Consider the following 57,671-nt stretch of genomic DNA (forward strand, 5'->3'; position numbering starts at 1 on the left):
AAGGAGTGACATATATGGAAAAAAGACGCTTAGGTACTTCAGACTTGCTTGTCAGTACATTAGGTTTAGGATGCATGTCTCTTGGAACGGAACAAAAACACGCTGTCAATATGATTGATGAAGCTCTCGAATATGGCATTAATTATTTCGATACAGCAGATTTATATGATTTTGGCTTAAACGAGGAGTTTGTGGGACAAGCCCTAAAAAAACGCAGAAATGATATTATTTTAGCCACAAAAGTGGGGAATCGCTGGAATGATGCAAAAGACAGCTGGACATGGGATCCGTCTAAAGCTTACATAAAAGAAGAAGTAAAAGAAAGCCTGCGCCGTCTTCAAACAAATCACATCGATTTATATCAACTGCACGGAGGAACCATTGAAGACAATATTGAGGAAACGATTGAAGCATTTGAAGAATTAAAACAAGAAGGCGTCATTCGCTACTATGGCATTTCATCTATCCGCCCAAATGTGATTCGAGAGTATGTGCAAAATTCTTCTATTGTTAGCGTCATGATGCAATACAGCTTGTTAGACAGACGCCCTGAAGAAAGTGCACTTCCTCTTTTACATGACAACGGCATTAGCGTTGTAGCGAGAGGTCCAGTAGCCAAAGGGCTGCTAACCGAAAAAGGAGAGCAAAAACTTGCTGCATTCGAGGGCAAGGGCTACTTAGATTATAGCGGTACGGAATTAGCAAAAACGATAGAAGAATTTCGTCACGTACGACCAACTCACTCTCTAAACTCAACGGCACTTCAATACTGTTTAGCTAATCCTACGGTAGCCTCGGTTGTAGCAGGAGCAAGCTCTTCTTCACAGCTTCGTGAAAACGTCAAAGCTGTCGAGGCTTCCCCGCTTCAGCCTACTGAAATTAGCAAGCTGCAATCAATCTTTAAAGCAAATCAATACGAAGCTCACCGTTAAAAAATAAAAGCGCCTTTACCGGCGCTTTTATTTTTTAAATTCAGACCAGTTCAAATCACTTTCATTTAACAGTTCTTCAAACGACTTATTTTTTTCTTTTTCTTTTCGAATTCGAGCAGCTTCTTTACGCTCTGTTTCTTTCTGCTCTTCTTCTTTTAAAGAAAGCGCCTGTTTTTTAGCTTGAAGCTGTTTTAATAAGCTATCATTTAGCTGATCTTTGATACTGAGCTGATCATTTTGTTTTTGTGCTGATTGTTTTTGCTTTTTTTTAGCCATCACAATTCCCCCGCTACTTTAATTGAGAGATATTGTATCATATTCTTGCTTTTGTTACCAAAAATCAAAATGCATCTAGTTTTACATGTTCATCAATAATTAAAGTTGGCTCTGTAGATTGTTGAATATCTTCTATCGTATAGCCTTTCGCTACTTCAACAAGCTTTAGACCTTCTGCCGTAATATCAATGACCGCTCGATCTGTAATAATGCGATCCACTACCTCTTTTCCTGTCAGAGGGAGGCTACACTCATTTAAGATTTTAGGCTCATCTTTTCTCGTCACGTGTTCCATAATAACAATGATGCGCTGTGCTCCGTGAACTAAATCCATTGCACCGCCCATTCCTTTAATCATTTTTCCAGGAATCATCCAGTTTGCCAAGTCACCAGTTTTTGAGACTTCCATTCCTCCTAAAATCGCAATATTAATGTGCCCTCCGCGAATCATTCCAAACGATTCAGCACTATCGAAATAAGAAGCGCCTGTTGTCGCCGTGACGGTTTCTTTACCTGCATTAATTAAATCAGGATCTACTTCTCCTTCTTTCGGATATGGTCCAATGCCTAACAGACCGTTTTCGGACTGAAGCACCACCGTTTTATTATCTGAGATATGATTAGCCACAAGCGTTGGAATACCAATTCCAAGGTTTACATAAAATCCGTCCAAAATTTCTTTTTCAGCACGTTTTGCAATTCGCTCTCTCACGTTCACGCCGTTTTCAATCATGAAAAATCTCTCCCCTTTTGTTATTTTTGAACGGTTAAACGCTCAATACGTTTTTCTTGTTCACCAATAATTAACGATTGAACATATACACTAGGTGTGTGAATAATATTTGGATCAAGTGAGCCTGTTGGATGAAGTTCCTCCACTTCTGCTATCGTCACTTTTCCTGCTGCTGCAATCATTGGGCTGAAATTGCGCGCTGTCTTGTTATACACTAAGTTACCCATATGATCGGCTTTCCAAGCTCTAACCAAACTAAAATCAGCTTTTAACGCCTCTTCTAGTAAATATTCTTTTCCTTCAAACACGCGAACTTCTTTTCCTTCAGCAATGGGTGTTCCCACTCCCGCTGGTGTATAAAATGCAGGTATGCCCGCTCCGCCGGCGCGAATCTTTTCAGCTAGCGTGCCTTGAGGTAGCAATTCTACTTCAATTTCTCCTGACAATACTTGTCTTTCAAACTCTTTATTTTCTCCCACGTAAGAACCAATCATCTTTTTAATTTGTTTGTTTTTCAGAAGCAGTCCAAGTCCCCAGTCGTCTACGCCGCAGTTATTTGAAATTACGGTTAAATCTTTTACCCCTGTTTCAACTAACGCTAAAATCAAATTCTCCGGAATTCCACATAAACCAAAACCACCGACCATAATCGTAGCACCGTCGTGAATACCTTTCACCGCTTCTTTAAACGACGTATGTACTTGTTTCATACATAACCACCCCTTCGTTATTTTTGAAAACGCTTTCTAATCTATTATAAAAGATTTTTATTTCTTTTTAAATATATATATAACTGAAAATTATAATTTAATCATTTTTTTGTCAAAAAAGTTATATTACTAGACAAATTAAAGGAAAAACAAAAACGCCACGAGTTCCAAAGCTGTATGTTTGGAATCTGTGGCGTTGTGATATAGCTTTAATGTTTGTTAAAACTATATCAAATTAAGGACGTTCAACGATTGTTGCAACGCCTTGGCCTCCGCCAATACATAACGTTGCTAACCCAAGTTTTGCGTCGCGTTTTTGCATTTCATGAATAAGTGAAACTAGGACACGTGCACCACTTGCACCAATAGGATGTCCAAGCGCAATTGCTCCACCGTTTACATTTAAAATATCATGATTAAATTGAAGTTCACGATCCACAGCGATTGACTGTGCAGCGAATGCTTCGTTTGCTTCTACTAATTGAACATCTTCTAATGAAACAGCAGCTTTTTCCAGCGCCTTTTTCACTGCGCTTACAGGACCGATTCCCATAATGCTTGGGTCTACTCCCGCAGTTGCATTACCTTTAATTGACACTAATGGTGTTAGGCCTAACTCGTCTGCTTTTTTACGGCTCATTACCACTACTGCCGCTGCACCGTCATTGATACCAGATGCATTACCAGCTGTTACAGAACCGTCTTTTTTGAAGGCTGGACGTAGTTTCCCTAAGCTTTCAGCCGTTGTGCCTGCACGTGGGAACTCATCTTGTTCAAAAATAGTTACTTGACCTTTTCTTCCAGGCACTTCTACTGGCACGATTTCATCTTTGAAACGACCAGATTGAATAGCTGCTTCTGCTTTTTGCTGACTTGAAGCTGCAAACGCATCTTGTTCGTCACGAGTAATTTCATATTTATCACACAGATTTTCAGCTGTAACGCCCATATGGTAGTCGTTAAATGCACACCATAATCCATCTTGAATCATGCTGTCAACTACTTTTTGGTCGCCCATTTTAAACCCGTTGCGTGCATTTTTTAATAAGTATGGTGCTTGGCTCATGTTTTCCATTCCACCAGCAACAATCACATCAGCATCCCCAGCAAGAATCGCTTGTGTAGCGAGATGTACTGCTTTTAGTCCTGATCCGCATACTTTATTGATGGTTAATGCTGAAACAGTTTCAGGTAAACCTGCTGCTAAAGTTGCTTGTCGTGCTGGATTTTGTCCTAAACCTGCTTGTAGGACATTTCCCATAATAACTTCATCTACTTCGTTTGCTGATACCCCTACTTTGTTTAAAGCTTCTTTAATTACAGTACCACCTAAAGTTGTTGCGGATACATTTTGTAAGCTTCCCCCAAAGCTGCCGATTGCTGTACGTACAGCGCTTACAATGACTACTTCTGTTTGACCCATGTCGAAAACCTCTCCTTACTGTTTGATTACTGTGATTAACTGTCACCTGTATTAATTTCGACATCGCTTGCGAAATTCCTCTTTTTTTGTAAAAATTTATAATTTTTATTGAATTTTAATTTTTTAGAATTAAAATAAATATTAGTAAGCGTTTACAATGTAGGAGGAGAGCGGTTTATGGGATTTCCTGAAAAAGTAACAATTATAGAAGTTGGTCCACGAGATGGCCTTCAAAATGAAAAAAATTTTGTTCCAACTGAAAAAAAAATTAATTTTATCAAAAAATTAAAAGAAGCTGGACTATCCGAAATCGAAATTACATCCTTTGTTTCTCCAAAATGGGTTCCTCAAATGAAAGATGCTTCTACTGTTGCAGATACATTTCAGCCTGATACATGCCGAAACATTGTGCTTGTGCCGAACCAAAAAGGCTTGGAAAAAGCACTGCAAGCTAATTGCCGCTCCGTTGCGCTGTTTATTGGCGTAAGCAATACCTTTAATCAAAAAAATATTAACAAAAACACCAAAGAAGCTGTACAAACGCTGCTTCCTCTCATTCAGCAGCTCAAGCAGCAAGAATGTTTTATTCGAACTTGCATTTCCACCGCCTTTTATTGCCCGTATGAAGGAAAAATACACGAACGCGACGTGCTGGCCCTTTGCGAAAGCTTTGTGGAAGCTGGAGTGAATGAGCTAAGCGTTGCTGATACAATTGGTATGGCAAACCCTAAAGATGTATTTTCACTTTTCTCGAAATTAAAACAAAACTTTCCCCACACGCTACTTGCTGCGCACTTTCACGATACGAGAGGATTAGCCATTGCAAATATCTATGCAGCTCTGCAAGCCGGTATTAACAGGTTCGATTCATCCGCTGGGGGGTTAGGTGGTTGTCCATTCGCTAAGGGAGCAACGGGAAACGTAGCTACGGAAGATCTCGTCTTTATGCTTCATGAAATGGGTATTTCCACTTCTATTAATGAAGAAAAGCTGCTCGAAGCGGTCGCCTTTATCGCTCCTCACATTTCAAGACCGATTGAAAGCAAGCAATACTCTTTATTTGCACAGCGTTAAAAATTAGGTTTTTATGAGAGCGATGCTATAATAAATAATAGCTATATTAACAAAAGGAGCCGCTAATCATGAAAAAATGGCTATTATTAATAGGAAGTGTTTTTGGAGCATTTGCCGCTCTTGGCATCTTTTTTACAAATCAAATGATGTACATCCGTAAAAAGACCGACAAAGTTATTATTGACCGCGATACGGAAGATGGCTTTTATGATGAGAAAGTCTATAGCACTCTTCCTAAAGAAGCATTTGTGCTTCCTTCTTCTTTAGGCTATAACATAGCTGGGACCGTTATTAAACAACACGAACACAACCGATTTATGATTCTTTCGCACGGAGTTACAGTTCATTCACTGAACTCTATGAAATATGCTCGGCTTTTTCTAAAGCTTGGATGGAACGTCGTTCTTTATGATCATCGCCGACACGGCAAGTCTGAAGGGAAAACAACGAGCTACGGCTATTATGAAAAACTGGACCTTCAATCCGTTGTTCATTGGGTAAAAGAACAATTCGGTTCAACTATTTCCCTTGGGATTCACGGGGAGTCTATGGGAGCTGCGACCACTCTTTTGTATGCTGGAATGGAAGACGGAGCTGATTTTTATATTGTCGACTGCCCTTTTTCTGACTTGGAAGAACTTCTTGCCTATCGCTTAAAACAAGATTTCCACCTGCCCAAACAGCTTGTCATGCCAGCAGCTAATATTATTTTAAAATGGCGAGAAGGTTACTCATTTAAAGACGTATCACCTATTTCAGTCGTAGATCAAATCAAACATCCTGTTCTGTTTATCCATAGTAAAGAAGATGACTATATTCTTCCTAAAATGACGGAGCAGCTGCATGCCAAAAAAATGGGAGCAAAACGGATGTATTTAGCACCTGTAGGCACTCATGCCCGCTCGTATGCTGATAATCCAGAGGAATATGAACAAGTTATTGAATCATTTTTAGAAAAAATACAAAAAGAAGCGCTTTAAAGCGCTTCTTTTATTTTATCGATAAATGACATGCGCGGATTTAAAATTTGAGAAGGACATTTTAGCATAAACGCATAGGCACTTTCATTGTAGTCAATCGTCATATTATCATCTAAAAATACTTGCTTTGTTTTTTCGACAAGAACAGGAACAAAATTCGTCTCAATGGTTACATCATCGCTCTCTTTTTCATCAACAATCCATAGCGTCGTTACACCGCTCACAACACAGCCGCATCCATCCGTATCGTATTTTAATTTTAAATATAGTGAAGAATCTTTCCCGTACTTTTCTTGTACTTTTGCTATCGCTTTATCAGTAAAGGTAATATTCATTTTCCTTTAACTCCTTTTAAACTAATTGTATAAACAAACGAAAATTGCTTATATAATGAGTATAATACACATCTCGCTTTCATTAAACTCTGGCGCTTCATATAGATGTGTACAAAAAGGAGGTTTTTTTATGTCAAAAGTACAAATTAAAGTAATGGATAACGGCTCTTTCCGTGTCACTGGAGACGTTGAATTAATTGATGCAGACGGCAACAAATTTGAAACAAAGCCGACATTTTCACTATGCCGATGTGGCCAGTCGCAAAAGATGCCCTTTTGCGACGGAAATCATAAAGGAAAATTTGACTCTTGTGTGCGCGCTGCAAAAATTTTAGACGAGCAGTAGATTCATAGAAATACAGCCTTACTGAACGAAACCATTAACGAAAAACATTGATAACCTGTGGTTAAAGCACAGGTTATTTTCTATTAAACGCATCCCCTGCCAATTTTTCTACGAGCCCCGGGGCAAGCTGATACATCTTCGAGCCTATATTCATCCACTTAGGCAAGTTGACTTCTCGTTTTGGTTTCCCAATAATATTGACCGTTTTTTCAGCTACGTATTGAGGGGTTAACATAAACTTTTCTACACTTTTTTCATAGTTTCCTGATTGGTCTGCTATTGAAAAGAAGTTGGTTTGAATAGGACCTGGATTCACTGCCGTTACATAGATATCTGTTTTCTCTAATTCCATTCGCAGGCTGTTGGTAAACCCTAGCACGGCATGTTTAGAAGCTGAATAGCCACTGGATTTAGGCGTCGCAAGTTTGCCTGCTTGAGAAGCAATGTTAATAATATGTCCTTTGTTTTCTTTTAGCATATAAGCTAAAATTTCTTGTGTACATGCAATTAATCCAATAACATTGACTTGAAACATTGAGGCAATTGTCTTAATCGATGCTTCTTTCACTTCTTCAAATACACCAAAGCCTGCATTATTAATCAGGACATCAACACGCTTAATTTCACTCATCATTTTCTGAACGACTCTTTTGACTTCCTCTACGTTCGCTACGTCAGCTTTGTATATGTAAGAGGTAATCCCATATTTTTGACTAATTTGCTCGGCTACTCGGTGCAGCTTTTCTTCTGTACGTGCAAGTAAAACGGGGACGCCCCCTCTTTTGGCCACTTCATAAGCTAAATGCTCTCCAAGACCTCCCGAAGCGCCTGTAATCACGACATGTTGGTTCTTTAACGAGGATTTCAAATATAACACACCTTTTTTATAAGTTAAGAGCACACAGAATAAATAAGCGTACTTTCTTTTTCATGTGTACTGATTTTATTTGCATCTTCTAAAAAATCGAGCTGACCAATTGTTTCAGAAAGAGTTAGCCCTAGTTCTTTTTCATAAATAGTAGGAAATAGCTGTTTGCAAATATCAAATGCTGTTTGAGGACGTTCTTTTATCATGCTAAGCACTTTATCCGCTCGGTCGCTCTGCTTTTGTAACCGCTCTTGTACAAGTTCGCGAACATGTAACACTTCATCTCCATGACCTGTATAGATACAGTTTATCTCTAAATCAAGCAGACGTCTTAATGAATAATTATATTGAAGAAGCGTTTTAGGTCGCTCGCCGCTTGGTTTCATAGGAGGTTCAATGAGCGGATTAGATGAAATATGCTTTAACAGTAAATCTCCTCCAATCATAACCGCTGTTCTTTCATTGTATAATGCAATATGGCTTTGAGCATGACCTGGTACTTCAAGTACTTTCCAACTCTCTAGGCCCGGAATGTAATCTCCTTCCTGCACAGAAGTTGTAAGAGAACGATGACATGAATACTTCATTGATGCTTTTAAACGTTTTAAATAAGGGCGAAACCTTTCATCTACGCCGGCTTTCATAAAGTGGTCTTCAAAAAACGCATCGTACCACTCAAAAAAATCTGGATTTTGGGAGATCCAAGGCTGATTTTTCGCATGACCGACTATGGCGATATCTTTATCAAAAAAATCAAGCATTCCTACGTGATCAGGATGGTGATGAGTTAGGACAACTTGCTTAATATCATCTGGTTTTAATCCTATTTCATTAAGCTTTTCTTTAAATACAGACCACGCCGCCTCCGTTTTAATACCAGCATCAATTAGCGTAACGGTCTGACCTTTTATAACAAAAACATTCACATCTCCTACCGCAAAAGGAGTAGGCAGCACAATTTTATATAATTGCTCATTCATCTGTATTTTTGCTCCTTTACCATCGCATTTTCTTTTAAGTTTACACGATTTTTCCTATTATTTATACAATTGCATTCGTTTTCTGAAAATTACATTGACATCCTTCTCTTTTTCATTGCATAATGACAGAAATATAGTGAAGTTTTATTCATATCTTTAGATAACTATGCATTTTATAAAGAAGAGATACACAAACACAAACCTTTAACAGATACTGAAATCTCAGTATCTGTTTTCATTGGATAGCAAATGACTGGAGGAACTTTTAATGAAAACGGATTTAAACATCGCCTTTATTGGAGCTGGATCAATGGCTGAAGCTATGATCTCAGGGCTGCTGTCAGATAAAAAGCTTCGCCCCAATCAAATCACCGTAACAAATCATAGCAACGATAAAAGACTTCACGAACTTCGAAACGCATATGAAATTAACATTACGCGTAATCATGCCTTGTTAATCGAAAAAAGCGATATCGTCGTGCTTGCTATTAAACCAAAAGACGTAGCGGAAAGCATCGATACGATTAAGTCTTATATTCGTCCGCACCACCTCGTTCTCTCTGTTTTAGCAGGTGTATCGACTGCCACAATTGTAAACTTGTTTGACCAAGAAGTAGCGGTTGTAAGAGCTATGCCAAATACATCGGCCTCTATTGGATTATCGGCTACAGCCATTGCACCCGGCAAGTTTGCTACAGCAGAGCATATGAACGTTACTACTGCTTTATTTGAAACGATTGGTACGGTTACAACTGTAGAGGAAGAGCAGCTTCACGCTGTAACAGGACTATCTGGAAGCGGCCCAGCGTATGTCTACTATCTAGTAGAAGCAATGGAAAAAGCAGCTGAAAAACAAGGCTTGGATACGTCAGTGTCAAATGAACTAATTCTTCAAACTCTTATCGGTGCTGCAGAAATGCTGAAACAGTCACCTAAAACGCCAGCCGTACTTCGAAAAGAAGTGATGAGTCCGGGCGGCACAACGGAAGCAGGAATCGAACAGCTTATTTCTCATAACTTCCAAGAAGCCATGATGCAGTGTATTGAACAAGCTACAATTCGCTCCAAATATTTAGGAGATACGATTGACGAAAAAATCTCAAGTAAACGTTCGTAAAGGTTCACCTCTTTCTAAAAAAAGAAAGAGGTTTTTTTATGATTAAAAATGGATAAGCAGATTATGTGAAAGAAAATTCAATGCGGTGATATAATAACTTTTGTTTAGAGTATCGAAATAATTGGAGGTTAAACCGAATGACAACAAAACTATTTTCACCTTATACAGTGAAAGATGTAACATTAAAAAACCGAATTGTAATGTCACCAATGTGTATGTATTCATGCGAAAAGGAAGACGGCGTAATAACCGACTTTCATATGGTTCACTACACAACTCGTGCGGTTGGACAAGTAGGTCTCATTATGGTTGAAGCCTCAGCTGTCGTGCCACAGGGTCGTATTTCAGCTCAAGACTTGGGAATTTGGAATGATGAACAAAAAGATGGATTAACGAAACTTGTGACACAGCTAAAAGAAAACGGTGCAAAAACAGCTATTCAACTTGCACACGCAGGACGTAAAGCAACTGTTGAAGGCGATATTTATGCTCCTTCCGCTATTGCTTTTGATGATAAAAGTAAAAAACCTGTGGAAATGACCACAGAACAAATTCATGAAACGATTTCTGCCTTTAAAGAAAGCGCTCGACGCTCAAAAGAAGCTGGATTTGATATTATCGAACTTCACGCTGCACACGGTTATTTAGTACATCAATTTCTATCGCCGCTAAGCAATAAACGCAGCGACGAATATGGCGGCAGCGCAGAAAATCGCTATCGTTTCTTAAAGGAAATTATTGAAGCTGTGAAAACAGAGTGGGACGGCCCTTTATTTGTCCGTGTTTCTGCTTCTGACTATACAGAAGGCGGATTAACAGTCGATGATCACGTTGCATTTGCAAAATGGATGAAAGAACAAGGCGTCAACTTAATCGATGTTAGTTCCGGTGCTCTTGTACACGCTCCAATCAACGTATACCCTGGCTATCAAGTGCCGTTTGCAGATAAAATTAAGCAGCAGGCAAATATTGATACAGGCGCAGTTGGATTAATTACAACAGGACGACAAGCAGAAGAGATTCTGCAAAGCGAACGCGCTGATTTAATTTTTGTTGCGCGCGAACTTCTGCGCGATCCGTACTTCCCGCGCACGGCGGCAAAAGAACTAAATGAAACAATTTCAGCACCCGTTCAGTACGAACGCGGATGGTAAAAAAAAAGACGAGGATATCCTCGTCTTTTTTTATGAAATCGTAAACCGTTTCAAATCTTCTGCTATGTCGGTATTTGGAAAAATTTCTTTTGCTCCTTCTGCTAGCCGGCTGACTGCGTCTCCTTGGTAACGCGAACTAATATGAGATAAAATAAGACGCTCGGCCGATGCTGTTTTAGCGATTTCAGCGGCTTCTTTTGCAGTAGAATGAAAATAGTTGTAAGCAAGCTCCTCGTCTCCCGCTGAAAAAGTAGCTTCATGGACTAAAACATTTGCATGCATAGCAAGCTGAACACTTTGCATGCACTTTCTTGTATCTCCTAAAACCGTGATGACCTTCCCTTTTTTAGGCTCTCCTACAAATTCTTGACCATTGATTATACGCCCATCTTTTAATACTACTTCTTTCCCTTCCTTTAACTGCTGATAATGAGGCCCCGGGGGAATATTCATCTCTTTTAAACGCTGAACGTCCAGTGATCCTGGCAAATCTTTTTCGACAACTCGATATCCATAAGATAAAATGCCATGTTCAAGTTTGCCAAACTCCACTGAAAAAGTTTCATCTTCAAAAATCGTTCCACTTTCACTTTCCTCTTCTATTTCAACAATCTCTAGAGGATATTGCAGATGAGTTTGACTTACAGCCAGCGTGACTTCAATAAATTCTTTAATTCCTTTTGGCCCGTATACAGTAAGCAGCGATTCTCCGCCTTGAAACGAACGGCTTCCAAGGAGTCCAGGCAATCCGTAAATATGATCACCGTGAAGGTGCGTAATAAAAATTTTCTCAATTCGCCTCGGTTTAACGGTTGTATGTAAAATTTGATGCTGAGTTGCTTCTCCACAATCAAAAAGCCACACCGCCCCTCTTTCTTGCAAAAGTTCGAGCGCAAGAGATGAAACATTCCGCTGTTTCGCCGGTACTCCTGCACCCGTTCCTAAAAATAACAATTCCATTTTCTACTTCCTCCTTCACACGCACAAAAAGCCTGTAAGTATATTATACAGGCTTTTTGCAAACTTACCTATTTGATGCTGTCAAGTGCATACGTAATAGTAGCTAATAACAGCTCAATATCACTTTCCTCAATGTTGAGAGGCGGCGAGAGGGTGAGAACATTATTATAGCCGGCCACCGTTGCTCCATTTTTTCCAATAATGACTCCTTTGCTTTTGCATTTAGCAATCACTTCATTTACAAGATTAACGTCTAACGGTGCCTTCGTTTGTTTATCAGCTACAAGTTCAATTCCAATTAAAAGCCCTTTACCTCTTACGTCTCCAACGTATGGGTGGCTATCGATAAGCGGCTTTAGCTCACTTAATACGTAAGCTCCAAGCTGTTTAGAACGGTCAAAAAGATTTTCTCTCTCCATAATTTCTAAATTCTTTAATGCCAGTGCACACGCAGCTGGACTTCCTCCAAATGTATTAACATGGCGAAAATACTCGTACTGATCGCTATCTTTGAACGCTTCATAAATTTCTTTTTTAACAGCAGTTGCAGAGAGCGGAAGATATGCGCTTGTAATTCCTTTTGCCATGGTAATGATATCTGGTTTTACATCGTAATTCATAAAACCAAAGGCTTCTCCTGTACGTCCAAAGCCGCAAATAACTTCATCTGCAATTAAAAGTGCACCGTGTTTTTCACACGTTTCTTTTACGCCTTTCATATAATTTTGAGGCGGTAAAAGAATTCCTCCTCCTGTAATAATTGGCTCCATAATAACAGCGGCAATCGTTTCACTTAGCTCCCACGTCATAACATTGTCAATATCTTTTACAGATTGAAGCTGTTCTTTCGGTGCATCGTAGTCATCTTGCCCTCGGTACGAATCAGGCGGGGCAACGTGAATAAAGCCAGGGGCAAGCGGTTCATATTTATATTTACGCTGAGCTTGGCCCGTTGCTGCTAGTGCGCCCATTGAATTCCCATGATACCCTCGGTAACGCGAAATAAATTTGTAGCGAGAATGCTCTCCTTTTTGCTGATGGTACTGACGCACAATTTTAAAAGCCGTTTCATTTGCTTCAGATCCGCTGTTTGAAAAGAAGATAACATAGTCATCACCTAGCATTTCATTTAGCTTCTCTGCCAGTTTGATAGCAGGTACGTGAGATTGAGTGAGGGGAAAATAAGCCAGTTCTTTTAGCTGCTCATAGGCTGCGAGCGCTAACTCATCCCGTCCATACCCGGTATTTACACACCAAAGCCCTGCCATTGCATCTAAATAGCGATTTCCTTGCTCATCTGTAATCCAAGCACCTTTTGCTTTTGTAGCTACCATCGTTGCATCCGGACTGTATGGTTTCATTCCATGCCATACATACTGCTCATCTTTTGCACGCAGATCTTTTTCATTTTGACTGACCTGTACCATCTTATCCACTCCCAAATCGCTAGCGCGGTATTTTTTTCTGTATGAAAAGACTTCGACAAAATGCCGAAGCCACTTGCTATATTCATCTATATGTTAAAAGTCAAAGCGTGATGTAACCATCTTTTTACGTGTAAAGAAGTTCAAACCGTCTTTGCCGTTGACATGCAAATCTCCGTAAAAAGAGTCTTTCCAACCGGAGAATGGGAAGAAGGCCATTGTAGCAGGTACTCCTACGTTAATACCGAGCATACCAGCATCTGCTTCTTCTCTAAATTGACGCACCGCTTTTGCATCTTTGGTATAAATCGTTGCTCCATTTCCAAAACGGGATTTTTCCATATAGCGAAGTGCTTCATCTAATGTGTCAGCACGAAGCAAGCTTAGTACAGGTGCAAAAATCTCTTCTTTAGCAATGGTCATATCAGGAGTTACGCGGTCAAAAATTGTTGCTCCTAAGAAATTGCCTTCCGTATGTTCATCCATTTCTTTACGTCCGTCACGAATGAGTTCCGCTCCTTCTTTCATGCCAAGTTCAATATAATCCAGCACCTTATCACGGTGCTCTTTTCGAATCACAGGCGTTAGAAGCACTTCATCATCAAAGCCGCTTCCCATAATTAATTCATCTGCTTTTTGCTTTAATTTTGCGACGAATTCATCGCCTTTTTCACCAACCACGACCACTGCGCTGCACGCCATGCATCGCTGGCCGGCACTTCCATAAGCGGAGCTGATAATATGTGATACCGCTTTATCCATATCGCAGTCTGGCATCACAACATGATGATTTTTAGCTCCAGATAAAGCCTGAACTCGTTTCCCTTGAGATGCAGCTTGTTCATAAACATATTTTGCTACCGGCTGCGATCCGACGAATGAAATCGCTTTAACTTTTTCATGCTCTATTAATCCGTTCACAACGTCGTGTGCCCCGTGCACAATATTTAATAATCCATCCGGTGCTCCTGCTTCTGTAAAAAGTTCAGCAAGTCGCGTTGCTAAAAGCGGCGTTCGCTCAGACGGTTTTAATACAAACGCATTTCCACATACAATGGCAAGAGGGAACATCCAAAGCGGTACCATCATCGGAAAGTTAAAAGGTGTGATGCCGCCAACGACACCCAGTGGAAAACGGAACATCTCAGAATCAATTTCTTCCGCTATGTTATTTAATGATTCCCCCATTAATAAAGTAGGAGCACCCGCGGCAAACTCCACGCATTCAATACCGCGCTGTACTTCACCGTAAGCTTCTTTAAAAGCCTTGCCGTTTTCTTGTACCACTAATTTAGCTAACTCTTCATGATGCTTAACTAGTAAATGCTGAAACGCAAACATTAATCTTGCTCGTTTTGGAGCAGGAACGTTACGCCATGTTTCAAATGTTTTTTGAGCTGTTTCCACCGCATTGGCTACGTCTTCTTTTGTAGAAAGCGGTACTTTTGCAATGACTTCGCCCGTCGATGGATTAATTACCTCTCCAAATTTTCCCCCTGCCGTATCAACCCATTTTCCGCCCACGTAATTTTTTAAAACTTGCGTATCATTATTCACAACTGACATATCGCTTGGCCTCCTCAAAAAATAAGAAATGACAAATCTACCTTTATTATTGAATAAATAAATGGTGGTTGCATTAGACAAAATGTGAAACAACTCTAGATTCTCGTTTCACATTTTGCGCAGTGAACTAGGAGAAAGCATGAACTAAAATGAACATATAGTAAAATCATCCTCAACATAAAAAAACAGCTGTTTCCAGCTGCTTACTTATCCGTTTATAAATTCCGCGCGCGACTTTTTCATCATAAACAAATATTCATATGCCATAATCATAAACTCAATTGCCAGTCGTTTTTCCGGCTCCATAAAGTCTTCACCCAGCAGCTTTTCTAGTTTTTCGATACGGTGATACAGCGTTTGCCGGACAATGTATAAACGCTTAGCCGTCTCTTGTTTAGATCCGTTGCATGCTAAATAAATTTTTAATGTTTCCATGAGTTTTGCATTATACGTTTCATCATATGTAATAACGGGCTGCAGATATTCAAACACCACTTCCTGTAGGTCTTCATGCTGATGTAAAAGCGAAATAATCCGGTACATATGCAAATCATCATAAAAATGAATAATGGTTTGTTTTTGCAGCATTTCTTGAATCGAAATCGTTTCTTTAGCCGTTTCATAGCTTTTATGCATGCAGTCAAGCTGTTCACAGTATTGGCCAATTCCGATAAAGCTAATGGCGTTCCTCTTTGAATTTTCATCCGATTCATATTGATTCATCCAGCGATGAAGGCTGTTTTCTAGTCTCTCTCTCCACGTGCTAACCATTCGTTTGTTCAAAAGAATAAATAATACTTCGCGATTTCGCTCGGAGACTAATAAGTGAAAGCCTTCTTGTTCAAAAATGCTTCGCAAGATCAGCTTAAAATATGTTCGATCAAACTTCTCCCGCTTTTGCCACTTACAGCAAACAACGACACCTCCGCGGATAGGCGAATCTGAACACACTTCGTGCATAGAGTCTTTTATTTGTTCAAGAGTTAACTCTCCGTTCATCCATTTCGTCATCCATTCGGTTTCATCTACTCTTTTTTTCTCTTCAACATACAGGTCCTTCAAAAAATGCTGAGCAAGTGCAGTCGCCGTTCGGTCAACGGTGAGAACTTCAAGTTCTGTTAACGCTTCATTTATAGAAGCAACATATAGCTGAGCATAATCTTGTCCTAATAAATGAATAGGCTGCTCAGTAAAATGCGGACTTTCATTTTCCCTGCTTATATAATGAAGTAGAAGCTGCTGTTTGAGCAAGTCCATCTCAGGAGCAAAGGTAAACAATTCATTTGAAACTTTAAGGCCGACAAGAAGCCCCGTAGATTCATATAAACACTGTAAGATGAGGGCCGGATCATTAACTGTTAACAGCAGCTGATTTAGCCTATGAGAATACTGTTCTAAATCGGAAATCATTTGATAGTGCTGATTAATTAAAAGCGAGTGAACATCTTGCGTAATTTCAACGAACGGAACTTCCTCGTGAAATAAAATAATCGGAAAATCACATTCGTTCGCTTTATCAATTACAATTTGCGGAATCTTAGAAGTATAAGTGCCAAGTTCAATACACAGTCCTGATGCCTTGCAAGAAATTAATTGCTGAAGAAATGATAAACAAGATTGAGAATCTTCTCCCCAGCCTACCCCTGTTGATAAAATGAGCTCGTTTCCTTTTAGCAGCTCATTAATGCGCGTCACTTCCATCACGTGCACCCACTTAACAGAATTAGTAAGCCCTTTCTCTCCAGCTATTACTTCACAGTTTACAAAATGTTTCCTTGTTAAAATCTCTGTTACTGTTAAATATGATTTCAAGTCAACACCGCCCCTAGCGAATTTCACATCATGTCTCCTGGATCATTAACGCGTATTTCGCATATGTGTAGAACAAAAGCTATATCTTCTTACATTATATTAAATATTTAGAAGAAATAAAATATTTAATGAAAGAAACGAAAAAAGCTGTAACGATAATGGATCGTTACAGCTTCTGAGCTGTTTGCTGTAATTTATTAAAAAAACCTTGGCGTTTAACCGCTTGTTCTTTAATTCGATGAATTTCTTTTTTATAAAAACGCAAATCTTGTAGTGACACTGCATTTAACATTTCCATTTTTAATTTATCAATAATTTTTGTTTCTTCCTGTGTCATACACTGCATAGCTTGATCCATCCGTGTCACACCCTTTTCGTATTTAATAGATTTAGTTTGAAAACGTTCTACTATAATATTTACTACAATTTACTAGATAACTAAACCTTTTCTCTTTCGATGTAAACGAAATGTAACAACTGTAATACAGTCAATGGATAATATCTAGTTATTTTGTTTCACATCCAAAACGAAAAAAACACAAAAACGGATCACTTTTGTCAACCAATATAGTAAAAAACTTACAGGGATTAGTAAACAAATAAAGAGATTGAAACATAATTAAAATTCCAATCAACAGCTAGAAGCACCTACGCACATGAAACCTGCGTTCACCCTAGCAATAAAAAAATCCGAACGATTCATCGTTCGGATCTTCCTTCAGCTAAAATAATTTTGTCCCGGCCTCCATTTTTATACTTGTTGAATCAGTACGGATGAAAAATATTTTCTAGCATCCGCCGTCAATATATGAAGGGTTTCTTGTTCGGTTTGGTTATTTTCGGTGCGTTCAAACGTCACAAATGCCCCGCTTAGATTCTCCGTTACGGCTGTTATTTTAAATCCTTTTTGCAGCAAAAAATCAATCTTTTCTCGCTCTGCCATATATTCATGATAACTTGACATTTCCCTGCCCCCGATCTATTTCTTCATCTGTTTTTATAACATTAATTTTTCAGCTTCGTTAGCCGTGTTTAACTCATTAAACTTTGCTCGTTTTGTAAATTGTCCGTAGCCTTTTTGACCGACAAACTGCTTATCTTTTACGACAAATTCCCCGCGGCAAAGTACTGAAACCGGCTCACCCGTGACTTTCATTCCCTCAAATGCGCTATAATCGACTGCCATATGATGTGTGTTTGCTGAAATCGTACGTTCGACAGAAGGGTCAAATATAAGCAGATCCGCGTCTGCGCCAACCGCTATTGTTCCTTTTTTCGGGTACAGTCCGAACAGCTTAGCAATTTTTGTTGATGTTATATCTACAAACTGATTGATATTAATTCGTTTCTTCACTACTCCTTCTGAAAATAAAATACTCATGCGATCCTCGATAATAGGGCCTCCGTTTGGAATTTTCGTAAAATCTCCTTTTCCGAGATCTTTTTGACCGTTAAAATCAAACGAACACTGATCTGATCCAATCGTTTGCAAGTCGCCATTACGCAGAGCATTCCACAAAACATCTTGGTTCCATTTTTCACGTAAAGGCGGCGACCATACGTACTTTGCTCCTTCAAAATTCGGTTTTTCTAAATAGGTTTGGTCAAGCGTCAAATATTGCGGACACGTTTCGCCCCAGATATTTACGCCTTTTTCCCTTGCTTCAGCAATCTTTTTAACCGCTTCAGCGCACGAAACGTGAACAACATAGAGCTGTGAGTCAGCCAGCTCCGTTAGCACCGCAGCTCTTCCCGTAGCTTCTCCTTCTATTTCTGGAGGACGAGTCAGTGCATGATAGATAGGATCGGTTTGTCCTTGTTCTAGTGCTTGTGCCGTTAAATACTCAATAACATCTCCATTTTCAGCATGTACCATCACAAGCGCCCCTAGTTTTTTAGCTTGCACTAGCGTTTGATAAAGGGTAGCATCGTCTGCTTGAAAAACATTTTTATAGGCCATGAACACTTTAAAAGAAGTAATTCCCTCTTTTTCAATAATCGTAGGAAGCTCATTTAATACATCTTCCGTGATTTCTCCAATCATTAGATGAAAGCTATAATCGATAGCCGCTTTTCCTGTCGATTTTTCATGCCATGTGCCGATCGCTTTTTGCAGCGGTTCGCCTTTATTGGTTAAGCAAAAATCAATAACAGTTGTCGTGCCTCCAAAAGCTGCTGCTCTTGTACCTGTTTCAAAGTCATCTTTTGTAACGGTGCCTCCAAACGGCATATCTAAATGAGTATGAGGATCGATGCCTCCTGGAAATATATAGTTGCCTTTTGCATCAATCACTTCACAGCCCTGCTCTTCAAATGCCGAGCCAATTGCCGAAATAACTCCATTTTCAATTAAAATATCGGCTTTATACGTATCTGTTGCTGTGACTACCACACCATTTTTAACGATTTTCTTCATTTCTTCATCCCCTTTGTCTTTATACGTCTAATCGCTGTGCAGCCGTCGCTTGTAAAGCAGCTTGGCGTTCATTCCACGTCATTGGAGGCTGTTCATTCGGTAATTCAACCATGGATATAGCCCCGTCCACCGGACATACAATCGAACATAAATTACAGCCTACACAATCTTCTTCTCTTACTTTTAAATAAGATTTCCCTGAAGGGTCTTTCAGCATATCAATACATTGGTGAGAAGTATCTTCACAAGAAATATGACATTTATTGCAGTTAATACACGTCTCCGGATCGATGCGAGCCACTACTTTATAATTGAGATCTAAGTTGCCCCAGTCGGAATATTTTGAAACGGCTTTCCCTACAATATCACTTACTTTTTCGATTCCTCTTTCATCCAAATAATAATTGAGACCTTGAATCATATCCTCTACAATGCGGAACCCGTGATGCATAGCAGCTGTACATACTTGCACACCTGTAGCACCCATGAGCATAAATTCGACGGCTTCTTGCCAGTTCGAAACGCCTCCCATACCTGATATTGGAACGTTAATAAACGGACTTCTCGCACATTCAGCAACCATGTTTAATGCAATCGGCTTAACAGCCGGGCCGCAATAACCTCCGTGAGCGCCTTTTCCTGCTACGTGTGGAATCGTATTCCATGAATGAATGTCTACTCCTGCTAAACTATTAATAGTGTTAATCATGCTCACAGCGTCAGCACCGCCTCGAACCGCTGCTTCTGCTGTAACGGTGATATCTGTGATATTTGGGGTTAATTTAACAATGACCGGCGTTTGGGCAACTTCTTTAGCCCAATGCGTTTGTTTTTCAACCAAATCAGGGACTTGCCCAGAGGCAGCACCCATCCCTCGTTCTGCCATCCCATGCGGACACCCAAAGTTCAGCTCTAATCCATCCACTCCTACGTCTTCTACTTTTTTGACAATTTCATGCCATTTTTCTTGCTGAGGCTCTACCATAAGAGAGGCAATAATTGCGTGGTTAGGAAACTTCTTTTTCGTTTCATAGATTTCCTTCAAATTAACTTCAAGGGGACGATCGGTGATTAACTCAATATTATTAAAGCCGGCTACGCGCTGACCATTGAAGCCAACGGCAGCAAATCGAGAGGAAACATTTAAAATCGGATCACCAAGCGTTTTCCAAACTGCGCCTCCCCATCCTGCTTCAAATGCACGCTGCACTTGATAACCTGAATTGGTTGGCGGTGCGGATGCCAGCCAAAACGGATTTGGTGATTGAATACCTGCTAAATTTGTTGTTAAATCTGCCATAGATTTCTCCTCCTCCTGATTTTAAGCTGTTTCCATTGTTTCTTTTGTTAACTGCATATGAATATTTAACGCCGTTTGTTTTCCTTGCTGAGCAGCGGTCACAACCATTGCTTCTCCTTGCCCTTTACCAAAAATAACGTCTCCGCAAGCAAATACTTTTGGATTTGATGTTTGAAACGTCTCTTGATTAATTAAGACAACTCCGTCTTCATGATGCAGCTGAAATTGTTGAATCAAAGACAGATACCGTTCTTGACCAATTGCTTTAACAACAGCATCGACTGGAATGGTAAACGTTGAACCTTCAACAGGAACAGGCTTTCTTCGGCCGTCTGCATCTGGATCTGTTAACGTCATTTTTACACATTCAATCCCGCTCACCTTACCATTTTCATCTCCAATAATTCGTATAGGAGCCGTTAACCAGCGGAATTCAACACCATCTTGTTTCGCAAATTCAAATTCAAAATCATAAGCCGTCATTTCTTCTCGTGTACGACGGTATAAAATTTGAACATTTTCAGCCCCCAAGCGCACGGAACACGTAGCACCATCAATCGCAGTATTTCCCGCACCAATGACGGCAACACGCTTACCCACAAATTCTGTTGATAACGCTTCTGACTTCGTTTTTTTCACAAAATCAATCGCATCATACACACCGTCTAGCTCTTCACCTTCAACATATAGAGAAGGCACCTTGCTCATACCAATAGCTAATACAACCGCGTCATACGACTGCAGCAATTCGCTTGGAAGAATATCTTCTCCAATTCTTACGTTTGTTTTAATTTTTACATCTAAATTTTTCACTTGTTCAACTTCCCAGAATGAAATCGCTTGAGGAAGACGAAACGACACGATTCCATATGTATTTAACCCTCCTGCTTGTTTTTCCGCTTCAAAAATGGTTACGTCATACCCAAATCGGGCCAGTTCTCTTGCTGCAGAGAGACCAGCCGGACCTCCCCCAACAATTGCTACCTTTTTGCCATTTGCTCTTCCTTTCTCAAACAGCACCTGTTCATTTTGAATAGCCCAATCCGTTGCGTAGCGCTGCAAATCTCCAATCATAATTGGTTTGGTTGAGTGGTTAAGCACACACGCTCCTTCACATAGTTCATCGGTTGGACAAACTCTCGAACAGCTTGCTCCTACGGGATTAGAAGACATAATCGTTTCGGCAGACCCCTTTAAATTGCCCGATGCAATTTTTTTAATAAACGTCGGGATGTCAATTCCTGTAGGGCATGCCTGAATACAGGGTGCATCATAACAGTACAAACATCGATTAGATTCTTCGACCGCTTCTCTATTTGACAACCCTTTTTCTACTTCATTAAAGTTTTGAATGATGGACTGCAAACTTTCCTGTGATCGCATTGCATCAACCTCCCAAGGATATCTGTTGATAAAACTAAAATTGAAAGCGCTTACATATTTTTTATATACGTTATTCTCAACTTCTACTTTGGTAAAATGTATTACTAACTTTATTGTACAAAACGACCGTCTTTTCTTCATTATACATTATGTTAAAAAATTCAGACTATTTACTATTCACTATGTAAAAAGCCTTGCTTTTATATAAAAGCAAGGCTGCAACTATTATTTTGCTACTTCTTTAATAATCGACACTACTAGTTCAGATGTCTTCACCAGTTCTTCTACCGGAATTTTTTCATTTGTTGTATGAATGTCTTCATAACCAACTGCTAAATTTACTGTTGGGATATCAAAGCCTGCGATTACATTTGCATCGCTTCCGCCTCCGCTTTGAAGCAGGCGTGAAGGACGATCGATATTAGCCACGGCTTTTTTAGCAACTTCGACAACATGATCTCCATCGCCAAATTTAAAGCCTGGATACATCACTTTAATATCAACTTCTGCACGTCCGCCCATTTCTTGTGCAGCTGTTTCAAACGCTTCTTTCATTTTCGCTACTTGTGCTTCCATTTTTTCTGGAATTAATGAACGAGCTTCTGCTAAAATATCAACGCGGTCACACACGATATTCGTTTGCGTTCCACCTTCAAAGCGTCCAATATTCGCTGTAGTCTCTTCATCAATACGTCCAAGCGGCATTTTAGAAATGGCTCTTGAAGCAATCGTAATAGCAGAAACGCCTCGTTCAGGAGCTACACCTGCATGAGCTGTTTTTCCATAAATTGTTGCATTTACTTTTGCTTGCGTCGGCGCAGCAACGATAATGTCTCCCACTTTGCCATCGCTATCTAAAGCATAGCCGAATTTTGCCGTTACGAGACTAGAATCAAGAGCTTTAGCGCCCACTAAGCCAGATTCTTCTCCTACTGTAATAATAAATTCAATTTTGCCGTGCGCGATGTTTTCTTCTTTTAATACGGTGATGGCTTCTAGCATTGCTGCTAAGCCTGCTTTATCATCCGCTCCAAGAATTGTCGTGCCGTCACTTTTAATATAGCCATCTTCAATAGATGGTTTAATACCGTTTCCAGGTACGACTGTATCCATATGAGAAGTAAAGTAGATTGTGTCTACGCCTTCTTTTGTAGCTGGCAGTGTGCAGATTAAGTTGTTGGCTCCGTGGCCCGTTTTTTCTTTGGCATCATCTTCTACTACTTCGACGCCTAATGCGGTAAATTTTTCTTTTAGTACAACAGCAATTTTTTCTTCATGCTTTGTTTCTGAGTCTACTTGTACTAATTCAATAAATAAATCAACGATTCGTTGTTCATTAATCATAATATGTAATCCCTCCAAAAATAACCTACAATGGTATGTTACCATGTTTCTTTGCTGGACGCTCTTCCTTTTTATTGTGCAACATTTCAAGCGCTTGTATTAATTTTATTCGCGTTTCCCTAGGATCAATAACATCATCCACCATTCCAGCGCTTGCCGCTACGTAAGGATTAGCAAATTTCTCGCGATACTGTTCAATTTTTTCGTGTCTTGTTTCATCTGGGTTTTCGCTACCTCGAATGTCGTTTGCAAAGATAATATTTGCAGCACCTTGAGGACCCATAACAGCGATTTCGGCATTCGGCCACGAATACACAAGGTCCGCTCCAATCGATTTACTATTTAAAGCTACGTATGCACCGCCGTACGCCTTCCGCAAAATCACCGTGATTTTCGGAACGGTAGCTTCAGAGTATGCATATAAAATTTTAGCACCATGACGTATAATTCCGCCATGTTCCTGCTTGATACCTGGGAAAAAACCTGTAACATCTTCAAATGTAATAAGTGGGATATTAAATGAATCGCAAAATCGAATAAACCTTGCTGCTTTATCTGAGGAGTTAATATCTAAACTGCCTGCCATTACTTTAGGCTGGTTACACACAAGTCCGACAACTTTTCCATCTATGCGGGCAAAACCAATGACAATATTTCTTGCAAAGTCTTTTTGCACTTCAAAAAATGAGTGCTCGTCCACTACTTGGTGAATGACTTGACGCACATCGTAAGGGCGCACGGCATCAAACGGGACAACGTCTAATAAATCCGGACGATAATGATCACACTCTGCCTTTGAGGCTAAAGGAGGCTGCTCTTGGCTAGACTGAGGAAGATAGCTTAAGAGCATTCGTACTTGTTCTAGCACCTCTTGTTCTGTTGCACCTCTAAAATGGGCATTACCGCTAATTTCGTTATGAACAGCTGCTCCTCCAAGATTTTCTGAGGAAATGCTTTCTCCCGTTACCGTTTCAATTACTTTTGGTCCTGTAATGAACATTTGACTTGTTTCTTCTACCATAAAAACAAAGTCCGTAATCGCCGGTGAGTACACGGCTCCGCCTGCACAAGGCCCCATAATAACAGATATTTGAGGCATGACACCCGAATAAATGGCATTTCGATAAAAAATATGACCGTATCCATCAAGAGACATGACGCCCTCTTGAATACGAGCCCCGCCTGAATCATTTAACCCAATAAACGGCACGCCTGTTTTAGCAGCTAAGTCCATTACGTGCGCAATTTTTTTAGCATGCATTTCACCTAACGCGCCTCCGAATACCGTAAAATCTTGCGAAAACAAATAGACTGAGCGACCGTTTATCTTGCCGTAACCTGTTACTACCCCGTCTCCTGGTCCTACTTGATTATTCATACTGAAATCCGCACACCGATGTTCAATAAATGGATTTAATTCGACAAATGTATGTTCATCCAAAAGAATTTCAATTCGTTCACGTGCCGTTAGTTTCCCTTTATGGTGCTGTTTTTCAATTTTTTCGTCCCCACCGCCTAACTCGATCTTCCGGCGCTTATCGTACAATTCATTTAATTTATCATAAATGTCAACCATGTTTCTTCTCCTCCTCTAGTGTTTTTTCACAGAGCTCATAAAGAACACCGTTTGCTGACTTTGGATGCAAAAAAGCAATGGATGCTTCCCCTGCGCCTTTTCTCGGAACATCGTCAATCATTTGTACACCCTTTTCCTTTAACTCGTTAATCCGTTCTTCAATCGTGCGCACACCTAAAGCCACATGATGAAGACCTTCACCTCTCTTTTGGATGAACGCGCCGACTGCACTGTCTTCAAAGAGCGGCTCTAATAATTCAATTTTTACGTTGCCGCACTGAATAAAAGCAACTTTTACGCCTTGTTCTTCTACTTCTTCTACTTTTAATAGAGACAGTCCTAATACCTTTTCATAAAAAGGGAGGCTGCCTTCAATTGATTTTACAGCTATTCCTATGTGATCAATTCCTTTTATCACTTTCTCACCTCTTTTAAAAAAGCGTTTTCATTTACACATATTCTTGAAAACAAAAGAAATCTCCTGCTGGCGTATCTACAGAAAGTTGCTTGTCTAAGCAGCGGAAGACATGTAAAATAAGAAAAAAACGTGTAGGAGGACTTTGGTTGTATGTCTAATAAGAAAATCCAAAAAACCATTGTGTTTTTAATGCTTCTTGTCATGTTAATATCTACGCTTTTAGCGGGACTTGCCATGTGGTTTTAATCGAGACTGATGACTAAAAACATAGATGCACTGCTTCTTTGTGCAATGCAAACATATAAAAAAGACTGGTGACTAGTCACCAGTCTTTTGCTGTATATTCACAATGCCTTTTTGAGCGGCTAACTCTTCAAAAGATTGATCTGTAGATACAATCCAGACTTTTGTACCTAACGGGACTTGATCATATAAATGGCTTACTTCACGATTTTCTACGCGAATACAGCCATTCGATACATATTTACCGATGGAATCCGGCTGATTTGTACCGTGAATGCCATAAATACGTCCGTCAGTCTCTCTTGCATCAAACCCAATCCACCTTACACCTAGAGGATTTTGAGGAGCGCCTCCTTCAATATTATTTCTCCGATAATAAGGATTAACAGCTTTTACTGTTACCGTGAACTCCCCTTCGGGCGTCAGATTAACTGTTTTCCCCGTTGCTACTTTAATAATTTGTTTAATTTCTTTATTTTGAATATAAGCAAGCTCATTGCTCTGTTTATTAATAATAATATAAGGATCATTTGGCAACGGATTTTCTCCTAATGGCCAAACCGGAGATAGTAGTAAAAGGATAAAAGCAAACACATGCATGTAATCCACCACCTTACGTTAGTCCTAAGTAAAAGACAAGAGAGATATCTCTTGTCTTATTTAGTGTTCGTAAGCAAGCTAAACAACATGCATGCTGTTTAGCTTATTTTTAAGGTTTGTTTAATAACCAAATATTGTTCAATTTCTTTGACTACGTGCAGTAAATCGGCACGCGCTTCAAACTCTTCCCGCGTTTTGGGAAGCGGCATCTCTGCAAATGCTTCTCGTAAATGCTGAAGTTTGGCTAAAAATAATTTTGCTGTATTACCGGGGTGGATGGATAGACTTAATTCTTCAATGAAATCGGCAATCATGTAGCGCTGTTCTACCACCAAATCAATAGCGGTAATGAGAGGAAGCGTACGCTCAATAATTTCAAGCTGTTTTTCACGAATTTTAAAATAGCGGTAATAATAATTTTCCCCACGCACAAAATGATTTTCTACATCACGAAACGCAAGGCTTTTTGCTTTTTCTAAAATTTTTACCGTATCTGCAATTTCCTTACCGTCCCAACTGCTGTCATTGGTTCTGAGATACAGGGCAATTTCTTTTAACATCGACCGGAAATTTTCTTCAATTTCTTGCTGATACGTGCGAAGCTCTTGATCTAAACTTGGCATGTATAAATTCACAAGCAGGGCAACACCTATCCCAATTACAATTAAGCCAAGTTCATTAAAGACGATTCCCCATGTCATATTTCCTTTGGAGTAAATATGAAGCAAAATAACGGAGCTTGTAACAATGCCTGCATTAACTTTGAATATAACCGTAACCGGGATAAACAAAAGCAGCATCAGTCCTATAACAAGTGGATGATAAGCAATCCCTTCAAAGAATATAAACGAAAACAGAATGGATAAAGAACAAGCAATAAAACGATCGCTTGCACTTCGCAACGATTTTTTCTTTGAATTTTGAATGCACAAAATGGTGATAATTCCAGCTGATACAAAAAACTCGAGGTGAAAGAACTGAGCTATAATAATAGCCAGTGATGTACCGACGGCTGTTTTAATTGTCCGGTACCCAATTTTAAATTTCATTTTCTAGACTCCTACATGTTGGTTTCTTTTTAGTGTGATAAAATACTCTATTCTTTATTAACACGAATAGAAAAATAACACAACCTTAAATCTTGCTGTACCGTATAAATTCCAATAAAAAAAGTGCAGAAAAGATCGTACTCTTCCTGCACTTTTTTATTATAAAATCTTTTCTAAGAAATCTTTAGCACGCTTGCTTTTAGGCGCTGAGAAAAATTCAGCCGGAGGCGCATCTTCAACAAGAACACCGCCGTCTAAAAACAGCACACGATCCGCTACTTCTCGTGCAAATCCCATTTCATGCGTTACAATGACCATCGTCATTCCTGTTTCTGTTAGCGACTTCATTACATCTAGTACTTCTTTTACCATCTCTGGATCTAATGCTGAGGTTGGTTCGTCAAACAGCATCACTTTCGGCTCCATTGCCAGTGCTCTGGCAATAGCTACACGCTGCTTTTGACCGCCCGATAAGCGATTTGGAAACTCGTTGGCTTTTTGAGCAAGTCCCACTTTTTGGAGTAATTCTTTGCCTTTAGCAACAGCCGTTTCTCTTGACACGCCTTTTACCGTCATCGGAGCATACGTCAAATTTTCAAGCACTGTCATATGTGGAAACAAGTGAAAATGCTGAAATACCATTCCTACGTTTTCACGCACACGCATAATGTTTGTTTTTTTATCTGTAATCACTTGACCGTTAATTGAAACGACTCCGCTCGTCGGTTCTTCAAGCAGGTTCATACAGCGTAAAAAAGTAGATTTACCAGAACCAGAAGGGCCAATAACAGCTACGACTTCTTTTTCTTTAATCGTAGTTGAAATACCTTTTAAAACTTCATTTTTACCAAATGATTTGTGTAAATTTTCAACGTTAATCACCTTTTCTCATTCTCCTCTCGACTGCTTTACCAAGGAGCGTTAAGCCCATTACCATTACATAATAAATCAACCCTGCAAAAATTAACGGTTCAAGGTAGGCGAATTTTTCTCCACCTACAATGTAAGCACGGCGCATAATGTCGAGTGCTCCGATAACTGTAACGATAGCTGATTCCTTTGTTAATGTAATGAACTCATTCATTAAAGCAGGTAAAATATTTTTAAGTGCCTGTGGCAAAATAATTTGTCCCATCATGCGGCGATAAGGAATTCCTAACGCTAATGCCGCTTCACGCTGTCCTTTATCAACAGCTAAAATACCAGCGCGAATAATTTCAGATATATATGCTGCAGAGTTTAGCCCGAACGCAGCAACGGCCGCTGGAAACGGGGCAATATCAAACCCGAGCAGCTGAGGTAATCCAAAGTATATTAATAATAATTGCAATACTAGCGGTGTTCCGCGAAACACGGACGTATATGCATCCGCAAACCATTGAAGAGGTTTATTGCGGCTGATTTTACATAAAGATAAAATAACTCCCAGCACAAACCCTAAAATTGCTGAAGCTAGGACTATCTGTATCGTTACCCCTATCCCTTTTAAAATATAAGGCATAGAAGGCACGATTTGCGAAAAATCCAAATTCATGCCTAGTTCCATTCCTCTCTAACTATCATTCTTATTTTTGGTCGTCAAACCACTTAACGATTAATTTATCTAATTCACCGTTTTCTTTCATTTTCTTTAATTCACGGTTAAAGTCATTCGTTAGCTTGCTGTCTTTAGGAAATGCGATTGCTGATCCTTTACTTGAATCTGGACGTCCTGTATCAGACATTTGCAAGCTTTTGTCTTTGTTCACATACCCTTTAGCTACTGTATCTTCAATAATCGCTGCATCGATACGATTTGATTTCATTTCTTGAATTAGTTCTGGAATACGGTCACGCGTTGTTACATTTACTCCGTTAACTTCTTTTGCAATTTCTTTTGCTTCGTCTGCTTGGATAGAAGAAGTTTGTACACCGACTGTTTTCCCTTTTAGTTCTTCTGCATTTTTAATTGGCGCATCTTTCTTCGATACAATCATGTTTTTTGCTTCATAATATACGTCTGAGAAGTCCACGTTCTTTTTACGCTTTTCAGTTGGCGTCATACCAGCTAAAACTAAATCGACTTTATTAGATTGTAAAGCTGGAATTAATCCGCCAAATTCCATATCCTTCACCTGTACGTCATAACCTAACTTTTTACCGATTGCTTTTGCTAAATCTACGTCAAATCCGATTGCTTCACTATCACCTTTTGCCGTATCAATATATTCAAATGGTGGGTAATCTGCTGATGTTCCCATTACTAGTACTTTTTTATCTTTGTCGTCGCTGCTTGCTCCGCCATTAGACGTTCCTTCTCCTGCTCCGCATGCAGCTAAAACGCCTGCTGTTAAAAGACCAATTGCCGTTACCGATAACCACTTCTTCAATTTCATCTTCGTTCCCCCTAGTTTATTCCTTACATTATTTTTTAAAAATTAATAATATTATGAAATAAGTTTTTTACTATTGCAAGTAAATGTCGAAATTTAAATATATATTCATATAAATGTATTTTAACACAACGTTATAAATATGCAATATCTTTTTTAAATATAAGTTTCACTATTTGAAAATACCTTTTCTCAACATTTTCCACTCTCTAGAAAGCCTGCATACAGATAGGTAAAAAAACGCATAAAAAAAGAAGCCGTTTAAAACGGCTTCTCTCTTACACTTCTTCACAATGCTGTTCGAATGCTTCTTGCAGCTTCATCACAACTGACATTGGCTCGTGGCCTTCAATTTCGTGACGTTCTACCATTGTGATAATTTTTCCGTCTTTTAATAAGGCGAAAGATGGAGACGAAGGCGGATAACCTTCAAAGTATTCGCGTGCACGCGCAGTTGCTTCTTTATCTTGCCCAGCAAATACTGTAACCAAGTTTGTTGGACGTTTATCATAATGTACAGCGTGCGCTGCAGCAGGTCTTGCAATACCTCCTGCACAACCGCAGACTGAATTCACCATTACAAGCGTTGTACCAGGCTTTTTAAACGTTTCATCTACCGCTTCAGCCGTCGTTAATTCTGTATAACCAGCAGCTGTAATTTCTTTACGGGCTTGACGAACAACGTCGTTCATAAACAAGTTAAAATCGATATTCATTTTCATACCTCCCTTTTGCTATCTATTCTTTATCATAGCAAACGAAAACTAAAAAGGCGATTGCTTTGACTCATTTTTTCTTGGTAATCAAGATTAAACAAGAAAAGAAATGGTGATACTATTTTTACAGCTAGAAAACCATACTCTTAACTCCCTAGTGTAGAAGGATCCGCATAAAATGCAGGATCCTTTTTTATATTTCCTTCATCGCCTGCTGGTAGGTTTTAATCAAGCGTTCGAGAGCTTCAGCCATTGTGACATCTCCCGTCATCATTTGTTTTTCAACATCCCCTAACGTTTGCTTAACTAAAGGATGTTCATAAAATGATTCTTGTAAATATTCATTAACACTTGCTTGTAACCATGCCTTCATTTGCTTTCGCCTTACTGTATAAAACAGATCATTTTTATTCATCCATTCCTTATAGTCACAAATTATCTTCCACAAGTCTTGAAACGATGCTTCTTCATAAGCAGAAGTTGTGATGACCTGTGGGTTCCACCCTCCAGAATGACCGTGAAGGAAACCGATGACGCTTTCGTATTCTTTTGCAGTCACTTCTGCTTTTAGCCGGTTATCCCCGTCTGCTTTGTTTACACAAATCAAATTAACCCATTCAAGCAGCCCTTTTTTAATTCCTTGCAAATCATCTCCTGCTCCGGTCAAAGCAAGTAGAACAAAGAAGTCTACCATCTCTTTTACAATCATTTCACCTTGGCCAACACCCATCGTTTCGACAAATATGATGTTATACCCAGCCGCTTCACAAAGAAAAATGGCTTCTCTCGTTTTAAGATGAACACCTCCAAGCGTTCCTTGAGAAGGTGAAGGACGGACAAAAGCGTTCTCTTGTTTGGTAAGCAGCTCCATTCTCGTTTTATCTCCTAAAATACTTCCTCCAGACAAGGTACTGCTTGGATCGACTGCCAAAACTGCAACGGAATGGCCATTTTTGCATAGGTACGACCCAAATTTGTCAATCAGCGTACTTTTTCCTGCTCCGGGTACGCCTGTAAAACCAATGCGCACTGAATGCCCCGTATGAGGATAGATTTCTTTAATCAGCTGTTGTGCTATTACTTTATGCTTCGGCGCTTTACTTTCAATTAAAGTAATGGCTTGAGCTAACGCTGTTCTTTTCCCTTCAAGCAGCCCTTGTGTATAATCTTGTACCGTTTTTAATTTCACCAATTGTCTTCACCAACTATTCTTCTAACCGTTTCTTTATTTCATGTAAGACGGAAACGGCCGCTTTTGGGATTACTGTTCCAGGTCCAAAGATTGCAGAAGCGCCGTGTTCTAAAAGAAATGAATAGTCTTGTTTAGGAATAACGCCTCCGACAATAACAACGATATCGTCGCGCTCTAATTTCTTTAACTCATCAACAAGCTGCGGCAGTAACGTTTTATGCCCGGCTGCCAAAGAGCTTATGCCAATTACATGTACGTCGTTTTCTACAGCTTGCCTTGCTGTTTCTTGAGGCGTTTGAAATAAAGGACCAATATCAACATCAAAGCCAAGGTCAGCAAAGGCTGTTGAAATAACTTTCGATCCTCTGTCATGACCGTCTTGCCCCATTTTTGCGACTAAAATTCTTGGGCGTCTTCCTTCTTCCTCTAAAAATTCAGCCGTGAGCTTTCGAACTTCTTCGATTTGATCTCGATGCACAAACTCTGCACTGTATACCCCGCTGACTGACTTAGAAGTAGCCTGATGTCTTCCAGCCACTTTCTCAATAGCTTCTGAAATTTCACCTAGTGTAGCTCTAGCTCTCGCAGCTTCAACCGCAAAAGCAAGGAGATTCCCTTCACCTGTTTTGGCACAATTGGTCAGTCGATTAAGCGCTTCGATTACCGCTTGTTCGTTACGTTCACTGCGTATTTTCTTTAACTTTTCCAGCTGCTTCATTCGAACTGCTGTGTTATCAATATCAAGAATATCAAGCGGTTCTTCTTGCTCCGGCTGAAACTGATTCACACCTACAATAATTTCTGCCTGCGAGTCTATTCTTGCTTGTCTGCGCGCAGCGGCTTCTTCTATCTTCATTTTAGGTACGCCTGCTTCTATTGCTTTTGTCATTCCGCCGAGCTGCTCTATTTCTTCAAGGTGCTTCCACGCTTTTATCATTAATTCATTCGTTAATGATTCCACATAATAAGAGCCTCCCCAAGGATCAATAACGGAACAAATCTCCGTTTCATTTTGTAAATAAAGCTGCGTATTTCGGGCAATTCTAGCTGAAAAATCAGTTGGAAGAGCAATCGCTTCATCCAGTGCGTTTGTATGAAGCGACTGCGTATGTCCTGATACTGCAGCCAGAGCTTCGACGCATGTTCTAATAACATTATTAAATGGATCCTGCTCCGTTAAGCTCCATCCGGACGTTTGAGAATGCGTTCTAAGAGCTAGAGATTTAGGATTATCCGGCTCAAACTGCTTCATTAGTTTTGCCCAGAGCAGCCTCCCTGCTCTCATTTTCGCTACTTCCATAAAATAGTTCATTCCAATTGCCCAGAAAAAGGATAGCCTCGGAGCAAATGCGTCAATTGTAATTCCCGCTTTCAAGCCGGTTCGTACATATTCAAGTCCATCTGCAAGCGTATAAGCAAGCTCTAAGTCTGCTGGAGCACCTGCTTCTTGCATATGATAGCCTGATATACTGATACTGTTAAATTTCGGCATGTACTCCGCTGTATATTTAAAAATATCCGCAATGATTCGCATTGACATCTCAGGAGGATAAATATATGTATTGCGCACCATATATTCTTTTAAAATATCGTTTTGAATCGTTCCAGCCAGCTTTTCTTTTTTTACGCCTTGTTCTTCAGCTGTTACGATGTAGAAAGCTAAAATAGGAAGCACCGCCCCGTTCATCGTCATCGACACGGACATTTGATCAAGCGGAATCCCTTCAAACAGCTGCTTCATATCCATCATTGAATCAATTGCAACACCTGCTTTCCCTACGTCTCCAACAACTCTTGGATGATCAGAGTCATAGCCGCGGTGGGTAGCGAGGTCAAAAGCAACAGACAGCCCTTTCTGTCCAGCAGCTAGGTTTCGGCGGTAAAAGGCATTGCTTTCCTCCGCCGTTGAGTATCCTGCATACTGTCTAATAGTCCAAGGCCGATTCACATACATCGTTGCATACGGTCCTCTCACAAACGGTGGGATACCAGGTGCAAAGTGAATAAAGTCGAGGTTATCTCTGTCTTTTTTTGTATACACTGATTTTAATTCAATTTGTTCATTTGTTTGAAAAGCAGTGTATGAACTTTGAGTCACGTCATCTTCTCTTTGCTGCTTTGAAAATGATAATGGAATATTAGAAAAAGAAGGCTTTTTATACATGAACTTCTACCTCCAAAGCACATAATAACTTCTTAACGCATTGAATAACATTCGTCTTAGGATGTATGACGCTCATTACACCTTTTTGCTGCCACTGCGTTTTGCGTGATACATGTTCTTCCCCTACTACGTACACATAAACAGAATCTTCCTCAAAATAAGTCATCGCTTTTGTTAAGAGCTTTTCCACGAGTTCATCATTTCCACAGATCACATATGCTTCGTGCTTTTGTTCATTCATCCAATCTGCTATCTCCACATAGGAATCTATGTTTTTAATTGTTTCACACGCAAAGCCTGCACTTTCAAATAAAGACCGGGCAATCTCAGCTTTTTTACGGCTGCTAGGATCGGTGAGCTCCATAATGCCAATGCTCATTCCCTTTGTATAAACCCGTATTTTTTCAAACTTCTCTGCTGCTCTCCACTTAGTGAGCGGCACAACACTGTCAGGCTGTGTCTGCTTCGCCATTTGTTTTAGCATCCACCCTGCTGTTACCCCTTTAGATGCTAGCTTTGTATAGTCCTCTAGCGAAAGATTGGATGAAAATTCCGAAGCGTTCTGATCACTGGATTTATCCATTTTTATTTCTTCTTTTTTAAACGGCGTGCTTTTTATCTCTTGAGATGCATCCTGTTGCTTAGGAGCATAGTGTGTGACTCCGATCAAGCGCTCAATTCGGCACTCTATATCCTCTTGTCTTTTTACTTTCATTTGTTCAACTTCATCTTGAATTCGCCCTTGTTTTAAAGCTTCTTCCATTCCGCCGTGGTCTTCAATGTTGCCAAATAACTCCCAAGCTTTTGTCATTAATTCATGTGTGTAGGCTTCAACGTACCAAGAGCCTCCGGCAGGATCCATTACTTTTGATATATGTGTTTCGTGCTGCAAAATTAAGTGAGTGTTACGGGCAAGGCGATGAGCGAACTGAGAAGATGAAGATGTGACGGAATCATATGGTTCAATATGCAGACTATCCGCTCCTCCTACAATAGAAGCAAATGCTTGAACCGTGCTCCTTAATGCATTTGTATGCATGTCTTCTTTAGACTGTGTAAGATGTGACGTTTCCGTATGGATAAACGGCACTGAAACGGCCGTGTCATCAAAAGCACGAACCACATTTGCCCAAAGCATGCGAAAAGCACGAAGTTTTGATATTTCCATAAATAAATGTGAGCTAACTGAAAAAGAAAAGGTCATGTGAGGTAAAACTTGATGTAAGGACAAACCGCGTTTTATGCATTCATCAATATACTGCACCCCTGTAGCAAGCATATAAGCTAGTTCTTGAACAGCGTTTGCACCGCTGTTATGGTAAGGAATGCTTGATACAATGATCGTTTTGAGCTCTGGAACATTACTGTGAGCCAAACGCGTTGCGTATGCTAAATGATCGTATAAATCTCGAGTAGAAAGTGGAACTCTTCCATATTCAGCAAGGGTGCCGAGCGGATCCATTCCCACCGTTCCTTTTAGCTGTCTCATATTAAAGTTATGATCAACACAGTATGCTTTTAGAAACGAAAGAAGTGGAACGGATGTACATCCCGTATTTAAAAATAAAGGCACCGCTTCAAGAGCTACATGCTGAAACAAATGAGCAACATCCTCTAAAGTAGAAATTGTAGCGCCTGAGGCTACTTCAGCTTCAGTTGCTTCATCAACGTCTTTCCCTTGCCTCATTGCTTCACTGCATGTAAAAGCGGCCGTATTTTGTCCATTTCTCAAACTGTGTAAAAGAAGTTTATTGCTTTCTTTAATAGAAGGTAAGTCGATTTTTTGGGTGATTTCCCATTCCCCTAGTATGTATGATTCTTTACCGGCTCCTCTTAAACAATCTATTCCCGCCGGACTCTGCTGTAAGTAGTCTAAATGTGCCGTATCACTTTCGAAATAAAGCGGTTTCAAAAAGATGTTTTCTAACGTTTCTTTTGAAGAGATCGCGGTATTTTTGCTAACTTCCTGTGCCCAATCTTCTTTAGGTGTACGTGTAAATTCATGAAATGATAATGTATTTGTTTTCATTTCCATGCCCCTTTACAGTTAATAGCTGCCTGCTAAACCGAGATGATTACACTTTGAAGTTTGATGATTCTTCTTTTATTTTAATACATCTTTTACAAATTGTTCAATCATTGCTTCAAAATAAAAAGAGGCCGAGACATAATTAACCTACGTTTACCATCACCATAAAAAAATCCGAACGAGTTGGATTCTCTATCAAGAATCTCAATTCATCGTTCGGATCTTCCTTCAGCTAAAATATTTTGTGCCAGCCTCTGTTTTAATAGACAGACGTATTCTCTTTAGAAGTAGATTCTAAAATCTCTTTAACTCTTGCCAAGAATCTGCCGCACACCAAGCCGTCTAACACGCGGTGATCAAGTGATAAACATAAGTTAACCATATCTCGAACAGCAATCATGTTATCAATAATAACCGGACGTTTTACAATAGATTCTACTTGTAAAATAGCCGCTTGCGGGTAATTAATAATCCCCATTGATTGCACGGAACCAAATGAGCCTGTGTTGTTAACAGTAAACGTTCCGCCCTGCATGTCTTCAGACTTCAATGAACCCGTACGAACTTTTTGCGCGAGCTCTGTAATTTCACGCGCAATGCCTTTGATTGTCTTTTCATCGGCTTGTTTAATAACCGGCACAAACAAAGCATCGTCTGTTGCAACAGCAATGGACACATTAATGTCTTTTTTCTGAACAATACGGTCTCCTGCCCACATTGAATTCATTTGAGGGAATTCTTTTAAAGCTTGAGCCACTGCTTTTACGAAGAACGCAAAATACGTTAAGTTAAAACCCTCTTTTTGTTTGAACTCCGTCTTTAATGCATCACGATAAGAAACTAAGTTCGTTACATCAACTTCAACCATTGTCCATGCATGCGGAATTTCGTGCTTGCTGCGAAGCATATTTGCTGCAATAGCTTTACGCACGCCTGTAACAGGGATTTCTTGATCTCCTGCTGCAGACACAACCGGCGCGGGCTGCTGCGTTTTTGGAGCAGCTGCCGCTACAGGTGCTTCTGGCTGAACTGTTGATGCAGGTGTTTCTTTCACTTCAGCAGCTCCGCCTTTTTCGATAACAGCTAAAATATCTTTTCTCGTAATGCGGCCGCCCGCCCCTGTTCCTGTCACGGTATCTAAATTAATATTATGTTCTTGTGACAGACGCATAACAGCTGGAGAGTACCGACTTTTATTGGATTGACTGTCCGCTGTTTTTGACGCTGATTCTTCTACAGTCTTATCAGACGTTTTCTGTTCTTTTTGAGGTACAGTTCCTTCTACTTCAATTAAACAAATCACTTCTCCTACAGGCAAAGTATCATCTTCACCTGCAATTAACTCTTTAATTGTTCCACTAAAAGAAGAAGGCACTTCAGCATTTACTTTATCCGTCATGACTTCAGCTAACGGGTCGTACTTATTTACGTGATCTCCAACAGAAACGAGCCATTTGCTAATTGTACCTTCTGTTACACTTTCACCGAGCTGCGGCATCGTAATTTTTTCAATAGCCAATTGATACAACTCCTTTTAAAATTGAGCTAATTCTCTCATTGCTTTTTCTACTTTATCTGGATTCACCATAAAATATTTTTCCATTGTTGGTGCATACGGCATAGCTGGAACATCAGGGCCAGCAAGGCGCTGAATTGGCGCATCTAAATCGAATAAGCAGTGTTCAGCAATAATAGCTGCTACTTCGCTCATGATGCTGCCTTCTTTGTTGTCTTCCGTTAAAAGCAGGACCTTACCTGTTTTAGATGCCGCTTCAATAATAGCTTCTTTATCAAGCGGATAGACCGTTCTTAAATCTAAGATGTGTGCTGAAATACCGTCTGCTTCCAGTTTTTCAGCAGCTTGAAGAGCAAAGTGTACACAAAGACCATATGTAATAACCGTGATGTCGTCTCCTTCTCTCTTTATATCTGCTTTGCCAATCGGAAGTACATAATCATCTTCAGGGACTTCTCCTTTAATCAAACGGTACGCACGCTTATGCTCAAAGAAAAGAACTGGATCATCATCACGAATAGCTGCTTTTAATAATCCTTTTACGTCATAAGGCGTAGAAGGCATCACAATCTTTAACCCTGGCGTATTGGCAAATAGTGCTTCAACAGATTGAGAATGATAAAGAGCACCGTGAACTCCGCCGCCGTAAGGAGCTCGAATTGTAATTGGACAACTCCAATCATTATTAGAACGATAGCGAATTTTCGCTGCTTCTGACACAATTTGATTGACTGCAGGCATAATAAAATCAGCAAATTGCATTTCAGCAATCGGACGCATGCCGTACATTGCCGCTCCGATTCCTACCCCTGCAATAGCAGACTCTGCAAGAGGTGTGTCAATGACTCTTTCTTCCCCGAACTGTTCGTACAGTCCGTTGGTTGCTTTAAATACGCCGCCTTTTTTCCCTACGTCTTCTCCTAATACAAACACGCGGGAATCTCTTTCCATTTCTTCACGAATGGCCATTGTTACTGCATCAATATATGAAATAACCGGCATATGTTCTCCTCCTTACTCACCGTACACGTATTTTAAAGCCGATTCCGCTTCTGCATAAGGAGCGTTTTCAGCATAATCTGTTGCATCATTAACGATGTTCATAATATCATCAAGCATTTGTTTTTCTCGTTCATCGGTTAACACGTTAACCTCTTTTAAATAAGTCGCAAAGTACGCAAGCGGATCGCTCTTTTTAGCTTCAGACAATTCTTCTGCGCCGCGATATGCACGATCATCGTCATCACTTGAATGGGCAGTCAAACGCTCTGAAACAGTTTCAATAAGAGTAGGCCCTTCTCCTCTGGATGCACGATCTCTTGCTTCTTTTACCACTCGGTATACTTCAAGGACGTCGTTTCCATCAATTGTGTAGCCTGGCATGCCATATCCAATTGCACGATCAGATACTTTTGCGCATCCTAGCTGCTTTTCAACCGGAACAGAAATCGCATACTTGTTATTTTCACACATAAAGATAACAGGAAGCTTATGAACACCTGCAAAGTTCGCGCCTTCATGGAAATCTCCTTGGTTAGAAGATCCTTCTCCAAACGTCACAAACGTTACTAAGTCTTTTTTCTCCAGTCGTCCTGCTAAAGCGATTCCTACTGCATGAGGCACCTGTGTTGTAACTGGAGAAGATCCTGTTACAATTCGCTTTTCCTTATGGCCAAAGTGACCTGGCATTTGACGACCTCCTGAGTTTGGATCTTCTGCTTTAGCAAACCCAGAAAGCATTAAATCGCGCGCAGTCATTCCAAATGCTAGCACAACACCCAGATCGCGGTAATAAGGTAATATGTAATCATTCTCTCTATTTAAGGCAAAAGCTGCGCCAACTTGAGCGGCTTCCTGACCTTGACATGAAATAACAAAAGGCACCTTCCCTGCACGATTTAATAGCCACATACGCTCATCAATTTTTCGTGCAAGCAGCATAGTGCGGTACATTTCAAGTACTTGTTCATCAGTTAATCCTAATGATTCATGACAGTTTTTTGTCATGTTTAAACCTCCTTTAATCATCAAAAATGAATCGCTTTTCCATCTACAGCTAATGAAGCTTCTCCCATCGCTTCTGAAAGGCTAGGGTGAGGATGAATGGTATGAGCAATTTCCCATGGTGTAGCATCCAATACCTTTGCAAGACCTGCTTCAGAGATCATATCCGTCACGTGAGGTCCAATCATATGCACACCAAGGACATCATTTGTGTCGGCATCAGCAATAATTTTAACAAACCCCTCTGCCTCTCCATATACAAGAGCTTTTCCAACGGCCTTAAACGGAAACTTTCCAACCTTCAGCTGAAACCCTTGCTGTTTTGCTTCTTGTTCTGTTAATCCTACACTCGCTGCCTCCGGGCTGCTGTATACGCATTTAGAGATTGTTGTATAATCAATCTTCAAAGGCTTTTCACCATGTAAATGCTCCACAGCTACAATTCCTTCGTGAGAAGCTACATGTGCAAGCTGCAGTCCGCCAATCACATCTCCAATTGCGTAGATATGAGATTCTTTCGTTTGATAAAAATCATTTGTGGCAATCACACCGTTTTCTACTACAATATCGGTATTCTCGAGACCAATTCCTTCGACATTCGCTTGACGCCCTACAGATACAAGCAGCTTTTCTGCTTCATATTCTTGCATATCGTCTCCTACTTGAGCGGAAATTTTCACCTGACCATCAATAGACAGTGTATCAGCCATTACTTTAGCAGAAGTAATAATGTTAACTCCTTTTGCTTTTAAAAGCTTCGTCATTTCACGGGAGATATCTTGATCTTCTGTTGGTAAAATTCGATCGCTGTATTCCACAACCGTTACATCAACATCAAAATCTGTGAGCATTGACGCCCATTCAATTCCGATAACGCCGCCTCCCACAATAATAATAGAAGCAGGAAGTGTTTCCATCTTTAATGCTTCATCTGAAGTGATTACTTTCTCTCCGTCAATCGTTAGACCAGGTAATGTTCTAGGACGAGACCCGGTTGCGACAATTACATTCTTTGGAATAAGCATTTCGTTTTCTTCACCGCTTTTTAATTCGACGGAGATAGTTCCTGGCATAGGAGAAAAAATAGAAGGTCCTAAAATACGTCCAATTCCTTCATATACGTCAATTTTACCTTTTTTCATTAGCTGTTTAACACCATTATGTAACTGTGAAACAATTTCTGACTTTCGTTCTTGTACACGTGCATAGTTCAATAGCACATTGGACGTTTCTACGCCAAATTCACTGCTTTTCTTAGCCGTTTGGTAGACTTCTGCACTTCTTAGTAAAGCTTTACTTGGGATACACCCTGCGTGCAGGCATGTGCCGCCTAACTTATTTTTTTCTACAACCGCTACCGATAGACCTAACTGAGAGGCACGAATAGCTGCTACGTACCCTCCGGTTCCACCGCCGAGAATGACCAAATCATATTCTTTTGCCACACTGCTTCATACCTTTCTGCAAACGCTATTAAGCGCCTTTATATTCCTTCACTTCTTCTTCACCTGTAAGCACTCGGAGAGCCCCTTCAGCTAGCGCTTGAAGCTCATTTTCTCCAGGATAAACAATGACATCTGCAATCCACTTTACATGATTAATAATCAGCTCAACAAACGCTTTTGAATAAGCAATGCCTCCCGTTAAAATAATGGCATCTACTTTTCCATGCAATACCGTACTGGCAGCTCCAATTTCCTTCGAAATTTGATAAGCCATTGCTTCGTAGATAAGCTTAGCTTTTTCGTTTCCATTTTTCACTAGCGCTTCGACTTTCTGCACGTCAGATGTGCCCAAATAACCGACAAGCCCGCCTTTCCCTACAAGCATTTTCATAATCTCCTCGCGGTAATACTGACCTGAAAAGCAAAGACGAACTAATTCACCAACCGGTACACCGCCAGCGCGCTCTGGACTAAAAGGACCGTCACCGTGCAGGCCATTGTTCACATCAATTACTTTTCCGCGTTGGTGAACTCCGACTGTAATGCCTCCACCCATATGGGTAACAATAACGTTCATTTGTTCATATGTGCTATTCATTTCTTTAGCCACTTTTCGGGCAACCGATTTTTGATTCAGCGCGTGAAAGATGCTTTTCCTTTCCATAAAAGGAGTTCCTGAGATACGAGCGATGTCGCTTAGCTCATCTACCACCACTGGATCAACAATGTACGCTGGTATATTTAATCCAGATGCAATCTCAAACGCTAAAATCCCGCCTAAATTTGAAGCATGATGGCCGGCATAACCGTCTTTTAAATCTTTGAGCATGGCTTGATTTACTTCGTATGTGCCGCCTTCAATCGGGCGTAAAAGCCCTCCTCTTCCACATACTGCACTTAATTTAGATAAATTAATCCCTTCTTCATCAAGTGCCTCTAAAATCGAGTTTTTACGGAACCCATACTGTGCATATATCGTCTCAAACTGATTCATTTGCTGTGAATCGTAGCGGATTGTTCGATCAAAAATTGGTTTATCGTTGTGAAATACGCCAATTTTTGTAGACGTTGAACCCGGATTTATTATCAGCATTCGATATTCGTGCATATCCAACACATGTCCTCCTACCTTATCATTCTCATAAACGAAGGCTAGGTCGAAAGGATTTCATTTATTCCTTTTGCCTAGCCTTCAGCTCAAACATTAGCGCGTATGACGTCTACTTAAAATATGCTGTCCATTTTGTAAAAATTGACTGCGTGAACGACGCAGCTTTTCAATTCTTTCTTCAGCTAAGCGATCTGCTGCTAGATAGGTTGGAATGCCATCTCGCTTTGAGATTTCAACTACCTTTTCAATATTATCATAAATACCTTCAACTTTTTTCAGGGCACGCTCACGGTTATATCCAACTAGCTCATCAGCTACGTTAATAACGCCTCCTGCGTTAATAACATAGTCGGGTGCATATACAATGCCTAATTCATGAATTAAATCACCATGACGCGTTTCTTTCAATTGATTATTAGCTGCCCCTGCAATAACTTTTGCTTTTATTTGAGGGATCGTTTCATCGTTAATCGTTGCTCCAAGTGCACAAGGAGCGTAGATATCACATTCTACACCATAAATATCATTCGGGTCTACTGCTTGCGCACCAAATTCTTCTACCGCACGCTGAACAGCTTCTTTATTAATATCCGTTACAATAAGTTTTGCTCCTTCTTCGTGAAGGTGGCGGCATAAATTATACGCTACGTTTCCTACACCTTGGACAGCTACTACTTTTCCTTCAAGCATATCTGTTCCAAATGCTTCTTTTGCTGCTGCTTTAATCCCTCGGTATACGCCGTAGGCTGTGACTGGTGATGGATTGCCTGATGAACCAAAAGCAGGAGATACACCCGTTACATAATCCGTTTCCTCATATACAATATCCATATCCTCTACCGTTGTGCCCACATCTTCTGCTGTGATATATCGACCATTTAACCCTTGAATAAAGCGACCAAATGCACGGAACATTGCTTCATTTTTATCTTTGCGAGGATCTCCGATAATAACCGTTTTCCCTCCTCCTAAATTCAAGCCTGCTGCTGCATTTTTATAAGTCATTCCGCGTGATAGACGAAGCGCATCTTCAATTGCAGCCTCTTCTGATTCATATGTCCACATTCTTGTACCGCCTAGAGCTGGTCCAATTGTTGTATCGTGAATGGCAATAATGGCTTTTAAGCCTGAATCTTTATCTTGGCAAAATAATAACTGCTCGTAATCGTATGTTTCCATATAATCAAAAATTTTCATTGTTAGTGCCTCCTAAGAATTCTGTTGAGCGACGCTAATAGCAAGCGCCAGTGAGTATAATTTACTTTCTGATGAATCTGCTCTGGATGTTAAGACGACCGGAGCTTTTGCTCCTGCTAGAATAGCTCCAACTTTTGCTTTAGCAAAATAAATAAGGGATTTATATAAGACGTTCCCTGTTTCAATTGCTGGAACGAGTAATATATCTGCTTGACCGGCAACTTCACTTTGAATGCCTTTTTGCTTGGCTGCTTCTATGTTAATGGCATTGTCGAGTGCTAAAGGTCCATCAATCACGCAGCCTTTAATTTGTCCTCTGCGGTTCATCTGTGTAAGAAGGGCAGCCTCTACTGTTGCAGGCATCAAAGAGTTCACAACTTCAACCGCTGCAATAGGAGCTACCTTTGGCATCTCGATCCCAATCGAGTGGGCAACGTTCACCGCATTTTGAATGATTTGAACTTTCTCTTCCAGAGATGGCGTAATATTCATAGCTGCATCTGTTACAAGAATCGGACGGTCATAGTGAGGAACGTCAAACACAGCTACATGTGATAAAACATTCCCCGTACGCAAACCATGCTCTTTATTTAACACAGCTTTTAAGATAAGCGATGTGGATAAATTCCCTTTCATTACGATATGAGCTTGACCTTGCTGAACTGAACGCACAGCCAATTGAGCCGCTTCTAAAACGGACTCCGTATGTACGACCGTCACAGCCTTATGAGTGAGTAAGGATGGGCGGTACTGCCTGAATAATTCATTAATTGTCGTTTCGTTGCCAAACAAAATAAATTCAGAAACTTCCCTTGACACAGCTTCATACACTGCCTCAATTGTTTCTAAGTCTTCAGCTGCAGCAACAGCAACAGTCAAAGAAGACTGCTTAGCAACCCGAGATAAGATGGTAGCAAGAGTCATGGAATGTTCGACCTCTCCTTTTTCATTCTTTCTTTTGCTCCGTTTTAAAGAGCATACTGCGCGTTTATGCAGTCACCTAAAATACATGCAAGATTTGTGCCATCCACTGCATATATTACATAATATAGCTGCTTATATCCGTTCTTACGCACAAAAAAATTTTTTTATTGATTCTAACACCAAATAGAAAAAAAGAATACCTCTCTATTTATATGCAATAAATTGCACACCATGCATTTTATTGCATGCTGTTATTTGCAAGATTGTATTTTTCCAACTTATAATACAAAGAACGCAGGGAAATATTGAGCTGTTTTGCTGTTTTCGTTCGGTTATACTCGTTTGCAAGCAGCACTTTTTGAATAAGTTCCGCTTCGTAATTTTCCATCATGTGCGCCAAAGTCTTCCCTTCGAACATTACCTCTTCATTCACCTGATTTTTTTCTTTTTTGCCCTTGCCTTCAAGTGAAGGGAGATGAACAGAATCAATCATTGTTTCTGTATAGTGCATATAAATAATCGCTCTGCCTAATATGTTTTCAAGCTCTCTGACGTTTCCTGGCCAGTCGTATGATCTTAATGACTGTAAAGCCCGCTCTGTTACTCCTTCAACATGCCGGCCGTAATCTTGATTAATTTTTGTAATTAAGTGTGTAACAAGCGCACCAATATCCTCTTTTCTCTTCCGAAGAGGAGGTATGTGAATCGGAATTTTGTTTAGCCGATAATACAAGTCCTGTCTGATGCTTCCATCAGCCATTCCTTTTTCTAAATTCACATTCGTAGCTGCAATAACGCGAACATTCACCGGAATAGGAGTCGTTCCTCCAACGCGAATAAGCTCTTTTTCTTGAAGCACCCGAAGCAGCTTAGCCTGCATATGAGCTGAGAGCTCCCCGATTTCATCTAAAAAGATGCTACCGTTATTGGCTTCTTCAAAAACGCCGCGTTTCCCCCCTCTTTTTGCCCCGGAAAAAGCTCCTTCTTCGTACCCAAAAAGTTCACTTTCAAGCAAGGACTCAGAAAGCGCAGCACAGTTAATCCGGACAAATTTGTTAAACTTTCGGCTGCTCGCATTATGAATCGCATGTGCAAACAGCTCTTTACCCGTCCCAGATTCACCTCTAAGCAAAACAGTAGCTGGTGTTTTAGCAGCAAGTCTAGCCTGCTCAATTGCTAACTGAAACTCTTCAGATTGACCAATGATATCAGCAAATGAATATTTCGCTTCAAGCGTTCTGATAATTTGACGCGCTCTTTTGAGTTCATTTGTAAGCTCTTGAATTTCAGACATATCATGAATAACACCAACGCTGCCTTTTAATTTTCCATCAACAATAACGGGGGCAACATTGACAACCACGTCTCTTTTACTCGGACCGAGCCTCATTCTTACACCTCGGACAGGACGCCTTGTTTGCAGTACCTTCATGTGCATACTGTCTCCTTCAGAGATATCGGCAGTCGCGGGCTGACCAATAATATCCGTCTTTTTTAAACCCGTAATTCTTGTATAAGCAGGATTAATTAAAATTCCTCTTCCTTCTTCATCGACAACCGAAATAGCTTCTTCAGAAGATTGAATAATAGCTTGAAGCATAGTTTGTACTTCTTTTAAGTTCGTAACTTCTTCTGCCAATCCGACAACGTCCGTAATATCTTTAAAAATCGAAAAGGCCCCAAACAGCTCTCCATTCTCGTCGAGTATTGGTATTCTAGTCGTAATTACCTTCCGTCCGCTATCTAACACAAATTCACTATTTTGATCAATCGTTTTTGTATGAAGAACATCAACAAGTTTACTATTTGGAATGACTTCATGAAGATGCTTACCAATTACATCTCTGTGTGAAAAGTTCGTCAAACGCTCGGCACTTTGATTAAATAGCGTAATATATCCATTCCTATCAATCACGACCATCGCATCATGAGCTGCGTTAAAAATAAGATCATATTTATACGATTCTTGCTTTAACCTCTGAATTAACTCTTCTTTTTCCTCCATCAGATTTGCCATAATTTCAGCAACCAATCCCGGCACTACCAGTGCATCAGCGGGTTTGCTTCTTTGCAATTGTTGAAAGACGCCTTGTTTACCTGTTGTTTCAACAATGACATCGAGCTGCTTTGTCATATAAGGCTCCCAATTCATTCCGGTTGAAATATCTTGTTCTTGCGCATGCAAAACAGCCGGCGCGTTAGCTCGTACGTCTACTACACCAATCACTTTCATAAATTCTGTTTCCAACAAGATTTTCAGAATAACTAATCCGCCTTTTCCTCCTCCAACGATCAACACATTTTGCATATTTTTTCACCTTTTCTACTTAATATGTACATATCCCGTGCAAAATATTGCATATACCTATCATATAAAAAAAGAAACGCTCTTGACAATTTATTTAGTTCTTTTATGATTCAAGTATAACGGTTTCACAATGTAAACGCATTCATTTTAAAAAAGAGAAGCGAAAGGAGCAGTTATGGTTCGAATTATCGCACTGCTAATCTTACTTATTCCCGGTATACTCGCTGGCTATGGCATTAAACTTATGAGAGATATGATTTTTGGCATCCTGCAATCCCCGTTCCCTTCTTTATTTTTGCAATTTTCAGTCGGCCTTCTATTATTTTTAATCGGCCTTGGATTTGTTGCTGGCTTTATTCTGCACAGAGACCGCAAGCGAAACAAAGTTCAAAACAGATTTCAAAAAGATAAAAAAACATCGCATTAATGCGATGTTTTTTTACGAAAAGCGTCCTCCAAATTGCTTCACCATTTTTTCTGGATAATCGGTAATAACGGATTCACATCCATATTTTCGAAGCTGCTCAGCTACTTTTACATCATTTACTGTGTAAGGTCGCACTGGAATTTGACAATCTTTTGAAGCCGCTACATTTACTTCATTAACGGTACGCTGATTAGGGTGAAGAGCTTTTGCGCCAAGATGCTGCGCATATACCCAAGGCTCATACATCGGATAAGAATATAAAATAGCTGTTTCAATCGTAGAATCCAGAGAACCAATTCGGGCTAAGCTGTTATGATTAAAAGATGAAATCATCGTTCGATCCTTCATCTTGTATAAATAAATTAAATCCAAGACTTTCATTTCCAAGTATGGATAGTCAAATATATTGTTTTTCAACTCAATATTCACGCTAATTCCTTCACTTGAAGCCCACTCCATTACTTCATTTAACGTGGGGATTTTACATACTCCATACTTTTTTTTGAACTTATAGCTCGCATCTAATTTTTTTAAATCTTGATACGTAAAATCTTTTACATACCCTTTTCCATTCGTCGTTCGATCTACTTTTTCATCATGAATTACAGCAAGTTCTCCATCCTTTGTCATATGCACATCAAGTTCAATTCCGTGTGCTCCAACTCTCGCTGCTTCTTTGAAGGAAATCATCGTATTTTCAGGAAACGTTCCAGCTGCGCCGCGATGACCTATTACAAACATACTTGCTCAACTCCTCTATTATCACTTATTATTAACTTTAGCATTACTTAATAGTGAAAGCACGAATTTACTGTTTATACTTTTTTACTTTCATTACTTTATATGCAAAAGGAGGTTGTTGTGTATGAGACCACTGCAAATTTCACCGGATACAGCCGTAAAATTAGCGGAACAATTAAATATCCCCCTCGAGCAATTAATGCATATGCCTCAGCATATTTTGCTGCAGAAACTTGCTGAATTAAATGCGAGCGAAGATAAAAAAGGATCTGAATAACAGATCCTTTTTTCTTTTGAATTTTCATTTCCAAAAATAGTATTACCTTCTCATTTCATTCCCCATAACATATATTAGAATATTTAATAATATAAATGTATTTTTAAAAATGCTTTTAAATAAGTAATTTAATACTTTTTTGTGTATATTTAATTATTTTTTGATTTTTCCATATAATTTCATTGACGAAATTATTATTTTTCTACTAAAATAAAAAGACATTATATTTATTCCAGTACTTATATTCTGATTTTTTGATTAATTCAAACAAAAGAATTAAATAGTATGAGAAAAATTTAGGGGGACTTCATTATGCAAGCAGCTGTACAACACGAAAATCAGCAACCAAATGGGTCTAGGAAAAAACACCCTCCTGGACTGTACTTATTATTCGCTACTGAGGCATGGGAAAGATTTAGTTATTATGGAATGAGAGCCATTCTGGTTCTTTATTTAACTGCTACCGCTGCTCAAGGTGGACTAGGGGTAGATAAAGCAACTGCACTGAGCTTATATGGAACATTCACTAGTGCTGTTTACATTACGCCGATGATTGGCGGATATTTAACAGACCGCTTCCTCGGAAGAAGGCTAGCCATCACTATCGGTGGTGTGATTATGGCACTCGGGAATTTTTCCATCTTCATTCATCAAAGTGTAGCCGCTTTGTATATCGGACTTGCTTTATTAATTATCGGAAACGGATTTTTCAAACCAAATATCTCCACATTGGTCGGAGATCTCTATGAAGAAAATGATCCTCGCCGTGACGGTGCTTTTACCATTTTTTATATGGGTATTAACTTTGGTGCATTTTTCGCACCGTTAGTTGTTGGATTAATGAGTTACAAATACGGATTTTTAACAGCAGCTATCGGAATGGTTGTTGGACAAATTTTATTTAACCTACTGGCTAATCGCTACTTAGGTGATATTGGGAAAGAGCCTACAGGAAAAGTTCACGCAGCGGCATCTCAAACATCAACTGCTCCGCTGTCAGCACGAGAAAAGAAAAGAACGGTTGCTATCGTTATTCTAGCCTTCGTTGTTATTGCTTTCTGGACAGCTTTTGAACAGGCCGGAAGTTCTTTAACGCTATATGCTCAAGATCAAATTAATCGTCAAATAGGTAGTTTCACGGTTCCAACAGAGTGGTTCCAATCATTGAATCCGCTGTTTATCATGATTTTAGCACCAATTATGTCACTAGTTTGGTACAAGCTCGGAAATTCAAAACGCGGTGATTTCAAAACGCCAACAAAAATGGGTATGGGACTTGTGACAGTGGGATTAGGATTCTTAATTTTAATTCCAGCCGTTATGTATACTGGTAATGACCCAGCTTTAAAAGTAAATATCCTGTTCATGATTTTCACTTACTTCCTGCACACGCTAGCTGAGCTTATGATTTCGCCAGTAGGGCTGTCTATGGTAAGTAGACTGGCTCCATTAAAGCTTGCTTCTCTTTTAATGGGCGTATGGATGGCAAGCTCTGCTGTCGCTAATAAGCTAGCGGGTGTTCTTGCATCTTATACACAGTCTTTAGGTTATTTCGATATCTTCAGCTTAATCGGAGCTGTAACAATTGTACTTGGAATTATTGTTCTGTTCCTTTCAAAACCGATTGCTAAATTAATGGATTAAAAAAAGCAGCCTTTTCTGAAGGCTGCTTTTTTATAATTTACTTATCTATACCCCATTTAAAATATGGACATGAATTTTTCAATACATCTTCTAAATCTTCTTTCAAACACAAAACCCTCATAACAATTAAATAAATTATTTCAATAAAATACTCCACTATGGATATGAAGAAAAACAAGATGCACGTTCCATTAACCTCAATATTTTCACCTCTTAAAACAAAATAAAAAGACCAATGAATGAGTAAAATTCATCGGCCCTGCAGTAAAAAGTTTATTGGTTTTTAGTTTACTATCTAGTGTAAATTCCAAAGATTTATCGGCATGTACTCTGTATTACAAAAGGTATCAGCTCACTCAAAACCCCGTAATTCCAGCAGTCCTATCCCTTTCAACTCGCTTTATGTTCAAGGCGTAATTTATCCGCAACCATGGCGATAAATTCACTGTTTGTCGGCTTCGCTTTTGACATGCTGACAGTATACCCGAATAATGAAGAAATGGAATCAATGTTTCCTCGGCTCCATGCTACTTCAATGGCATGACGAATGGCGCGCTCAACGCGGCTTGCCGTTGTATTATATTTTTTTGCAATATCAGGATACAGTACTTTTGTAATCGACCCAAGCAGCTCAATATCCTTATATACCATTGAAATGGCTTCTCTCAAATACAAATAGCCTTTGATATGAGCAGGTACACCAATTTCGTGAATGATGCTCGTAATGCTTGCATCTAAATTTGCTGGTTTGCTGTCGCGATGTGAACGCATGGAAGAAGATGAACGTTGCATAAATGAAGATGTTTGTCCGCTAACTTGACGAATATGATTCACTAAGTTTTCCATATCAAACGGCTTTAGAATAAAATAAGCAGCTCCTAAATCAACCGCTTTTTTCGTTACGTCTTCTTGCCCAAATGCTGTTAGCATAATGACATTTGGATAATTTTCTTTTTTCATTTCTTTTAACTGACCTAAAACTGCTAATCCATCTAGATGCGGCATAATAATGTCTAATACAAGAACATCCGGATTTTTATCTTTTAAAATGGATAAACACTCTTGTCCATTGTAAGCTACTCCGATTACTTCCATGTCTTCTTGCTCTGAAATATAATCTTCAAGCAAACCAATTAGTTCCCGATTATCATCAACCAAGCATACTTTAATTTTTTTCAATGCAGCTTCCTCCTCAGTCCTTTATGTTATACGTCGTTTCCTACGTGTCTCTATTCTTTATTCTAAAGGACAAATTCGACAATGCAACATTATTTCCTTTATTTTTTTAGAAAAAAGTCTTTTAAATGGAATTTATTCGATTTTCTCTTATTTTCTTTGTTTTTCGACGTTTTTCTCTTACATTTACGACAATAATTTTTATCAAAAAAAGCGAACTAATGACAACATTAGCTCGCTTTTTTTCGATTATTTTTATAAATATCGATTCCTGCTTCGTTAAGCATCCATTCAATATGGACACCGTAACCCGAGGTAGGATCATTTACAAAAACATGGGTAACCGCTCCAACGACTTTACCGTTTTGAATAATCGGGCTCCCGCTCATTCCTTGAACAATTCCACCTGTTTTCTTTAGCAATTTAGGATCTGTAATTTTAATAACCATTCCTTTAGTAGCCGGAAACTTTTGAGGTATAGTACTCATAATTTCAATATCAAATTCTTCTACTTGATCATCATCTACTACCGTTAGAATTTTAGCCGGTCCTTCTTTTACTTGATGAGATAGGGCAATTGGCATTGCTTTATCCATTATTCCATTTTCCATCGTTGAAGACAATTTTCCAAAAATACCAAAAGGACTATTTCGTGTAATATTTCCAATGATTTGTCTATCTTCAGAAAACCTTGCTAGCTTTTCGCCGGGAACGCCGTTAGAACCTTTTTCAATTGATGTAACGGTCGAACGGACAATTTGTCCATCTTCTACTACGATTGGCTTTTTTGTATCCATATCCGAAATAACATGACCTAAAGCGCCGTATTTTTTAGATTTTGGATCATAAAAAGTCATTGTGCCAATTCCTGCAGCTGAATCACGGATATATAAACCGATTCTGTAAGCATAATCTTGCTTATCTTTTAACGGATATAGCTTAGTGTCAAACTGCTTTTTTTCTCTTAAAATATGCAGATTTAATGGTTCACCCGTTTTTCCTGCCTGCTGAATAAACGGTGTAATATCACTCATTTTTTCAATGGTTTTACCATTAATCTTCGTAATCATATCTCCAACTTGAATACCCGCAATTTCGCCAGGAGATCTTTTACCTTTTGCTGTATCTACTTGATGATAGCCTACAACAAGAACACCTTTTGAATTTAATTTCACACCGATTGATTGTCCACCTGGAATGACTTTAAAATCAGATAATACCTGCACGTCTACACGCTTTACAGGAATACCGGCCAAATGAAGCATCAACTCTTCTTTGCCTACTTGTTTGCCTGCTACGGTCAGCTTCGCCTTGTTACTTGTTACATCGTAAACAGGTGATGAAGCTTCTACGCTAAGCGGTAATGTCGTATTAATTTTTTCTTTTTGCTGTTCAAATAAGACGATTTGTTTTGGAATGTGTATATATTGTTGCACAACTGGAATAAATCCTACAAAAATGAACGAAACAAGGAGAATCGCACCAATTATATGTCTGTATCGATTTTGCATGTTTTCACTCTCCTCGCTTCCTCGCCTAAATGGCTACACATTTAATTTAGCCTTCTTAGAGCGCATTTATAACAGAAGTTCAGAGAAAAATGAAAAGAAGTGCAAGGAAACATTTTCAGTTCCTCCATTTTGTATAAAAAAACACCTTTAACACATACTGTTACGTGTTAAAAGGTGTTTTTTTAAATGGTGTGCTTCATCTTATCCGCTAAATCTAAAAGCTCTTTGGCATGTTCCTTCGTTAAGCTTGTAATTTCAGCTCCTGCAATCATTCGACCAATTTCTTTTACTTTTTCATCAACAGTTAACGGAAGAACAGACGTCGTTGTACGATCACCTTTTATCTCTTTAGCAATAAAGAGATGAGTATCTGCCATCGCTGCTACCTGAGGCAGATGAGATATACAGAGAACTTGTGAATCAACAGAAATAGCATGTATTTTTTCACCGATCGATTGAGCTACTCTTCCACTTACGCCTGTATCAACTTCGTCAAAGATAATGGACGTCACGCCTTGATGCTTAGAGAAGATGCTTTTTAACGCCAGCATAATTCTTGACAGTTCTCCTCCTGATGCTACTTTTGCAAGAGGCTTTAAAGGTTCACCAGGATTGGTAGAAATATAAAATTCTACGTTGTCAATACCGTCTTTGGTGAATTTTATTCTTTCTCCATTTACTTCAACGTCATTTTTACCTGCATTTACAACAGAGAATTTAATTTGAAATACGGTCTTAGCCATATACAGTTCTTGAAGCTCATGATGGATACTGTCCGTTAACTCCTGAGCAAGTTTTTTTCGAATAGCTGAAACGTTATTAGCTTCTACTAATAAATCCTGTGCTACACTGTTTAACTCTTCTTTGATCTTGCTCACATGCGTATCTCGATTTTCAATACGATCAATTTCATCTTCAATTTGCGCTGCATATTCTAGAATTTCATCTACACTTTGACCGTATTTACGCTTTAAGTGATTAATTTCATTTAAACGCGCTTCAATAAAGTCTAAGCGTTTGGGATCAAATTCTAATAAATCAAGCTGCTGACGAATTTTATAAGATGCGTCTTCTAGCTGATAGAAGCTCGATGAAATGATCTCAGAAATTTCGGCATAGTTTTTTTCCAGTGACGAAATATCCTCCGTATGATTCATTGCTACACCGACCCAATCTAAACCTTGGTGTTCACCGTGCAGGGCATTGTACGCATCGTTTAGCGACGTATAGATCTTTTCAAAGTTAGAAATCTTCAAACGCTCTTCATTTAGTTCCTCGTCTTCGTTCAGCTGCAAATTTGCCGCTTTGATTTCATCTAATTGAAATTGAATAAGATCGAGGCGATGTGCCATCTGCTGTTCATTTTCAGTTAATTGATCAAGCTGCTTTTTTAGCGATGTATACCTAGAAAATACCTCTCGATACTCCGTCAAAGCCTCTTCTACTTTTTCTCCTCCATATTGATCAAGAAGAGTTAAGTGACGATCTTGATTCATTAAATCTTGGTGCTCGTGCTGTCCATGTATATCAATTAACGTCTGTCCAACTTCACGTAGGATAGCTAACGTTACGAGCTTACCGTTGATGCGGCAAATACTTTTCCCATTTGTAGTGATATCTCGGCGAAGCACAATCATTCCATCTTCCACTTCCAAACCGACTTGTTTGGCTTTTTCGTGACTCGGATGCTGTTCTTCATCAAATAAGAAAAGTCCTTCAATTTCGGCTCTGTCTGTTCCGTGGCGTACAAACTCCGAAGAGCCTCTTCCACCTACTAACAATGAAATGGCATCAATAATAATCGATTTCCCCGCTCCTGTTTCGCCTGTTAATACCGTTAAGCCTTTTTCAAATGAAACAGAAAGTTCATCAATAATCGCAAAGTTTTTAATGGATAATTCAGCTAACAACCTGCTTCACTCACCTTTATAACATTTCTAAGAATCGGTCTGATATAATTTGCGTATCTTCAGGAGTACGGCAAATAATCAAACATGTATCGTCTCCACAAATTGTTCCTAATATTTCATCCCAATCCAAATGATCAATTAATGCGCCAATCGCATTTGCATTTCCCGGTAATGTTTTCATCACCAACATATGCCCCGCTGAATCAATTTTTACAAATGCGTCCATAAGAGAGCGCTTTAACTTTTGTAAGGGATTAAAACGCTGATCTGCAGGCAAGCTGTATTTGTATCGACCGTCCATCAAAGGCACTTTGACTAAGTGCAGTTCTTTAATATCACGAGAGATTGTTGCCTGTGTTACATTAAAACCTTGGTTTTTTAAAATATCTACCAATTCATCCTGTGTTTCAATATCATTATTCGTGATAATATCACGAATTTTAATATGTCTTTGCCCTTTATTCATGTTGGCACCTCACATTAATATGTAATCTTCTTTTTGTTTTGTTGTTTATAAGTCTTTCACTAATTAAGTATCATAATGTGTTCAACTTGATTATGCACCTTTTGTATAAAGAGTCATAATCAAATCGCCAATGCTAAGTCTTTGCTTAACATTGGCCATTATTACTTTTTCTCTTTTAACGTCTTATGTGCTTCTTCGACTACTTCGCTCACAGTAAGCGGAGCTTGATTTTCACCAAGTTCACGCTCGCCTTTCCAGCGCAGGTGGAGAAGAAATTCGATATTTCCATCTCCTCCCGTTATCGGTGAATACGACATGTTATATACATCGTATCCTTGACGAAGGGAGAAATCCACCATGCCTTGAAGAACTTCTTCATGCACTTTTGAATCACGCACGATTCCTTTTTTCCCAACTTGCTCTCTTCCAGCCTCAAACTGTGGCTTAACGAGCGCAACAACATCGCTGTGTGGAACAAGAAGTGTTTTTAACACAGGAAGAATGAGTCTTAAGGAAATAAATGATACATCAATAGAAGCGAATTCAGGCAAGCCTCTTGATAAATCAGCTGGCGTCACATAACGGAAATTGGTTCGTTCCATTACTTCTACTCGTTCATCTTGACGAAGCTTCCAAGCTAGCTGATTATAGCCTACGTCTAGCGCATAGGACATCTTCGCTCCATTTTGAAGCGCACAATCGGTAAAGCCTCCAGTAGAAGAACCAATATCAATCATGATTTTATCCGCTACATGGACATTAAATTCTTTAATCGCTTTTTCAAGCTTAAAGCCGCCTCTGCTGACGTAAGGCATCACTGCACCTTTAATTGTCAGCGGCGTATCGCGTTCAATTTTCTCTCCCGGCTTATCCAAACGGACTTCATTCGCATAAACGAGTCCTGCCATCACTGTACGCTTTGCTTTTTCTCTTGTTTCAATCAAACCTCGTTCTACTAATAATACATCTACTCGTTCTTTTTTTGTCACTTAACTTCAAGCCTCTTTTGTGTTGGTGTTACGAGTTTTTTAACTCGATTTATAATCTCTTCTTTGGTTAAGCCAATTTCTTCTAAAAGTTTTGTTACGCTGCCGTGCTCGATAAAGCGATCTGGAATCCCCATACGTTCAACGCGCGTATCATAATAGCCGTGCTCTGATGCAAACTCTAACACCGCGCTTCCAAAACCGCCTTGAAGTACCGCTTCTTCTACCGTAATCACAGGCTTACTAGTTTGGAAAATCTCATGAAGCATTTTTTCATCCAACGGTTTAATAAAACGAGCATTTACCACTTTGACGCTGATTCCTTGCTTCTCAAGTTCTGCTGCTGCATCCATCGCCATTGAAACCGTTGTACCAAACGTTAAAATGGTTGTATCTGAACCTTCTTTTAATACGTCCCATGTACCGATCGGAATGTTTTTCAATTCTGAATCTAGTTCAACACCTAATCCGTTTCCTCTAGCATAGCGCATAGCAATAGGACCTTCTTCATAAGTCAAAGCAGTGTGAACCATGTGCTGGCCTTCATTCTCATCTTTTGGCATCATAATAACAAGGTTAGGCAAATGACGTAAGAATGCAATATCAAACACGCCTTGATGCGTTTCACCATCAGCACCTACTAGCCCAGCGCGATCAATCCCAATAAATACATTTAGCTTCTGACGGCAAATATCATGAACCACTTGATCGTATGCACGCTGTAAAAACGTAGAATAAATAGCTAAAAAGGGCTTCATATTTTGAGTTGCAAGACCTGCTGCCATTGTTGTTGCATGCTGCTCTGCAATCCCAACATCAAACATGCGATGCGGAAACTCTTTTTGAAATGCTTCGAGTTTTGAACCCACAGGCATTGCTGGTGTTACGGCTACAATGCGATCATCTTCCCTAGCCATCTTCAATACCGTATCACTTACTAGTTTACTCCAAGCAATCGGAACATTTTTGTCTTTAATAAAGTCACCGGATTCAATTTTGTAAGGGCCTGTACCATGCCATGCTCCGCTTTTATCGCTTTCCGCCGGCAAGTAGCCTTTCCCTTTTTTCGTAATAACGTGAATCAGCACGGGACCTTTTGTTTTCTTTGCATATTGTAACGTTTCCAATAAATCATCATAGCTATGGCCATCAACTGGGCCTAAATACGTAAAGCCAAGATCTTCAAAGAACATGCCTGACACGACCATATACTTTAGACCATCTTTTACACGTTCTGCCGTTGCCGCAAGCTTACCGCCTACTGCAGGCACTTTTTTCAGCAAGACTTCAAGCTCATCTTTTACCCAGTTGTATTTGCCTGCCGTGCGCAAACGTCCTAGAATACTGTGTACAGCTCCCACGTTAGGAGCGATAGACATTTCATTGTCATTTAAAATAACGGTCATATCCGTTTGCTCGTGCCCGATGTGGTTAAGCGCTTCAAGAGCCATACCACCTGTTAAAGCTCCGTCACCAATGATGGGAACAATATGAGCTTTTGTTTTTTGCAAATCTCTTGCAGCAGCCATTCCCATTGCGGCTGAAAGAGATGTAGAACTATGTCCCGTTTCCCATACATCATGTTCACTTTCGTCACGCTTTGGAAAACCGCATAATCCTTTATATTGACGGATTGTATCAAACTCTCTCGCTCGTCCTGTTAAAATTTTATGGACATACGACTGATGCCCCACGTCCCATAAAAATTTATCTTTTGGGCTGTCAAATACTTTATGGAGTGCAAGCGTTAACTCAACAACCCCCAAATTCGGCCCTATATGACCGCCAGTTGCAGAAAGCTTTGTAATTAAAAAACGACGAATCTCTTCACTTAGTTCTTCTAATTGTGTTACTGACATTTTCTTTAAAAACTCAGGATTTTTTATCGTTGTAAGATCCAAGGTGGATCACTCACTTTCGTACTTGTTATAAAGTTACCTTAATACATTGTCTATTGTTTTATACGTATAGTCAATTTTTAGTATTTCCTTATTACTTACAATACCTTTGATATTCTATCAGTAAACCAGCGATATTCAAAGGAAAACAGTGAAAAAATAGCCGCTAACACAAATGTGATAACGGCCACCAAGATATTGTATATGTCTTTCAAACCTATGCACTACGCTTTTATACAGTAGTAAAATCATTATAGCATAGCCCCTATTGGGACTCAATCTTATTTTACTGTATCACTCAAAAAACCTGACAGAGATCGTCATTAACTATCACGTTTTGCTATATATAAACAAATTTCTTCTAGTAATCCGTGCTTAATTTGAGCTTGACGTAACGAGAGAAGTGCTTGTTCAACATGATACTGTAACTTTTCTTTGGCCGCTTCCATACCTAATAAAGAAGGATATGTCGTTTTTTCATTTTCTGTATCACTACCAATTGGCTTTCCTAATTTTTCTTCAGACCCTTCCACATCCAAGATATCATCTTGAATTTGAAACGCTAACCCTACATGCTTACTGAATTCTTCTAATAATTCTTGCTGTAAAGGCGTAGCTTTTGCAAGAATAGCTCCTGC

The 57,671-nt window shown here is 39.6% G+C and carries 54 protein-coding genes (1 of these 54 running past the window's edge); 10 read left to right on the forward strand and 44 right to left on the reverse strand.

What is annotated here, in order from left to right:
• Nucleotides 1–14: 14 nt before the first annotated feature.
• Nucleotides 15–932, forward strand: a complete 918-nt coding sequence (locus tag ACFX4G_RS01730; protein ID WP_377572696.1) for an aldo/keto reductase — start codon at nt 15–17, stop codon at nt 930–932.
• A gap of 27 nt (nt 933–959) precedes the next feature.
• On the opposite strand, the gene ACFX4G_RS01735 is transcribed toward ACFX4G_RS01730, so the two are convergent.
• The 4 genes from ACFX4G_RS01735 to ACFX4G_RS01750 all read right to left on the reverse strand — a co-directional run bounded on the left by ACFX4G_RS01735 (nt 960) and on the right by ACFX4G_RS01750 (nt 4,074).
• A complete protein-coding gene (locus ACFX4G_RS01735; protein WP_016765509.1) occupies nt 960–1,208 on the reverse strand; it encodes a YqkE family protein in 249 nt (82 codons plus the stop codon).
• A gap of 64 nt (nt 1,209–1,272) precedes the next feature.
• The gene (locus ACFX4G_RS01740) at nt 1,273–1,941 is read right to left on the reverse strand and encodes a 3-oxoacid CoA-transferase subunit B (protein ID WP_043976312.1); all 669 of its coding nucleotides are present in this window, start codon (nt 1,939–1,941) and stop codon (nt 1,273–1,275) included.
• A 20-nt stretch (nt 1,942–1,961) separates the two neighbouring features.
• Nucleotides 1,962–2,651 (reverse strand): CoA transferase subunit A, encoded by a 690-nt coding sequence (locus ACFX4G_RS01745; RefSeq protein WP_377572698.1) that lies wholly within the window; start codon nt 2,649–2,651, stop codon nt 1,962–1,964.
• 235 nt (nt 2,652–2,886) lie between these two features.
• Nucleotides 2,887–4,074 (reverse strand): acetyl-CoA C-acetyltransferase, encoded by a 1,188-nt coding sequence (locus ACFX4G_RS01750; RefSeq protein WP_043976310.1) that lies wholly within the window; start codon nt 4,072–4,074, stop codon nt 2,887–2,889.
• A gap of 177 nt (nt 4,075–4,251) precedes the next feature.
• On the opposite strand from ACFX4G_RS01750, the gene ACFX4G_RS01755 reads away from it, so the two are divergent.
• Entirely contained in the window at nt 4,252–5,148 is an 897-nt protein-coding gene (locus tag ACFX4G_RS01755) for a hydroxymethylglutaryl-CoA lyase (protein ID WP_043976308.1), read from the forward strand.
• 68 nt (nt 5,149–5,216) lie between these two features.
• The gene (locus ACFX4G_RS01760) at nt 5,217–6,128 is read left to right on the forward strand and encodes an alpha/beta hydrolase (RefSeq protein WP_043976305.1); all 912 of its coding nucleotides are present in this window, start codon (nt 5,217–5,219) and stop codon (nt 6,126–6,128) included.
• Here the strand turns inward: ACFX4G_RS01760 and ACFX4G_RS01765 are convergent.
• On the reverse strand, nt 6,125–6,463 hold the full coding sequence (locus tag ACFX4G_RS01765) for an iron-sulfur cluster biosynthesis family protein (protein ID WP_377572700.1): 339 nt from the start codon (nt 6,461–6,463) through the stop codon (nt 6,125–6,127). The two genes, ACFX4G_RS01760 and ACFX4G_RS01765, sit on opposite strands and share 4 nt — an antisense overlap.
• A 130-nt stretch (nt 6,464–6,593) precedes the next feature.
• On the opposite strand from ACFX4G_RS01765, the gene ACFX4G_RS01770 reads away from it, so the two are divergent.
• Nucleotides 6,594–6,809, forward strand: coding sequence for a CDGSH iron-sulfur domain-containing protein (locus ACFX4G_RS01770; protein WP_013059094.1), 216 nt, complete (start codon nt 6,594–6,596; stop codon nt 6,807–6,809).
• 73 nt (nt 6,810–6,882) lie between these two features.
• On the opposite strand, the gene ACFX4G_RS01775 is transcribed toward ACFX4G_RS01770, so the two are convergent.
• Nucleotides 6,883–7,677 carry an SDR family NAD(P)-dependent oxidoreductase gene (locus ACFX4G_RS01775; protein WP_377572702.1) on the reverse strand — a complete coding sequence of 265 codons (795 nt, stop codon included), beginning with the start codon at nt 7,675–7,677 and terminating at the stop codon, nt 6,883–6,885.
• Nucleotides 7,678–7,700: 23 nt separating this feature from the next.
• Nucleotides 7,701–8,657, reverse strand: a complete 957-nt coding sequence (locus tag ACFX4G_RS01780; protein ID WP_377572704.1) for an MBL fold metallo-hydrolase — start codon at nt 8,655–8,657, stop codon at nt 7,701–7,703.
• 268 nt (nt 8,658–8,925) lie between these two features.
• Here ACFX4G_RS01780 and proI point away from each other — a divergent pair, with 268 nt between their 5' ends.
• Nucleotides 8,926–9,774: a pyrroline-5-carboxylate reductase ProI gene (gene proI, locus ACFX4G_RS01785; protein ID WP_013059097.1), complete on the forward strand. Its 849-nt coding sequence runs from the start codon at nt 8,926–8,928 to the stop codon at nt 9,772–9,774.
• Nucleotides 9,775–9,911: 137 nt separating this feature from the next.
• The gene (gene namA, locus ACFX4G_RS01790; protein ID WP_043976298.1) at nt 9,912–10,928 is read left to right on the forward strand and encodes an NADPH dehydrogenase NamA; all 1,017 of its coding nucleotides are present in this window, start codon (nt 9,912–9,914) and stop codon (nt 10,926–10,928) included.
• Nucleotides 10,929–10,958: 30 nt separating this feature from the next.
• Here namA and rnz read toward each other — a convergent pair whose 3' ends face one another.
• The 12 genes from rnz to mce form a co-directional block, all read right to left on the reverse strand.
• Complete coding sequence (rnz, locus tag ACFX4G_RS01795; RefSeq protein ID WP_162214938.1) at nt 10,959–11,888, reverse strand: ribonuclease Z; 930 nt, start codon at nt 11,886–11,888, stop codon at nt 10,959–10,961.
• Nucleotides 11,889–11,956: 68 nt separating this feature from the next.
• Complete coding sequence (locus ACFX4G_RS01800; RefSeq protein WP_043976294.1) at nt 11,957–13,315, reverse strand: aspartate aminotransferase family protein; 1,359 nt, start codon at nt 13,313–13,315, stop codon at nt 11,957–11,959.
• Between the two features lie 93 nt (nt 13,316–13,408).
• On the reverse strand, nt 13,409–14,878 hold the full coding sequence (locus ACFX4G_RS01805; protein ID WP_043976292.1) for a CoA-acylating methylmalonate-semialdehyde dehydrogenase: 1,470 nt from the start codon (nt 14,876–14,878) through the stop codon (nt 13,409–13,411).
• 207 nt (nt 14,879–15,085) lie between these two features.
• A complete protein-coding gene (locus tag ACFX4G_RS01810) occupies nt 15,086–16,717 on the reverse strand; it encodes a PucR family transcriptional regulator (RefSeq protein ID WP_097824571.1) in 1,632 nt (543 codons plus the stop codon).
• Nucleotides 16,718–16,856: 139 nt separating this feature from the next.
• Nucleotides 16,857–17,048: a hypothetical protein gene (locus tag ACFX4G_RS01815; protein WP_013084957.1), complete on the reverse strand. Its 192-nt coding sequence runs from the start codon at nt 17,046–17,048 to the stop codon at nt 16,857–16,859.
• 393 nt (nt 17,049–17,441) lie between these two features.
• Nucleotides 17,442–17,654, reverse strand: a complete 213-nt coding sequence (locus ACFX4G_RS01820; protein ID WP_013084958.1) for a hypothetical protein — start codon at nt 17,652–17,654, stop codon at nt 17,442–17,444.
• Nucleotides 17,655–17,687: 33 nt separating this feature from the next.
• Nucleotides 17,688–19,106 (reverse strand): dihydropyrimidinase, encoded by a 1,419-nt coding sequence (gene hydA, locus ACFX4G_RS01825; protein WP_377572707.1) that lies wholly within the window; start codon nt 19,104–19,106, stop codon nt 17,688–17,690.
• Between the two features lie 19 nt (nt 19,107–19,125).
• A complete protein-coding gene (gene preA, locus ACFX4G_RS01830; RefSeq protein WP_377572709.1) occupies nt 19,126–20,406 on the reverse strand; it encodes an NAD-dependent dihydropyrimidine dehydrogenase subunit PreA in 1,281 nt (426 codons plus the stop codon).
• A gap of 21 nt (nt 20,407–20,427) precedes the next feature.
• Complete coding sequence (locus ACFX4G_RS01835; protein ID WP_377572711.1) at nt 20,428–21,789, reverse strand: NAD(P)-dependent oxidoreductase; 1,362 nt, start codon at nt 21,787–21,789, stop codon at nt 20,428–20,430.
• Between the two features lie 225 nt (nt 21,790–22,014).
• On the reverse strand, nt 22,015–23,133 hold the full coding sequence (locus tag ACFX4G_RS01840; protein ID WP_013084962.1) for a tripeptidase T: 1,119 nt from the start codon (nt 23,131–23,133) through the stop codon (nt 22,015–22,017).
• 25 nt (nt 23,134–23,158) lie between these two features.
• Nucleotides 23,159–24,709, reverse strand: coding sequence for an acyl-CoA carboxylase subunit beta (locus ACFX4G_RS01845; RefSeq protein ID WP_013059109.1), 1,551 nt, complete (start codon nt 24,707–24,709; stop codon nt 23,159–23,161).
• Nucleotides 24,702–25,127, reverse strand: coding sequence for a methylmalonyl-CoA epimerase (gene mce, locus ACFX4G_RS01850; RefSeq protein ID WP_029320258.1), 426 nt, complete (start codon nt 25,125–25,127; stop codon nt 24,702–24,704). Before mce ends, ACFX4G_RS01845 begins: the two co-directional genes overlap by 8 nt.
• Before the next feature lie 150 nt (nt 25,128–25,277).
• Between mce and prli42 the strand changes: the two genes are divergently transcribed.
• Nucleotides 25,278–25,373 carry a stressosome-associated protein Prli42 gene (gene prli42 / locus ACFX4G_RS01855; protein WP_149917156.1) on the forward strand — a complete coding sequence of 32 codons (96 nt, stop codon included), beginning with the start codon at nt 25,278–25,280 and terminating at the stop codon, nt 25,371–25,373.
• Nucleotides 25,374–25,445: 72 nt separating this feature from the next.
• Here the strand turns inward: prli42 and ACFX4G_RS01860 are convergent, their stop codons facing one another.
• The 17 genes from ACFX4G_RS01860 to ACFX4G_RS01940 form a co-directional block, all read right to left on the reverse strand.
• Nucleotides 25,446–25,970 (reverse strand): L,D-transpeptidase, encoded by a 525-nt coding sequence (locus tag ACFX4G_RS01860; RefSeq protein WP_013059111.1) that lies wholly within the window; start codon nt 25,968–25,970, stop codon nt 25,446–25,448.
• A 98-nt stretch (nt 25,971–26,068) separates the two neighbouring features.
• Nucleotides 26,069–27,019: an aromatic acid exporter family protein gene (locus ACFX4G_RS01865; protein ID WP_013059112.1), complete on the reverse strand. Its 951-nt coding sequence runs from the start codon at nt 27,017–27,019 to the stop codon at nt 26,069–26,071.
• A 159-nt stretch (nt 27,020–27,178) separates the two neighbouring features.
• Nucleotides 27,179–27,901 (reverse strand): amino acid ABC transporter ATP-binding protein, encoded by a 723-nt coding sequence (locus ACFX4G_RS01870; RefSeq protein ID WP_013059113.1) that lies wholly within the window; start codon nt 27,899–27,901, stop codon nt 27,179–27,181.
• Nucleotides 27,894–28,553 (reverse strand): amino acid ABC transporter permease, encoded by a 660-nt coding sequence (locus ACFX4G_RS01875; RefSeq protein ID WP_013059114.1) that lies wholly within the window; start codon nt 28,551–28,553, stop codon nt 27,894–27,896. Before ACFX4G_RS01875 ends, ACFX4G_RS01870 begins: the two co-directional genes overlap by 8 nt.
• Nucleotides 28,554–28,584: 31 nt before the next feature.
• The gene (locus ACFX4G_RS01880) at nt 28,585–29,388 is read right to left on the reverse strand and encodes a transporter substrate-binding domain-containing protein (protein ID WP_371399834.1); all 804 of its coding nucleotides are present in this window, start codon (nt 29,386–29,388) and stop codon (nt 28,585–28,587) included.
• Nucleotides 29,389–29,669: 281 nt separating this feature from the next.
• The gene (locus ACFX4G_RS01885) at nt 29,670–30,107 is read right to left on the reverse strand and encodes a BrxA/BrxB family bacilliredoxin (RefSeq protein ID WP_013059116.1); all 438 of its coding nucleotides are present in this window, start codon (nt 30,105–30,107) and stop codon (nt 29,670–29,672) included.
• Between the two features lie 193 nt (nt 30,108–30,300).
• Nucleotides 30,301–31,296 (reverse strand): methylmalonyl Co-A mutase-associated GTPase MeaB, encoded by a 996-nt coding sequence (meaB, locus tag ACFX4G_RS01890; RefSeq protein ID WP_053487728.1) that lies wholly within the window; start codon nt 31,294–31,296, stop codon nt 30,301–30,303.
• Nucleotides 31,297–31,312: 16 nt separating this feature from the next.
• The gene (gene scpA / locus ACFX4G_RS01895; protein ID WP_098563245.1) at nt 31,313–33,463 is read right to left on the reverse strand and encodes a methylmalonyl-CoA mutase; all 2,151 of its coding nucleotides are present in this window, start codon (nt 33,461–33,463) and stop codon (nt 31,313–31,315) included.
• Entirely contained in the window at nt 33,456–35,492 is a 2,037-nt protein-coding gene (locus tag ACFX4G_RS01900; RefSeq protein WP_377572713.1) for a methylmalonyl-CoA mutase family protein, read from the reverse strand. Before ACFX4G_RS01900 ends, scpA begins: the two co-directional genes overlap by 8 nt.
• A 259-nt stretch (nt 35,493–35,751) precedes the next feature.
• A complete protein-coding gene (locus tag ACFX4G_RS01905) occupies nt 35,752–37,011 on the reverse strand; it encodes a dihydrolipoamide acetyltransferase family protein (RefSeq protein WP_013059120.1) in 1,260 nt (419 codons plus the stop codon).
• Between the two features lie 15 nt (nt 37,012–37,026).
• Nucleotides 37,027–38,010, reverse strand: coding sequence for an alpha-ketoacid dehydrogenase subunit beta (locus ACFX4G_RS01910; protein WP_013059121.1), 984 nt, complete (start codon nt 38,008–38,010; stop codon nt 37,027–37,029).
• A gap of 12 nt (nt 38,011–38,022) precedes the next feature.
• On the reverse strand, nt 38,023–39,015 hold the full coding sequence (locus ACFX4G_RS01915; protein WP_377572715.1) for a thiamine pyrophosphate-dependent dehydrogenase E1 component subunit alpha: 993 nt from the start codon (nt 39,013–39,015) through the stop codon (nt 38,023–38,025).
• 20 nt (nt 39,016–39,035) lie between these two features.
• A complete protein-coding gene (lpdA, locus tag ACFX4G_RS01920) occupies nt 39,036–40,457 on the reverse strand; it encodes a dihydrolipoyl dehydrogenase (protein WP_034648963.1) in 1,422 nt (473 codons plus the stop codon).
• Between the two features lie 28 nt (nt 40,458–40,485).
• Complete coding sequence (gene buk / locus ACFX4G_RS01925; protein ID WP_377572717.1) at nt 40,486–41,571, reverse strand: butyrate kinase; 1,086 nt, start codon at nt 41,569–41,571, stop codon at nt 40,486–40,488.
• A gap of 90 nt (nt 41,572–41,661) precedes the next feature.
• The gene (gene bcd, locus ACFX4G_RS01930) at nt 41,662–42,765 is read right to left on the reverse strand and encodes a branched-chain amino acid dehydrogenase (protein WP_013059125.1); all 1,104 of its coding nucleotides are present in this window, start codon (nt 42,763–42,765) and stop codon (nt 41,662–41,664) included.
• A gap of 12 nt (nt 42,766–42,777) precedes the next feature.
• Nucleotides 42,778–43,689, reverse strand: coding sequence for a phosphate butyryltransferase (gene yqiS, locus ACFX4G_RS01935; protein ID WP_230183105.1), 912 nt, complete (start codon nt 43,687–43,689; stop codon nt 42,778–42,780).
• Nucleotides 43,690–43,927: 238 nt separating this feature from the next.
• A complete protein-coding gene (locus ACFX4G_RS01940) occupies nt 43,928–45,997 on the reverse strand; it encodes a sigma 54-interacting transcriptional regulator (protein WP_377572720.1) in 2,070 nt (689 codons plus the stop codon).
• Nucleotides 45,998–46,172: 175 nt separating this feature from the next.
• Between ACFX4G_RS01940 and ACFX4G_RS01945 the strand changes: the two genes are divergently transcribed.
• Entirely contained in the window at nt 46,173–46,424 is a 252-nt protein-coding gene (locus ACFX4G_RS01945) for a DUF2627 domain-containing protein (protein WP_013059128.1), read from the forward strand.
• A gap of 12 nt (nt 46,425–46,436) precedes the next feature.
• Here the strand turns inward: ACFX4G_RS01945 and ACFX4G_RS01950 are convergent, their stop codons facing one another.
• A complete protein-coding gene (locus ACFX4G_RS01950) occupies nt 46,437–47,165 on the reverse strand; it encodes a glycerophosphodiester phosphodiesterase (RefSeq protein ID WP_028410665.1) in 729 nt (242 codons plus the stop codon).
• Nucleotides 47,166–47,289: 124 nt separating this feature from the next.
• Between ACFX4G_RS01950 and ACFX4G_RS01955 the strand changes: the two genes are divergently transcribed.
• Nucleotides 47,290–47,442 carry a YycC family protein gene (locus ACFX4G_RS01955; RefSeq protein ID WP_013059130.1) on the forward strand — a complete coding sequence of 51 codons (153 nt, stop codon included), beginning with the start codon at nt 47,290–47,292 and terminating at the stop codon, nt 47,440–47,442.
• Nucleotides 47,443–47,754: 312 nt separating this feature from the next.
• Entirely contained in the window at nt 47,755–49,086 is a 1,332-nt protein-coding gene (locus ACFX4G_RS01960; protein ID WP_013084983.1) for a peptide MFS transporter, read from the forward strand.
• A gap of 390 nt (nt 49,087–49,476) precedes the next feature.
• On the opposite strand, the gene spo0A is transcribed toward ACFX4G_RS01960, so the two are convergent.
• From spo0A to ACFX4G_RS01995, 7 genes are all read right to left on the reverse strand, one after another.
• Nucleotides 49,477–50,265: a sporulation transcription factor Spo0A gene (spo0A, locus tag ACFX4G_RS01965; RefSeq protein ID WP_013059133.1), complete on the reverse strand. Its 789-nt coding sequence runs from the start codon at nt 50,263–50,265 to the stop codon at nt 49,477–49,479.
• Nucleotides 50,266–50,492: 227 nt separating this feature from the next.
• Nucleotides 50,493–51,773, reverse strand: coding sequence for a SpoIVB peptidase (spoIVB, locus tag ACFX4G_RS01970; protein ID WP_016765539.1), 1,281 nt, complete (start codon nt 51,771–51,773; stop codon nt 50,493–50,495).
• Nucleotides 51,774–51,955: 182 nt separating this feature from the next.
• A complete protein-coding gene (recN, locus tag ACFX4G_RS01975) occupies nt 51,956–53,683 on the reverse strand; it encodes a DNA repair protein RecN (RefSeq protein WP_028410663.1) in 1,728 nt (575 codons plus the stop codon).
• 16 nt (nt 53,684–53,699) lie between these two features.
• Nucleotides 53,700–54,149: a transcriptional regulator AhrC/ArgR gene (gene ahrC / locus ACFX4G_RS01980; protein WP_013059136.1), complete on the reverse strand. Its 450-nt coding sequence runs from the start codon at nt 54,147–54,149 to the stop codon at nt 53,700–53,702.
• Between the two features lie 161 nt (nt 54,150–54,310).
• Complete coding sequence (locus ACFX4G_RS01985) at nt 54,311–55,138, reverse strand: TlyA family RNA methyltransferase (RefSeq protein ID WP_013084988.1); 828 nt, start codon at nt 55,136–55,138, stop codon at nt 54,311–54,313.
• Entirely contained in the window at nt 55,135–57,036 is a 1,902-nt protein-coding gene (gene dxs / locus ACFX4G_RS01990) for a 1-deoxy-D-xylulose-5-phosphate synthase (protein ID WP_377572722.1), read from the reverse strand. The genes ACFX4G_RS01985 and dxs overlap by 4 nt, the downstream gene beginning before the upstream one ends.
• A gap of 320 nt (nt 57,037–57,356) precedes the next feature.
• Nucleotides 57,357–57,671, reverse strand: partial view of a polyprenyl synthetase family protein gene (locus tag ACFX4G_RS01995; protein ID WP_377572724.1) — the end only. It continues 582 nt past the right edge of the window; the window shows 315 of its 897 coding nt (coding positions 583–897); the start codon falls outside the window, past its right edge; it ends in the stop codon at nt 57,357–57,359.

Source organism: Priestia sp. YIM B13486 (genome assembly GCF_042787865.1).
Taxonomy (GTDB): domain Bacteria; phylum Bacillota; class Bacilli; order Bacillales; family Bacillaceae_H; genus Priestia; species Priestia megaterium.

Bases quoted from the DNA above. Each gene is read 5' to 3' on its own strand.
- ACFX4G_RS01770 (WP_013059094.1), top strand. From the start codon at position 6,594: ATGTCAAAAGTACAAATTAAAGTAATGGATAACGGCTCTTTCCGTGTC.
- ACFX4G_RS01780 (WP_377572704.1), bottom strand. From the start codon at position 8,657: ATGAATGAGCAATTATATAAAATTGTGCTGCCTACTCCTTTTGCGGTA.
- namA (WP_043976298.1), top strand. From the start codon at position 9,912: ATGACAACAAAACTATTTTCACCTTATACAGTGAAAGATGTAACATTA.
- scpA (WP_098563245.1), bottom strand. From the start codon at position 33,463: ATGTATAAAAAGCCTTCTTTTTCTAATATTCCATTATCATTTTCAAAG.
- ACFX4G_RS01805 (WP_043976292.1), bottom strand. From the start codon at position 14,878: ATGTCAGTTGTGAATAATGATACGCAAGTTTTAAAAAATTACGTGGGC.
- ACFX4G_RS01915 (WP_377572715.1), bottom strand. From the start codon at position 39,015: ATGACAAAAAACTGTCATGAATCATTAGGATTAACTGATGAACAAGTA.
- ACFX4G_RS01910 (WP_013059121.1), bottom strand. From the start codon at position 38,010: ATGCCGGTTATTTCATATATTGATGCAGTAACAATGGCCATTCGTGAA.
- ACFX4G_RS01875 (WP_013059114.1), bottom strand. From the start codon at position 28,553: ATGAATTTGGATTTTTCGCAAATCGTGCCTTCTATGCCTTATATTTTA.
- ACFX4G_RS01845 (WP_013059109.1), bottom strand. From the start codon at position 24,709: ATGGTTGACATTTATGATAAATTAAATGAATTGTACGATAAGCGCCGG.
- ACFX4G_RS01860 (WP_013059111.1), bottom strand. From the start codon at position 25,970: ATGCATGTGTTTGCTTTTATCCTTTTACTACTATCTCCGGTTTGGCCA.
- preA (WP_377572709.1), bottom strand. From the start codon at position 20,406: ATGGCAGATTTAACAACAAATTTAGCAGGTATTCAATCACCAAATCCG.
- ACFX4G_RS01815 (WP_013084957.1), bottom strand. From the start codon at position 17,048: ATGGATCAAGCTATGCAGTGTATGACACAGGAAGAAACAAAAATTATT.
- prli42 (WP_149917156.1), top strand. From the start codon at position 25,278: ATGTCTAATAAGAAAATCCAAAAAACCATTGTGTTTTTAATGCTTCTT.
- ACFX4G_RS01940 (WP_377572720.1), bottom strand. From the start codon at position 45,997: ATGCAAAATGTGTTGATCGTTGGAGGAGGAAAAGGCGGATTAGTTATT.
- ACFX4G_RS01955 (WP_013059130.1), top strand. From the start codon at position 47,290: ATGAGACCACTGCAAATTTCACCGGATACAGCCGTAAAATTAGCGGAA.
- spoIVB (WP_016765539.1), bottom strand. From the start codon at position 51,773: ATGCAAAATCGATACAGACATATAATTGGTGCGATTCTCCTTGTTTCG.
- ACFX4G_RS01865 (WP_013059112.1), bottom strand. From the start codon at position 27,019: ATGAAATTTAAAATTGGGTACCGGACAATTAAAACAGCCGTCGGTACA.
- ACFX4G_RS01950 (WP_028410665.1), bottom strand. From the start codon at position 47,165: ATGTTTGTAATAGGTCATCGCGGCGCAGCTGGAACGTTTCCTGAAAAT.
- ahrC (WP_013059136.1), bottom strand. From the start codon at position 54,149: ATGAATAAAGGGCAAAGACATATTAAAATTCGTGATATTATCACGAAT.
- ACFX4G_RS01820 (WP_013084958.1), bottom strand. From the start codon at position 17,654: ATGTCAAGTTATCATGAATATATGGCAGAGCGAGAAAAGATTGATTTT.
- ACFX4G_RS01945 (WP_013059128.1), top strand. From the start codon at position 46,173: ATGGTTCGAATTATCGCACTGCTAATCTTACTTATTCCCGGTATACTC.
- ACFX4G_RS01750 (WP_043976310.1), bottom strand. From the start codon at position 4,074: ATGGGTCAAACAGAAGTAGTCATTGTAAGCGCTGTACGTACAGCAATC.
- yqiS (WP_230183105.1), bottom strand. From the start codon at position 43,689: ATGACTCTTGCTACCATCTTATCTCGGGTTGCTAAGCAGTCTTCTTTG.
- ACFX4G_RS01735 (WP_016765509.1), bottom strand. From the start codon at position 1,208: ATGGCTAAAAAAAAGCAAAAACAATCAGCACAAAAACAAAATGATCAG.
- rnz (WP_162214938.1), bottom strand. From the start codon at position 11,888: ATGGAATTGTTATTTTTAGGAACGGGTGCAGGAGTACCGGCGAAACAG.
- ACFX4G_RS01745 (WP_377572698.1), bottom strand. From the start codon at position 2,651: ATGAAACAAGTACATACGTCGTTTAAAGAAGCGGTGAAAGGTATTCAC.
- ACFX4G_RS01840 (WP_013084962.1), bottom strand. From the start codon at position 23,133: ATGATTAATGAACAACGAATCGTTGATTTATTTATTGAATTAGTACAA.
- bcd (WP_013059125.1), bottom strand. From the start codon at position 42,765: ATGAAAATTTTTGATTATATGGAAACATACGATTACGAGCAGTTATTA.
- hydA (WP_377572707.1), bottom strand. From the start codon at position 19,106: ATGAAGAAAATCGTTAAAAATGGTGTGGTAGTCACAGCAACAGATACG.
- ACFX4G_RS01900 (WP_377572713.1), bottom strand. From the start codon at position 35,492: ATGAAAACAAATACATTATCATTTCATGAATTTACACGTACACCTAAA.
- proI (WP_013059097.1), top strand. From the start codon at position 8,926: ATGAAAACGGATTTAAACATCGCCTTTATTGGAGCTGGATCAATGGCT.
- ACFX4G_RS01760 (WP_043976305.1), top strand. From the start codon at position 5,217: ATGAAAAAATGGCTATTATTAATAGGAAGTGTTTTTGGAGCATTTGCC.
- ACFX4G_RS01755 (WP_043976308.1), top strand. From the start codon at position 4,252: ATGGGATTTCCTGAAAAAGTAACAATTATAGAAGTTGGTCCACGAGAT.
- ACFX4G_RS01885 (WP_013059116.1), bottom strand. From the start codon at position 30,107: ATGAATATCGATTTTAACTTGTTTATGAACGACGTTGTTCGTCAAGCC.
- ACFX4G_RS01765 (WP_377572700.1), bottom strand. From the start codon at position 6,463: ATGAATATTACCTTTACTGATAAAGCGATAGCAAAAGTACAAGAAAAG.
- ACFX4G_RS01960 (WP_013084983.1), top strand. From the start codon at position 47,755: ATGCAAGCAGCTGTACAACACGAAAATCAGCAACCAAATGGGTCTAGG.
- ACFX4G_RS01730 (WP_377572696.1), top strand. From the start codon at position 15: ATGGAAAAAAGACGCTTAGGTACTTCAGACTTGCTTGTCAGTACATTA.
- ACFX4G_RS01835 (WP_377572711.1), bottom strand. From the start codon at position 21,789: ATGCGATCACAGGAAAGTTTGCAGTCCATCATTCAAAACTTTAATGAA.
- ACFX4G_RS01800 (WP_043976294.1), bottom strand. From the start codon at position 13,315: ATGGTACAGGTCAGTCAAAATGAAAAAGATCTGCGTGCAAAAGATGAG.
- ACFX4G_RS01740 (WP_043976312.1), bottom strand. From the start codon at position 1,941: ATGATTGAAAACGGCGTGAACGTGAGAGAGCGAATTGCAAAACGTGCT.